56 protein-coding genes, 3 tRNA genes and 1 pseudogene (1 of these 60 cut by a window edge) are annotated in these 57,325 nt (G+C 45.1%); 46 read left to right on the top strand and 14 right to left on the bottom strand.

Annotation, left to right across the window (positions count from 1 at the left end; genetic code table 11):
* The 3 genes in view from ACTQ50_RS06335 to ACTQ50_RS06325 are tightly spaced (at most 1 nt apart) and all read left to right on the top strand, a layout consistent with a single transcriptional unit that may run on beyond the window.
* Window positions 1-144, top strand: the 3' end of a protein-coding gene (locus ACTQ50_RS06335; RefSeq protein ID WP_441483472.1) for an SAM-dependent methyltransferase. 783 nt of this gene lie to the left of the window's left edge; 144 of the gene's 927 nt are visible here — the last part of the coding sequence; its start codon lies beyond the left edge, outside the window; it ends in the stop codon at window positions 142-144.
* Window positions 144-1,379, top strand: a complete 1,236-nt coding sequence (locus ACTQ50_RS06330; protein WP_441483471.1) for a hypothetical protein — start codon at window positions 144-146, stop codon at window positions 1,377-1,379. Before ACTQ50_RS06335 ends, ACTQ50_RS06330 begins: the two co-directional genes overlap by 1 nt.
* Window position 1,380: 1 nt before the next feature.
* A complete protein-coding gene (locus tag ACTQ50_RS06325; protein WP_441483470.1) occupies window positions 1,381-3,855 on the top strand; it encodes a glycosyltransferase family 2 protein in 2,475 nt (824 codons plus the stop codon).
* 111 nt (window positions 3,856-3,966) lie between these two features.
* On the opposite strand, the gene ACTQ50_RS06320 is transcribed toward ACTQ50_RS06325, so the two are convergent.
* Entirely contained in the window at window positions 3,967-5,217 is a 1,251-nt protein-coding gene (locus ACTQ50_RS06320; RefSeq protein WP_441483469.1) for a D-alanyl-D-alanine carboxypeptidase family protein, read from the bottom strand.
* Window positions 5,218-5,485: 268 nt separating this feature from the next.
* On the opposite strand from ACTQ50_RS06320, the gene ACTQ50_RS06315 reads away from it, so the two are divergent.
* From ACTQ50_RS06315 to ACTQ50_RS06275, 9 genes are all read left to right on the top strand, one after another.
* Window positions 5,486-7,357, top strand: coding sequence for a glycosyltransferase family 2 protein (locus ACTQ50_RS06315; RefSeq protein ID WP_441483468.1), 1,872 nt, complete (start codon window positions 5,486-5,488; stop codon window positions 7,355-7,357).
* A 9-nt stretch (window positions 7,358-7,366) separates the two neighbouring features.
* Window positions 7,367-8,323: a glycosyltransferase family 2 protein gene (locus ACTQ50_RS06310; RefSeq protein WP_441483467.1), complete on the top strand. Its 957-nt coding sequence runs from the start codon at window positions 7,367-7,369 to the stop codon at window positions 8,321-8,323.
* A 177-nt stretch (window positions 8,324-8,500) separates the two neighbouring features.
* On the top strand, window positions 8,501-9,904 hold the full coding sequence (locus tag ACTQ50_RS06305; protein WP_441483466.1) for an undecaprenyl-phosphate glucose phosphotransferase: 1,404 nt from the start codon (window positions 8,501-8,503) through the stop codon (window positions 9,902-9,904).
* A 14-nt stretch (window positions 9,905-9,918) separates the two neighbouring features.
* Window positions 9,919-11,346 carry an LCP family glycopolymer transferase gene (locus ACTQ50_RS06300; RefSeq protein WP_441483465.1) on the top strand — a complete coding sequence of 476 codons (1,428 nt, stop codon included), beginning with the start codon at window positions 9,919-9,921 and terminating at the stop codon, window positions 11,344-11,346.
* 166 nt (window positions 11,347-11,512) lie between these two features.
* Entirely contained in the window at window positions 11,513-12,439 is a 927-nt protein-coding gene (locus ACTQ50_RS06295; RefSeq protein WP_441483464.1) for a glycosyltransferase family 2 protein, read from the top strand.
* Between the two features lie 188 nt (window positions 12,440-12,627).
* The gene (locus ACTQ50_RS06290) at window positions 12,628-14,334 is read left to right on the top strand and encodes a S1C family serine protease (RefSeq protein WP_441483463.1); all 1,707 of its coding nucleotides are present in this window, start codon (window positions 12,628-12,630) and stop codon (window positions 14,332-14,334) included.
* Window positions 14,335-14,535: 201 nt separating this feature from the next.
* Complete coding sequence (gene clpX / locus ACTQ50_RS06285) at window positions 14,536-15,972, top strand: ATP-dependent Clp protease ATP-binding subunit ClpX (protein ID WP_441483462.1); 1,437 nt, start codon at window positions 14,536-14,538, stop codon at window positions 15,970-15,972.
* A 140-nt stretch (window positions 15,973-16,112) separates the two neighbouring features.
* On the top strand, window positions 16,113-16,682 hold the full coding sequence (locus ACTQ50_RS06280) for a zinc ribbon domain-containing protein (RefSeq protein WP_441483461.1): 570 nt from the start codon (window positions 16,113-16,115) through the stop codon (window positions 16,680-16,682).
* A gap of 132 nt (window positions 16,683-16,814) precedes the next feature.
* Window positions 16,815-17,279, top strand: a complete 465-nt coding sequence (locus tag ACTQ50_RS06275; protein WP_441483460.1) for a signal peptidase II — start codon at window positions 16,815-16,817, stop codon at window positions 17,277-17,279.
* A gap of 86 nt (window positions 17,280-17,365) precedes the next feature.
* Here the strand turns inward: ACTQ50_RS06275 and ACTQ50_RS06270 are convergent, their stop codons facing one another.
* Complete coding sequence (locus tag ACTQ50_RS06270) at window positions 17,366-17,605, bottom strand: helix-turn-helix domain-containing protein (protein WP_441483459.1); 240 nt, start codon at window positions 17,603-17,605, stop codon at window positions 17,366-17,368.
* A 274-nt stretch (window positions 17,606-17,879) separates the two neighbouring features.
* Here ACTQ50_RS06270 and ACTQ50_RS06265 point away from each other — a divergent pair.
* From ACTQ50_RS06265 to ACTQ50_RS06225, 9 genes are all read left to right on the top strand, one after another.
* Window positions 17,880-17,963, top strand: a tRNA-Leu gene (locus ACTQ50_RS06265).
* Between the two features lie 238 nt (window positions 17,964-18,201).
* Window positions 18,202-19,278 (top strand): carbamoyl phosphate synthase small subunit, encoded by a 1,077-nt coding sequence (locus ACTQ50_RS06260; protein WP_441483458.1) that lies wholly within the window; start codon window positions 18,202-18,204, stop codon window positions 19,276-19,278.
* Window positions 19,278-22,493 carry a carbamoyl-phosphate synthase large subunit gene (gene carB / locus ACTQ50_RS06255; protein WP_441483457.1) on the top strand — a complete coding sequence of 1,072 codons (3,216 nt, stop codon included), beginning with the start codon at window positions 19,278-19,280 and terminating at the stop codon, window positions 22,491-22,493. Before ACTQ50_RS06260 ends, carB begins: the two co-directional genes overlap by 1 nt.
* A 232-nt stretch (window positions 22,494-22,725) precedes the next feature.
* Window positions 22,726-23,628, top strand: coding sequence for an undecaprenyl-diphosphate phosphatase (locus ACTQ50_RS06250; protein WP_441483456.1), 903 nt, complete (start codon window positions 22,726-22,728; stop codon window positions 23,626-23,628).
* A gap of 137 nt (window positions 23,629-23,765) precedes the next feature.
* Window positions 23,766-25,268, top strand: a complete 1,503-nt coding sequence (glpK, locus tag ACTQ50_RS06245; RefSeq protein WP_441483455.1) for a glycerol kinase GlpK — start codon at window positions 23,766-23,768, stop codon at window positions 25,266-25,268.
* A 79-nt stretch (window positions 25,269-25,347) separates the two neighbouring features.
* Window positions 25,348-26,940 carry an AAA family ATPase gene (locus ACTQ50_RS06240; protein ID WP_441483454.1) on the top strand — a complete coding sequence of 531 codons (1,593 nt, stop codon included), beginning with the start codon at window positions 25,348-25,350 and terminating at the stop codon, window positions 26,938-26,940.
* A gap of 179 nt (window positions 26,941-27,119) precedes the next feature.
* Window positions 27,120-28,235 carry an aldo/keto reductase gene (locus tag ACTQ50_RS06235; protein WP_441483453.1) on the top strand — a complete coding sequence of 372 codons (1,116 nt, stop codon included), beginning with the start codon at window positions 27,120-27,122 and terminating at the stop codon, window positions 28,233-28,235.
* Window positions 28,236-28,427: 192 nt separating this feature from the next.
* Window positions 28,428-28,637 (top strand): BrnT family toxin, encoded by a 210-nt coding sequence (locus ACTQ50_RS06230; protein WP_441483537.1) that lies wholly within the window; start codon window positions 28,428-28,430, stop codon window positions 28,635-28,637.
* Window positions 28,612-28,800, top strand: coding sequence for a hypothetical protein (locus ACTQ50_RS06225; RefSeq protein ID WP_441483452.1), 189 nt, complete (start codon window positions 28,612-28,614; stop codon window positions 28,798-28,800). The genes ACTQ50_RS06230 and ACTQ50_RS06225 overlap by 26 nt, the downstream gene beginning before the upstream one ends.
* A gap of 86 nt (window positions 28,801-28,886) precedes the next feature.
* Here ACTQ50_RS06225 and ACTQ50_RS06220 read toward each other — a convergent pair whose 3' ends face one another.
* The 3 genes from ACTQ50_RS06220 to ACTQ50_RS06210 all read right to left on the bottom strand — a co-directional run bounded on the left by ACTQ50_RS06220 (window position 28,887) and on the right by ACTQ50_RS06210 (window position 32,230).
* The gene (locus tag ACTQ50_RS06220) at window positions 28,887-29,969 is read right to left on the bottom strand and encodes a PucR family transcriptional regulator (protein ID WP_441483451.1); all 1,083 of its coding nucleotides are present in this window, start codon (window positions 29,967-29,969) and stop codon (window positions 28,887-28,889) included.
* Window positions 29,970-30,083: 114 nt separating this feature from the next.
* Complete coding sequence (locus ACTQ50_RS06215) at window positions 30,084-31,196, bottom strand: ABC transporter ATP-binding protein (protein ID WP_441483450.1); 1,113 nt, start codon at window positions 31,194-31,196, stop codon at window positions 30,084-30,086.
* Window positions 31,197-31,330: 134 nt separating this feature from the next.
* The gene (locus ACTQ50_RS06210; RefSeq protein WP_441483449.1) at window positions 31,331-32,230 is read right to left on the bottom strand and encodes a damage-control phosphatase ARMT1 family protein; all 900 of its coding nucleotides are present in this window, start codon (window positions 32,228-32,230) and stop codon (window positions 31,331-31,333) included.
* 396 nt (window positions 32,231-32,626) lie between these two features.
* Here ACTQ50_RS06210 and ACTQ50_RS06205 point away from each other — a divergent pair, with 396 nt between their 5' ends.
* From ACTQ50_RS06205 to ACTQ50_RS06185, 5 genes are all read left to right on the top strand, one after another.
* Entirely contained in the window at window positions 32,627-34,570 is a 1,944-nt protein-coding gene (locus ACTQ50_RS06205) for a glycoside hydrolase family 127 protein (RefSeq protein ID WP_441483448.1), read from the top strand.
* 114 nt (window positions 34,571-34,684) lie between these two features.
* Window positions 34,685-36,040 carry an ABC transporter substrate-binding protein gene (locus tag ACTQ50_RS06200; RefSeq protein ID WP_441483447.1) on the top strand — a complete coding sequence of 452 codons (1,356 nt, stop codon included), beginning with the start codon at window positions 34,685-34,687 and terminating at the stop codon, window positions 36,038-36,040.
* A 94-nt stretch (window positions 36,041-36,134) separates the two neighbouring features.
* On the top strand, window positions 36,135-37,052 hold the full coding sequence (locus ACTQ50_RS06195) for a carbohydrate ABC transporter permease (RefSeq protein WP_441483446.1): 918 nt from the start codon (window positions 36,135-36,137) through the stop codon (window positions 37,050-37,052).
* A 3-nt stretch (window positions 37,053-37,055) separates the two neighbouring features.
* A complete protein-coding gene (locus ACTQ50_RS06190) occupies window positions 37,056-37,913 on the top strand; it encodes a carbohydrate ABC transporter permease (protein ID WP_441483445.1) in 858 nt (285 codons plus the stop codon).
* A 214-nt stretch (window positions 37,914-38,127) separates the two neighbouring features.
* Window positions 38,128-38,829 carry a DUF624 domain-containing protein gene (locus ACTQ50_RS06185; protein ID WP_441483444.1) on the top strand — a complete coding sequence of 234 codons (702 nt, stop codon included), beginning with the start codon at window positions 38,128-38,130 and terminating at the stop codon, window positions 38,827-38,829.
* Here the strand turns inward: ACTQ50_RS06185 and ACTQ50_RS06180 are convergent.
* The gene (locus ACTQ50_RS06180) at window positions 38,740-39,009 is read right to left on the bottom strand and encodes a hypothetical protein (RefSeq protein WP_441483536.1); all 270 of its coding nucleotides are present in this window, start codon (window positions 39,007-39,009) and stop codon (window positions 38,740-38,742) included. The two genes, ACTQ50_RS06185 and ACTQ50_RS06180, sit on opposite strands and share 90 nt — an antisense overlap.
* Between ACTQ50_RS06180 and ACTQ50_RS06175 the strand changes: the two genes are divergently transcribed.
* Window positions 38,994-39,182 carry a DUF6783 domain-containing protein gene (locus tag ACTQ50_RS06175; RefSeq protein WP_441483535.1) on the top strand — a complete coding sequence of 63 codons (189 nt, stop codon included), beginning with the start codon at window positions 38,994-38,996 and terminating at the stop codon, window positions 39,180-39,182. The genes ACTQ50_RS06180 and ACTQ50_RS06175 overlap by 16 nt on opposite strands.
* A complete protein-coding gene (locus ACTQ50_RS06170; RefSeq protein WP_441483443.1) occupies window positions 39,109-40,146 on the top strand; it encodes a LacI family DNA-binding transcriptional regulator in 1,038 nt (345 codons plus the stop codon). Before ACTQ50_RS06175 ends, ACTQ50_RS06170 begins: the two co-directional genes overlap by 74 nt.
* A 322-nt stretch (window positions 40,147-40,468) precedes the next feature.
* Here ACTQ50_RS06170 and ACTQ50_RS06165 read toward each other — a convergent pair whose 3' ends face one another.
* Window positions 40,469-41,482, bottom strand: a complete 1,014-nt coding sequence (locus tag ACTQ50_RS06165) for an ABC transporter substrate-binding protein (protein ID WP_441483442.1) — start codon at window positions 41,480-41,482, stop codon at window positions 40,469-40,471.
* 246 nt (window positions 41,483-41,728) lie between these two features.
* On the opposite strand from ACTQ50_RS06165, the gene ACTQ50_RS06160 reads away from it, so the two are divergent.
* The 3 genes from ACTQ50_RS06160 to ACTQ50_RS06150 all read left to right on the top strand — a co-directional run bounded on the left by ACTQ50_RS06160 (window position 41,729) and on the right by ACTQ50_RS06150 (window position 43,093).
* Entirely contained in the window at window positions 41,729-41,968 is a 240-nt protein-coding gene (locus ACTQ50_RS06160) for a GNAT family N-acetyltransferase (protein ID WP_441483441.1), read from the top strand.
* A 114-nt stretch (window positions 41,969-42,082) separates the two neighbouring features.
* Window positions 42,083-42,571 (top strand): hypothetical protein, encoded by a 489-nt coding sequence (locus ACTQ50_RS06155; RefSeq protein ID WP_441483440.1) that lies wholly within the window; start codon window positions 42,083-42,085, stop codon window positions 42,569-42,571.
* 69 nt (window positions 42,572-42,640) lie between these two features.
* Window positions 42,641-43,093 carry a GNAT family N-acetyltransferase gene (locus ACTQ50_RS06150; RefSeq protein WP_441483439.1) on the top strand — a complete coding sequence of 151 codons (453 nt, stop codon included), beginning with the start codon at window positions 42,641-42,643 and terminating at the stop codon, window positions 43,091-43,093.
* Between the two features lie 181 nt (window positions 43,094-43,274).
* On the opposite strand, the pseudogene ACTQ50_RS06145 reads toward ACTQ50_RS06150, so the two are convergent.
* A pseudogene (locus tag ACTQ50_RS06145) lies at window positions 43,275-43,397 on the bottom strand (LysR family transcriptional regulator); the annotation flags it as partial.
* On the opposite strand from ACTQ50_RS06145, the gene ACTQ50_RS06140 reads away from it, so the two are divergent.
* The gene (locus ACTQ50_RS06140) at window positions 43,388-44,164 is read left to right on the top strand and encodes an MATE family efflux transporter (protein WP_441483438.1); all 777 of its coding nucleotides are present in this window, start codon (window positions 43,388-43,390) and stop codon (window positions 44,162-44,164) included. The pseudogene ACTQ50_RS06145 and the gene ACTQ50_RS06140 overlap by 10 nt on opposite strands.
* Window positions 44,165-44,346: 182 nt before the next feature.
* On the opposite strand, the gene ACTQ50_RS06135 is transcribed toward ACTQ50_RS06140, so the two are convergent.
* Complete coding sequence (locus ACTQ50_RS06135) at window positions 44,347-44,982, bottom strand: class I SAM-dependent methyltransferase (protein WP_441483437.1); 636 nt, start codon at window positions 44,980-44,982, stop codon at window positions 44,347-44,349.
* A 175-nt stretch (window positions 44,983-45,157) separates the two neighbouring features.
* On the opposite strand from ACTQ50_RS06135, the gene ACTQ50_RS06130 reads away from it, so the two are divergent.
* The 4 genes from ACTQ50_RS06130 (at window position 45,158) to ACTQ50_RS06115 (ending at window position 47,865) form a co-directional block, all read left to right on the top strand.
* On the top strand, window positions 45,158-46,039 hold the full coding sequence (locus ACTQ50_RS06130) for a 4Fe-4S dicluster domain-containing protein (protein WP_441483436.1): 882 nt from the start codon (window positions 45,158-45,160) through the stop codon (window positions 46,037-46,039).
* 158 nt (window positions 46,040-46,197) lie between these two features.
* Window positions 46,198-46,542, top strand: coding sequence for an alpha/beta fold hydrolase (locus ACTQ50_RS06125; protein ID WP_441483435.1), 345 nt, complete (start codon window positions 46,198-46,200; stop codon window positions 46,540-46,542).
* Window positions 46,543-46,582: 40 nt separating this feature from the next.
* Window positions 46,583-46,840, top strand: a complete 258-nt coding sequence (locus ACTQ50_RS06120) for a hypothetical protein (protein WP_441483434.1) — start codon at window positions 46,583-46,585, stop codon at window positions 46,838-46,840.
* Between the two features lie 92 nt (window positions 46,841-46,932).
* On the top strand, window positions 46,933-47,865 hold the full coding sequence (locus ACTQ50_RS06115; RefSeq protein ID WP_441483433.1) for an acyl-CoA thioester hydrolase/BAAT C-terminal domain-containing protein: 933 nt from the start codon (window positions 46,933-46,935) through the stop codon (window positions 47,863-47,865).
* 91 nt (window positions 47,866-47,956) lie between these two features.
* On the opposite strand, the gene ACTQ50_RS06110 is transcribed toward ACTQ50_RS06115, so the two are convergent.
* Window positions 47,957-48,679 (bottom strand): MATE family efflux transporter, encoded by a 723-nt coding sequence (locus ACTQ50_RS06110; RefSeq protein WP_441483432.1) that lies wholly within the window; start codon window positions 48,677-48,679, stop codon window positions 47,957-47,959.
* A complete protein-coding gene (locus tag ACTQ50_RS06105) occupies window positions 48,676-48,930 on the bottom strand; it encodes a hypothetical protein (RefSeq protein WP_441483431.1) in 255 nt (84 codons plus the stop codon). The genes ACTQ50_RS06110 and ACTQ50_RS06105 overlap by 4 nt, the downstream gene beginning before the upstream one ends.
* Before the next feature lie 325 nt (window positions 48,931-49,255).
* On the opposite strand from ACTQ50_RS06105, the gene ACTQ50_RS06100 reads away from it, so the two are divergent.
* The 4 genes from ACTQ50_RS06100 to ACTQ50_RS06085 are packed head-to-tail and all read left to right on the top strand — an operon-like array spanning window position 49,256 to window position 50,933.
* A complete protein-coding gene (locus ACTQ50_RS06100; protein ID WP_441483430.1) occupies window positions 49,256-50,131 on the top strand; it encodes an MBL fold metallo-hydrolase in 876 nt (291 codons plus the stop codon).
* 38 nt (window positions 50,132-50,169) lie between these two features.
* Window positions 50,170-50,478: a MarR family winged helix-turn-helix transcriptional regulator gene (locus ACTQ50_RS06095; protein ID WP_441483429.1), complete on the top strand. Its 309-nt coding sequence runs from the start codon at window positions 50,170-50,172 to the stop codon at window positions 50,476-50,478.
* A 3-nt stretch (window positions 50,479-50,481) separates the two neighbouring features.
* Window positions 50,482-50,742, top strand: a complete 261-nt coding sequence (locus ACTQ50_RS06090) for an MATE family efflux transporter (protein WP_441483534.1) — start codon at window positions 50,482-50,484, stop codon at window positions 50,740-50,742.
* A 5-nt stretch (window positions 50,743-50,747) separates the two neighbouring features.
* A complete protein-coding gene (locus tag ACTQ50_RS06085; RefSeq protein ID WP_441483428.1) occupies window positions 50,748-50,933 on the top strand; it encodes a hypothetical protein in 186 nt (61 codons plus the stop codon).
* A 73-nt stretch (window positions 50,934-51,006) separates the two neighbouring features.
* Here the strand turns inward: ACTQ50_RS06085 and ACTQ50_RS06080 are convergent, their stop codons facing one another.
* Complete coding sequence (locus ACTQ50_RS06080) at window positions 51,007-51,234, bottom strand: type II toxin-antitoxin system MqsA family antitoxin (RefSeq protein ID WP_441483427.1); 228 nt, start codon at window positions 51,232-51,234, stop codon at window positions 51,007-51,009.
* Between the two features lie 5 nt (window positions 51,235-51,239).
* On the bottom strand, window positions 51,240-51,551 hold the full coding sequence (locus ACTQ50_RS06075; RefSeq protein ID WP_441483426.1) for a DUF4258 domain-containing protein: 312 nt from the start codon (window positions 51,549-51,551) through the stop codon (window positions 51,240-51,242).
* Between the two features lie 279 nt (window positions 51,552-51,830).
* Here ACTQ50_RS06075 and ACTQ50_RS06070 point away from each other — a divergent pair, with 279 nt between their 5' ends.
* The 4 genes from ACTQ50_RS06070 (at window position 51,831) to ACTQ50_RS06055 (ending at window position 55,747) form a co-directional block, all read left to right on the top strand.
* Complete coding sequence (locus ACTQ50_RS06070) at window positions 51,831-53,189, top strand: M20 family metallopeptidase (protein ID WP_441483425.1); 1,359 nt, start codon at window positions 51,831-51,833, stop codon at window positions 53,187-53,189.
* A gap of 199 nt (window positions 53,190-53,388) precedes the next feature.
* On the top strand, window positions 53,389-55,434 hold the full coding sequence (locus ACTQ50_RS06065; RefSeq protein ID WP_441483424.1) for an ATP-binding protein: 2,046 nt from the start codon (window positions 53,389-53,391) through the stop codon (window positions 55,432-55,434).
* 150 nt (window positions 55,435-55,584) lie between these two features.
* A tRNA-Tyr gene (locus ACTQ50_RS06060) sits at window positions 55,585-55,669 on the top strand.
* A 4-nt stretch (window positions 55,670-55,673) separates the two neighbouring features.
* A tRNA-Arg gene (locus ACTQ50_RS06055) sits at window positions 55,674-55,747 on the top strand.
* A gap of 11 nt (window positions 55,748-55,758) precedes the next feature.
* Here the strand turns inward: ACTQ50_RS06055 and ACTQ50_RS06050 are convergent.
* Window positions 55,759-55,896, bottom strand: a complete 138-nt coding sequence (locus ACTQ50_RS06050) for a hypothetical protein (RefSeq protein ID WP_441483423.1) — start codon at window positions 55,894-55,896, stop codon at window positions 55,759-55,761.
* Window positions 55,897-56,001: 105 nt separating this feature from the next.
* Between ACTQ50_RS06050 and ACTQ50_RS06045 the strand changes: the two genes are divergently transcribed.
* A complete protein-coding gene (locus tag ACTQ50_RS06045; protein WP_441483422.1) occupies window positions 56,002-56,808 on the top strand; it encodes a Cof-type HAD-IIB family hydrolase in 807 nt (268 codons plus the stop codon).
* Window positions 56,809-56,810: 2 nt separating this feature from the next.
* On the top strand, window positions 56,811-57,218 hold the full coding sequence (locus ACTQ50_RS06040; RefSeq protein WP_441483421.1) for a hypothetical protein: 408 nt from the start codon (window positions 56,811-56,813) through the stop codon (window positions 57,216-57,218).
* Window positions 57,219-57,325: the final 107 nt, after the last annotated feature.

The following is a 57,325-nucleotide window of genomic DNA, read 5'->3' as shown; positions in this document are numbered from 1 at the left end:
CTGAAGGATGATTTCTGCAACTTTGACAGAGCCAGACTTCATCTGTTTGACGAGGGAAAGGTTTATGATTCCCTGACAGATGCGGATCTTTTCCAGGAATTTTCCAACTCATTTCTGGTGCTTGTGGAAAGGAAGGACAGCTGATGAGAGAGATTATTTTCAGCAAATACTCCAATGAAAGAGACCGCCGCTTCGCCATCCGCACCGATATTCTGGAGGAAGATGGAAGAAGATGGCTTGAGAAAACCCCTTTATATCCGGAAGGGAAAGGACATATAGAGAACATGCTCCAGTGGAATCAGAAACTGGATGCACTGTATCAGGCAGTTCCTTTTGTAAGCAACAAATGCGAAACTGGAGAGGGCTGTGTGAAGCTGGAATATCTGGAGGAAGAGAATCTGGCAGAGTATCTGGATGACCTTCTGGAGAAAGGCAGGGAGAAAGAGGCGGAGCAGAAGCTGACGGAATATCTGGAAAATGTTCAGAAAATCCACAGCCAGAAGCCTTTTTCCATGACCGAAGCCTTTGAGAGAGTATTTGGAAAAGTAACTCTGCCGGAGAATCTGACCTGTGCAGAGATAATGAATATTGACATGATCTGTGACAACGTGCTGCTGACCAGTCCCTATACTATTCTGGATTACGAGTGGACCTTTGATTTTCCAGTTCCCTGTGAGTTTGTTCTTTACAGGATCATCCATTATTACATCCAGACGCACAGCGTGAGAAGAGCCCTGGATGAGGAAGGATTGTATGGGAAATTTGGCATTACAGAGGAAGCAAGAGAGAGCTTTTTCCAGATGGAAAAGAGTTTCCAGGCATATATTACAGGCCGCCATGTGCCTATGAGAGAAATGTATGCAGATATGACGCCTGGAGTTCAGTACGTGTCCCAGACAAATGCCGGCGCCTTGCAGGTATTTTTCGGAGAAAAGAGAGGCTGCTATCAGGAGAAAAATTCCGTAAAGCGTTATATGATCGCAGGAAATGCCAGATGTACCCTGGAACTGCCAGAAAAATGCCGGTTTATCCGGTTGGATCCGGGAGATGTTCCCTGTTCGGTACGCCTTGATGAGATTTCTTTTGACGGGAAATCTGCTTCTTTAAAAGGTGTGGAGACACCAGATGGGGCAATTTTTGGATACTGGGCATTTCTGGCAAGACTGGATCCCTGCATTGCAGACATTCCAGTACCAGCTGGTGCGAAAACCCTCACGGTGAGACTGGAAATCTGCGAGGAGAACGTTGATATGCTGAATCACGTCCGCGTCCTTGAGCACAAGAACCACAGCTTACTGCAAAAAGTGGGAAATCGTGCAAAAAAAGCAGCACGCCGCATCAAAAAGTCTTCAGGCGGCGGGAAAAAGAAAGGAAATTAGAATGAGTCAGAAGGTAATGCTGGTAGAAAAAGAGCGGTTTCTTTTAAATGACAACAGCAAATACATGATTACCGGAAAGGTTCCAAAGGAAGCTGAAATAGAGTGCTATTTAGATGGCACCCGTCTGAATACGGAAATCAATACAGCCCCGGTGATGTCTGTGGTTATGCGGGCTGTGGAAGTGCAGAATCCAGGTGGAAAATGGGTGGAAGTGCTGGTTTCTCTTCCGGAAAATCTGGAAAGCTATAAGAAGCTGGAAGCATATGCCCTGTCTGGCGGTCAGAAAACTCTGTGGTATAAGATAGGGACAGCAGAGCTTCTGAAAAAAAGAGGAAAACCCCAGTATTTTGTAGACAGGGAAACCATTCTGGAGGATCAGAACATGATCGTCGTTACCGGATGGGCTGCTGGCAAAACACATCTGCAGTTGAAAATGTATGATGAGAATAAGGCTCCTCTGAAAACGACAGTGAAGTGGACCACAAGAATGGATGTGGCAGAAATGTTCCGCGAATGTGAGGTTGGAAAGGACTGTGGATTCCAACTTCGTGCCGAGAATATTTCCGGAAAGAAGCTGTATCTTGTGATACAGGATGAGGAAAAGAATAAAGCGGTCTATCCTATTGGATTATCGAAAGCGGAGCGTTTTAAGGCGAAAGCGAATATTTACAGCAAAAAAGCAGTATCTGTTTTCCGCGCCAACGGTATTTCCTCTGTACTGCAGAAATCCGTAAACAAGATCAAAAAAATGCGTCAGGGTGACGGGCTTTACCATACCTGGCTGAAGGAGAATCCCCTTACGAAGCAGGAACTGAAAAGGCAGAGAGAAACGGTTTTTAAAGAAAATATCAAGTTCAGCCTTGTAGTGCCTCTTTATAAAACGGAGAAGCATCTTCTGAAGGCCCTTATAGATTCTGTCCAGGCGCAGACCTACAGCAACTGGGAGCTTTGTCTTTCTGACGGAAGCGGAGCAGATTCCCCGATCCGGAAGACTCTGGAGGAGTACCAGAGAAAAGATCCCAGGATCAAAGTGGTTTTCAATGACAGACAGCTGCAGATTTCCGAGAATACCAATGCAGCCATTGGAATCGCTACCGGAAATTACATTGCCTTTGCAGATCATGATGATACCCTGTCGGAAGAGGCATTTTATCAGATGGCAATGGAGATTTCTTCTCATCCGGAAGCAGATCTTCTTTATTCTGATGAGGACATTATTGATATAAAGGGACGCCGTCTGTATCCCCATTTTAAGTCCGATTATAATCCGGACCTGCTTTGCTGCGTGAATTACATTTGTCATCTGGTTGTTGTAAAGAGGGAGCTTCTTGACCGGGCTGGACTTTTACGTCCTGAATACAATGGTTCCCAGGACTATGATTTCCTTCTTCGCTGCACAGAGCACACAGAGAGCGAAAATATCCGCCATATTCCGAAAATCCTCTATCACTGGAGAAGTCACGAGGGCTCCACAGCTGGAAATCCGGATGACAAGCCTTATGCAGTGATTGCAGGAGAGAAGGCACTGGCTGGACATTATGAACGTCTTGGAATCAAGGCTTCGGTAGAATATACTGGCTGCCCGGTTGTTTTCCGAACCCATTTTGAGATTCAAGGCAATCCGAAAGTCTCCATTCTGATCCCAAATAAAGATCATACAGAGGATCTGGACAAATGTATCACTTCCATTATGGATAAGAGTACCTGGAAAAACATCCAGATCGTTGTGATCGAAAATAACAGTGAGAAAGCAGAAACCTTCCAGTATTACGAAGACCTGGAAAAGCGTTACTCTCAGGTAAAAGTGGTAAAATGGGATGGCACGTTTAACTATTCCGCAATCAATAATTACGGTGCCAAGTATGCAGATGGAGATTATTTTCTTCTGCTAAACAATGACACAGAGGTGATCACCCCAGAGTGGCTTGAGAGCATGGTTGGTTATTGCCAGAGAGAAGATGTAGGTATCGTAGGTGCAAAGCTCCTTTACCCGGACAATACGGTTCAGCACGCTGGTGTGGTAGTTGGAATCGCCGGATTTGCAGGACACATCCTCACCGGTTATGACCGCAATGCAGTTGGCTATCTGTGGCGATTGATCACCACCCAGGACGAAAGCGCCGTTACCGGTGCCTGCCTGATGGTGAAGCGGAGCGTATTCGAAGCACTTCACGGCCTAGATGAAAGCTTCGCCGTAGCCTTAAACGACATTGACTTCTGTCTACGTGCCCGTGCCCTTGGAAAGAAGGTCATCTTCACCCCGGATGCCTGCCTCTACCACTACGAATCCAAGTCCCGCGGCTTCGAGAACACCCCGGAGAAAAAAGCCCGCTTCGACAAAGAAGTAGCCCATTTCCGCGCCCGTCACAAAGAATTCCTGAAAACAGGAGATCCTTATTATAATCCAAATTTAAGCATTGTAAGAGGAGATTGTGCATTCAGAATGGCTTCTGAGAAGAAAGATGAAGTGATATAATTGCTATTTTGTGTGCTGAAATACCAGTCAGTACACAGCATGGCAATACAAAACCCCAGCCTGGGTTCGTATAATGAAACGAACTCCCGGCTGGGGTTACTTTTATGCTTTTTATGCCTTAATCACTTTTACCATTCGCCAGATCAGAAGGATCAGCAGAAGCAGGAACACACCTGCGATAACAAAGTAAGGAACTTCCGTATGATTCTCGGAATAATCTTTCGCAGCCTGCATATTCTGCTCACCTGTCTGTACCGAAGCGGTATCTTCAGACTGCGCCACCTCAAGAACTGCGGAACCAACAGCCGTACCATTAAAGAGATAAGTGCGGTCGATCTCGTCCCCATTCTGGGTATCCTCAGTGGTAAGGCTGTCTGCGGTGGTGCCAGCTGGAACCACTACATCACCGCCCGAAATAATACTAAAATCGCTGTCTCCAAGGGAAAGTGTAGTAAACTGATCAAAACCATAATTTAAAATAGAAGCTGCATCAGGAGCAGTCTGTCCGGATGCTCCCTTCAGAACAACACTGATCAGCGTCATTCCGCCTCGCTGCGCCGCACACACCAAGGTGCTTCCGGAAGCCTCTGTATATCCTTCTTTACCACCGATACATCCCTCATAGAAACCAGTGCTTCCCGTATCTGTCATGGTAAACTTGCTGGTTAGGTTACGCGCCGCCGCCATATTGGTAGCCGGAATGGTATAGCTGGTAGCTGCAGCAATGGTCCGGAAGGATTCGTTCTGGATAGCCGCCTGCATGATCAGCGCCATGTCATGAGCCGTAGTATGCTGATTGTCATCCGGAAGACCGGTTGGATTTGTGAAAACCGTATTGGTACATCCAAGCTCCTGCGCCCGGGCATTCATCTGCTGGACAAATCCATCTACAGAACCGCCTACATGCTCTGCAATCTGCAAGGCAATGTCATTGGCCGAAGCAACCATGATGGCGTACAGACACTGCTCCACAGTGAAAACCTCGTCCACCTGGGAGGAAATGCTGGCACCGCCGTCTGTAACACCGGAAACTCCTGTGGCAGTCATGGTAACCTGGTCTGTAAGCTGTGTATTCTCAAGAGCCAGAAGACAGGTCATGATCTTAACGGTACTTCCGGGGAAAAGCACCTCGTCAGCATTCTTGGAATAAAGAATGGTGTTGGTGGAATTCTCCATGACTACGGCCGCTTCTGAAGAAATGTCGGAAGCCTGGGGCCATCCGGAAATGGAATTGGTAGATATGGTGCTAACCGTTCCGGCTGTTGCCTGGTCTGCTTCCTCCGCAGATACGGGAATCTGGAAAAGAAGGGAAGCAGAAAGCCCGAGCGCCAGAAACGCTGAAGTTATCTTTCGCTTTTTCATATTATAGTGAACTCCTGTATTAAAAATAAAGGTATCCGCAACAAATGGTTACAGGGATACAGATTTATTAAAATTATATCATATATTATATTTTTCCTGTAAAAACAAAAAATATGAGCTGCCACACATTTTATGCCGGCAACCAATATGATACAGCTATAATCATATCCTAAAAACACGCGCAATTCAACCTTTCTTTTACAGCTTCCTTGCAAAAATGTTTCTCCGATGTTAAAATAAGGTCACTATAAAAGCAAAGGATTTTAATATGAGCGATAAAAAAGGATCAGAAGGACGGATCCAGTGGTCCCGTTTCTTCAAAAAATTATCTCCTTACATGATCCAGAAGGGGCTTTTGTATATGAAACATTATGGTCCCAGGGAATTCTGGATCCGGCTTCATGAGCGCTTTGAGCCGGAGGAGATTCCTTATGGTCCCTGGTATGCGGCCTATGTGCCGGACCAGACGGTCCTTGACAAACAAAGAAAGAAAAGATTTGCCTATGCGCCTTTGATCAGCGTGGTAGTTCCGGCGTACCGTACCCCGGAGTTATTTTTGCGCCAGATGATCGATTCCCTGGAAGCACAGACCTATGAGAACTGGGAGCTTTGCATTGCCAACGGAAGTCCGGAAGATCAGTCTATGAAAAAGGTGCTGGAAGAGTACAGCCAGCGGGATAAGCGGGTGCGCTGGCAGGATCTTACAGAGAATAAAGGCATTGCAGAGAATACCAATGCTGCATTTGCCATGGCTGCAGGAGAATTTGTGGGACTTCTTGACCACGACGATCTTCTTGCCCCCAATGCCCTCTATGAGATCGTGAATGCATTGAATGCCCATGAGCATGCAGATGCGGTCTACACCGATGAGGATAAAGTGACGGCGGAACTGGACGAGCATTTTCAGCCTCACTTAAAGCCTGATTTTAACATTGATCTCCTTCGTTCCAACAATTATATCTGCCATTTTTTTGTTGTCAGACGGCAGCTGGTGGAGGAAGTGGGAGGATTCCGCAGGAAATTTGACGGCGCTCAGGATTATGACTTTATTTTCCGCTGCGTGGAGAAGGCCCAGGAGGTTGTGCATGTGCCGGAGATCCTTTATCACTGGCGTACCCACAAGGCGTCCACAGCAGATAACCCGGCAAGCAAGATGTATGCTTTTGAGGCAGGTAAGCGTGCTATTGAAGCCCATCTTGAGAGAACCGGGGTGAAGGGCACCGTAAGCCATACGCCGGATCTTGGATTTTACAGAGTGAAATATCCGGTGCAGGGCCATCCCCTTGTTTCCATTATCATACCGAATAAGGACGAGAAGGAGACTTTGGAGAAGTGTCTGGAATCCATTCAGAAGAATACGCTTTATGACAACTATGAGATCATCATTGTGGAGAACAACAGTACCACAGATGAGATCTTTGATTACTATAAGAAGATTTCCCAGGATCCCAGGATCCATCTGATCTGCTGGAAAAAGGAATTTAACTATTCTGCTATCAACAATTTCGGTGTAAAAAATGCCAGAGGCGAGTACCTCCTTTTCCTGAATAATGATGTGACCATCATTACAGAAGACTGGATGGGAGAGATGCTTGGCGTGTGCCAGAGAAAAGAAGTAGGCGCTGTTGGCGTCAAGCTGATCTATCCGGACAATACCATCCAGCATGCAGGGTGCGTGATCGGAATCGGCGGAATTGCAGGCCACATGTTTGTGGATATGCCGGCGGAACGTACCGGATATCTTCATAAGGCTTCCATCCTGCAGGATATGAGTGCTGTGACGGCTGCCTGCATGATGATGAAGCGAAGTGCATTTGATAAAGTGGGCGGCTTCACAGAAGAGCTGGCTGTGGCATTTAATGATGTGGATCTCTGCCTGAAGACCATTAAGGCAGGATATCTGGTGGTGTACGATCCCTATGCGAGATTGTACCACATGGAGTCCAAGACACGTGGGGCAGAGAATAATGATGCAAAGATAAGGCGTTTCCAGAGGGAAATCGAATATATGCGGAGCAACTGGATCGACATCCTGAAAAAAGGAGATCCCAATTACAATAAGAATCTTTCCCTGACAAAATGGAACTATTCTTTGAAACCACTTCCGGGCATGACCGGCAAAAATGACGAGAAAGACTAAGGAGACATTATGCAGGAAGTATCAGTCATTATTCCTAATTATAATGGGATGGCATACTTAGAAGGTGTGCTTTCCAGCCTGGAACAGCAGGATTTTCAGAATTTCGAGACAATTCTTGTGGATAATGGATCCGCAGACGGAAGTGCTGCCTTTGTAATGGGGAATTTTCCCTGGGTGCATATTGTGGAACTGTCGGATAATTTCGGCTTTTCCAGGGCTGTAAATGAAGGAATTTATGCGTCAAGAGCACCTTATGTGCTTCTTTTAAATAACGATACAGAGGTGGATAAAAGCTTTGTAAGGGAAATGCTTGCCGCCATAAAAAGGCACAAGAAAGCTTTTTCCTGCAGTGCCAGGATGATCCGGTACCACGAAAGGGACAAGCTGGATGATGCCGGAAATTATTACTGCGCCCTTGGCTGGGCTTTTGCCCGGGGAAAAGGCAAAGACATCCACACCTATGAGAAAGAAGACCGGATCTTTACCTCCTGTGCAGGAGCGGCCATTTACCGTAAAAAGATTTTCGAAAAGATCGGTTATTTTGATGAAGAGCATTTTGCATATCTGGAGGATATTGATGTGGGGTACCGGGCCAGAATTTTTGGCTATGAGAACTGGTATGCGCCGAAGGCCCTGGTGTATCATGTGGGAAGCGGCACAAGCGGCTCCAGATACAATCAGTTCAAGACAAGATATTCTTCCAGAAACAATATTTATCTGATCTACAAAAATATGCCTGTTCTGCAGATCCTTTTGAACCTGCCATTTCTCATTGTGGGATTCGGTATGAAGATCCTGTTTTTTGCCCAGAAGGGAATGGGAAGAGAGTATATCGCAGGCATCAAAAATGGTTTTCAGATCAGCAGAAAGAATAAAAAGGTGAAATTTCATCTGAAAAATCTGGGCAGATATGGGAAAATCCAGCTGGAGCTGTGGTGGAACCTGATATACAGATTTTTGGCCTGAGAAAATTTTTCACATTTGATGTTTGAAGAATTTGTTGCAATTCTGTTTCATCTATTATAAGATAGAGAAAGTCACAGAGTAAAATAATTTCTGCAGGGAAAGACAGAAGTAGAAATTGTGAGCTGGTGTTCTGCAAGAGAACAGAGGCATCTGTGAAGAAGGCAGAGGTGGCAGAGATTGATTAGAGACAATCAGAAGAATTTCAGTCGACTCCATGTTGTTGTAGATGCCTGTGTAATTACAATCTCTTATTTTATCGCCTGGGCACTGAGGTTTATCGGACCTTTTGCGGCAAGTGCGGTACGTGCCAGAAGTTTTGAGCAATATATGTCTGCACTTGTTTTTATTTTGCCGGCGTATATATTGCTGTATCATGCGTTTTCCTTGTACGAGCCTATGCGTATGCAGGGAAGACGCCTTGTATTGTCCAATATTATCAAGGCGAATTCCCTTGGTATTCTGATCACTACATTTATTTTGTATACCATTGAAGAGGGAGATATTTCCCGTTCGGTGTTATACATGTTTTACGGGATCTGCATTGTGGCAAGCTGGGGAGCGAGGATGCTCATTTTCTACAGCCTGCGCAAAATGCGAAAGAGAGGCCTGAATCAGAAACAGGTTGTGCTGGTTGGATACAGCCGGGCAGCGGAAGAATATATCGACCGCATTCAGGAGAACCCTCAGTGGGGATATGTAGTGAGGGGGATTTTGGATGACAACGTTGCTGCTGGTACCTTATACAAAGGGATCAAGGTAATTGGAAGGATCGCCAATCTGAATGTGATCCTGCCGGAGAGCAGACTGGATGAGATTGCGATTACACTGGGATTAAGTGAATATTATCGACTGGAAGAGATTGTAGCGCTTTGCGAGAAGTCGGGCGTGCATACAAAGTTTATTCCGGATTATAATAAAATTATTCCGACGAAACCATATACAGAAGACATTCTTGGACTTCCGGTGATCAACATCCGGTATGTTCCTTTGAGTAATACTTTTAACGCTATGATAAAAAGAGTGATGGATATTTTCGGCTCCATTATCGGCATCATAGTGGCATCCCCGGTTATGCTGGTGATGTGTATCCTGATCAAGCTGACCTCCCCGGGACCGCTGATCTATCGTCAGGAGCGGGTTGGCCTTCATAACCAGACGTTCTGGATGTATAAGTTCCGTTCCATGGAGATCCAGCCGGAAGCAGAAGAGAAGAAGGCATGGACAGTAAAAAATGATCCCAGGGTTACGGGAATCGGCAGATTTATGCGAAGAACCAGTATTGATGAGCTCCCTCAGCTTTTTAACATTTTGAAGGGAGACATGAGTCTGGTCGGGCCAAGACCGGAGCGTCCGTTCTTTGTAGAGAAGTTCCGCGAAGAAATCCCAAGATATATGGTGAAGCATCAGGTAAGACCTGGCTTGACCGGATGGGCACAGGTAAATGGATACAGAGGCGACACTTCCATCCGTAAAAGGATTGAATATGATCTCTATTATATAGAGAACTGGAGTGTTGGTCTGGATATTAAGATCATGTTTATGACGATCTTTAAGGGATTCGTCAACAAGAATGCGTATTGAGAAAGGAAAGAAAGATGGCAAGACCTGGTAGCAAAAAGAGGATTGCTTTGTTTGTTCTGGAAATTATATGTCTGCTGCTGTTTATCGGCGGCCTGTATGTATACGGACAGATTGATTCCAGACTGAACAAGATTGAAACACCACAGCTGGATGAGAGCAAGATCGTTACCAATGTAACAGCTCCGCAGATGACCGGTTACACCACATATGCACTGTTCGGAATCGACCAGCGTTCCAAGAACGCTGCACTTACTGCACAGAACAGTGATACCATTATTATTGCAAGTATTAATAATGATACCAAAGAGGTGAAGCTTGCATCTGTATACAGAGATACCCTTCTGGATATCGGAAATGATACCTATACCAAGGCAAATTCAGCTTATGCCTATGGCGGCCCGGAGCAGGCGATTTCCATGCTGAATACTATGCTGGATCTGAACATCACGGATTATGTGACTGTTAATTTTAATGCCATGGTGTCTGCAATCGATGCCCTTGGCGGTCTTGATATTCCTCTTTCCTATGCGGAAATGGTATTTATGAATGACTATTGCGTGGAGACTTCCGAGGAGACTGGTAAGAGCTATACACCTGTAGAGCTGCCAGATCCTAAGCCGGAGAACGAGGAGGAAATCCTTGGAACCTATCACCTGAATGGCGTACAGTCTGTTTCCTACTGCCGTATCCGTTACACCGCAAGTATGGATATGGGACGTACAGAGCGTCAGCGCCGCGTGATCGGTATGATGGTTGATAAGGCGAAGACTGCAGGAATCGCTACTATTTTCAACATTATGGATGAAGTATTCCCGATGATCTCCACATCTGTCAGCAAGACAGAGATCCTGAACATGATCCCCAGTCTGATGGGATATAACATTGCAGATACTACCGGATTCCCATCCAAGTATAAATTTGCAGATGTTAAGAAGGCAAGTATGGTTGTTGCAGATACTCTTGAGGAGAATGTAAAAGAGCTCCATAAGTTCCTCTATGGTGCGGATGAGAATTATGAACCGTCCCAGAATATTGTAGCTGCAAATGCCAAGATCATTGAACTGGTTGGTGGTGCAGACACACTGGTTGACCAGGCTCCGCTGGCAAGCAATGAGGCTGGAACTTCAGACGAGATCGTATGGCAGGGTGACGGAAGCGGTAATTACGATTACAATGATTACAGCAGCGACAGCAGCTACGATAACAGTTCTGATTATGACAGCAGCTACGATAACAGTTCTGATTACGACAGTGGAAGCGATTACAGCGGCGGAAACGATTACGACAGCGGAAACGATTACGACAGCGGAAACGATTACGACAGCGGAAACGATTACGACAGCGGAAGTGATTATGACAGCGGCGATTATGATAACGGAGGCTACAGCGACGGAGACGATGGATCCGGAGATGGCAGCTTCGATGATGGAAGCGGATATTGATCAAACGGGTATCCGGTTGAATTAAAGTTTTTTCAGGGGGCCATCCGAAAGGAAGTGGTCCCCTTTTTCAAACGGGAGCAGCCGCCCTTTTTGCAGCTGGGGCGGTTGGGGAAACGCAGTGATTTTCCGTGAAAACAGAAGTGTTCGTTTATTGAGGAGAAATAGAATGGAGAAAGTTGATGTAATAATTCCAGCATATCGTCCAGGGCAGGAATTTGAAAAATTGCTGGAAGTCCTTTGCCAGCAGAGCTATGAAGTGGATCATATTCTGGTAATGAATACAGAAAAAAAGTTCTGGAATCCGTCCTGGGAAACGAAATTTCCAAAAGTAAAGGTGAAACATCTCAGCAAAGTGGAATTTGACCATGGCGGCACAAGACGTCAGGCGGCTCAGATATCAGAGGCGGATATTATGGTATTTATGACCCAGGATGCAGTTCCGGCAGACCGAAATCTGATCCGAAATCTGATCCGTCCATTGCAGGAAAATTCTCAGATAGGAGCTGCCTATGCAAGACAGCTGGCAAGAGAGGACTGCGCTTACCTGGAAAAATATACCCGGTCCTTTAATTATCCGGCACAGTCATCTGTGAAGTGGGAGAAGGATACCGGGCGCTATGGAATAAAAACCTATTTTTGCTCCAATGTTTGTGCTGCTTACAGAAAGAGCATTTATGAACAGATTGGTGGATTTGTTCCGAAAGCCATCTTTAATGAGGATATGATCTATGCAGGAACCATGGCAAAGAGAGGCTATGGAATTGCTTATGCTGCAGAGGCCCGTGTCATTCACTCCCACAACTATTCCTGCCGGCAGCAGTTCCACAGAAATTTTGACCTGGGTGTTTCCCAGGCGGAGCATCCGGAGATTTTTGAGGGAGTCCCCTCGGAAGGAGAAGGCCTCCGCCTTGTGAAAAAGAGTCTTGCCTATCTTGTAAAAACAGGACATGTGTGGCTGATTCCCAAGCTGGTGGGACAGAGCGGCTTTAAATATATGGGATATTTTCTGGGAAAAAGATACAAGAAGCTTCCTGAAAAAGTGATCCTGTTTTGCACAATGAATCGGGAATACTGGAAGCAAACCAAGGAATGATCCTATTTAAATTCAGTTAAGGTGGCACGTTTTTTGCGTGTCACCTTTTCTTAAAGAATCTATCACATTTTCAACACAATTGCTTGCTAAACTTGTATCATAAAATAAAAGAAAATGTTACGGAGCATACCTGTTACGGAAAGCACGGAAAGAACAGGATTGTGGATGAACATAGAAGGGAGCAAAAAATGAGTGAGGAATGGAATTGGGGTCAGGATCCTAAGAACACGGATGGTGAGCCCCAGAAGCCAGAGAATCCGGACGTGTCCGGACAGACTGGATCTGATCAGACAGCTGCCCCCGAAGATGATCTGAATGAGAATGTAACCTATCATTACAAATATACAAGCAGCAGGACATCAGATGGAACAGGAAATACAGCCGGAGGTAATTATTATGCCTCAGACAATAGTTCCGGCAGCACCTATGGGAATAGTGGAAATGCTTCTGACAGTTCCCCGTCGCAGAATTCAGAACCGAAATACGCACACTATCAGGTGGATGACCAGGAGAAGTCACCAGAAGAGGATACAAAGAAACGTCATAAAAGACCGCATCCGAAGCATCATGGTGAACGAAGTACATCCACCAGCTTTGGCAAAAAAGCCGGCAATACCATTACACTGGCTGTGATCTTCGGCCTGGTGGCAGGAATCGTGTTCCAGGCAGTAAATGGAATATCAGACCGGTATTTTAATAAGGAGACACAGACATCTGTTGGAACAGCAGAAACCCTTAGCTCCTCTGCTGCATCGGGAGATACCGGCACAGATGCTTCCGGCAGTACAGACAGCAGTGCAAGTGCAGAAACGGTTGCCAATGAGAAAGGACCGGTAGCTGGAGTTGCCCAGGCTGCAATGCCTTCTGTAGTAGCGATCACTTCTGTCAGCATGCAGGAGATCCGCAGCTTCTTCGGCTATGGAATGGAGTATCCAAGCACAGGAAGCGGTTCCGGTATTATTGTTGGTGAGAATGATGATGAGCTTCTGATCGCTACCAATAATCATGTGGTAGAAGGTGCCACGACTTTAAGCGTCTGCTTTATCGGCAGTGATGTGGTAAATGCAGAACAGGAGACAGAGAATTATGTAAATGGAAATGGTGACCTGAATATTGATGGCGCTGTTTCTGCCAAGATAAAGGGAACCGATGAGGATACAGACCTTGCCGTGATCGCAGTTGAGAAAAGCGATATCCCGGAGGAGACCATGAACCAGATCAAGATCGCCCAGCTTGGCAATTCCGATGATCTGGCAGTTGGAGAGCAGGTAGTAGCCATTGGCAATGCACTTGGCTATGGACAGACGGTAACATCCGGCTGGGTAAGTGCGCTGGGCCGTACGGTACAGTCTGATTCCAACACTTACGAGGATCTGATCCAGACAGATGCAGCCATCAATCCTGGAAACAGCGGCGGTGCCCTTTTGAATATGCAGGGAGAACTGATCGGCATTAACTGTGCGAAGATCGCATCAAGCAGTGTGGAAGGTACCGGATATGCCATTCCCATTTCCAAAGCGCAGCCGATCCTGGAAGACCTTATGAACCGTAAGACCAGAGATAAGGTTTCTGATGAGTCACAGGTTGGATATCTGGGAATTAAATTTGCAGATCTTTCCAGAGAGGCCATTCAGATGTATAATATGCCATCCGGTGCCTTTGTTATGTACGTGGCTCCTGGAGAGGCAGCAGACAATGCAGGAATTCAGAAGAGTGATATTATAACCAAACTGGATGGACAGAAGGTTTCCAGCAAGGCAGATATTAATGATAAGCTTCAGTATTATTCAGCTGGGGAACAGATTGAAATCGAGGTGGCGCGGTTAAATAACGGAGAGTATGAAGAGTCTACTGTAACCGTCACGCTGAGTGCAAGACCAGATAGTAATCAGTAATGTGCGAGGGGAGCCAAAAGCTCCCCTTTATTCGTTGGAGTGGGTGGGCGGCGGCCCGGGACTTGGTTTTATGACATTTTATAAAAAGTTAATTTCTAAATTAGAGAAAAGTATGTTACAATAAGGCAACAAAACATTTGATGCAGAAGGAAAAGAAAGCTGGCGCTGATAAATGCCGGCAGCAGGAAAGGAATTATTGATATGACAGATCATTTTGACGATGAAAAAGAAGATATCATCGAGGGAGATATAACGGAGACAGGGAGCGACGATCACGAGGATGACAGCGATTATGAGAAATTCTGCTTCCTTTGCCACCGCCCGGAGAGCCAGGCTGGCAAGATGATCGAGCTGCCCAATAATATACATATCTGCAACGATTGTATGCAGAAGAGCTTTGATACCATGACACAGCAGATGAATAACGGACTGAATCTGAATGATCTTCTCAATATGCCAAATGTAAGCATGATCAATCTGGGAAGTCTTCAGGATGCCATTCCCCGTCCGAAGAAGGTAAAGAAGAAAAAAGAAAACGCCAAGCCGGAGATTGACCTTAAGAAAATCCCGGCACCACACAAGATCAAGGCAAGCCTTGATGAATATGTGATCGGTCAGGAGAGAGCCAAGAAGGTAATGTCTGTAGCTGTTTATAATCACTATAAGCGTGTGGCTACCGATACCATGGATGAGATCGAGATCGAGAAGTCCAATATGCTGATGATCGGACCTACCGGATGTGGTAAGACCTATCTTGTGAAGACCCTTGCCAGACTTCTGGATGTGCCGCTGGCCATTGCTGACGCTACCTCTCTGACAGAGGCCGGTTATATCGGTGATGATATTGAGAGTGTTGTTTCCAAGCTCCTTGCAGCTGCAGACAATGATGTGGAGAAGGCAGAGCATGGAATTATCTTTATCGATGAGATTGACAAGCTTGCAAAGAAGAAAAATACCAACCAGCGTGATGTAAGCGGTGAGGCAGTACAGCAGGGACTTCTGAAGCTTCTGGAGGGAAGCGAAGTGGAGGTGCCGGTAGGCGCTAACAGCAAGAATGCCATGGTTCCGATGGTGACGGTGAATACTAAGAATATTCTGTTTATCTGCGGCGGTGCGTTCCCGGATCTGGAGAACATTATCAAGGAGAGACTGAATAAGCAGGCTTCCATTGGCTTTTATGCAGACCTGAAGGACAAATATGACAACGATCCTCATATTCTGGAGAAGGTGACAGTGGACGATATCCGTACATTTGGCATGATCCCGGAATTTATTGGCCGTCTGCCGATCATATATACACTGGATGGCCTGAATGAAGACATGCTGGTACAGATCCTAAAGGAGCCGAAGAATGCCATTCTGAAGCAGTATCAGAAGCTTCTTGCCCTGGATGAGGTGAAGCTGGACTATGAGGAGGACGCGCTTCATGCCATTGCAGCCAAGGCACTGGAGAAGCATACTGGAGCCAGAGGACTTCGTGCGATTCTGGAGGAGTACATGCTGGATATTATGTATGAGATCCCAAAGGATGACAGCATTGGACAGGTGATCATCACCAGGGAATATATAGAGGGAACCGGTGGACCGAGAATTATGCTCAGAGGCCAGGAGGTTCCGCTGATCGGGGCGGCTGAGTAATTTGCCCGTTGCTGACAGGTTGTGAACAGCAGCATTTGATCTGTATGAATTACGTAAACAGATTTGTATGGCCCCCGCCCGGAATTTAGTAAAGGTAACATGTGTTTAAGCACTTTTTTATATGTAAAGGAGACGGTATTATGGCACGTGATTTTTTTGATGAGTTAAGCGACACAATTACAAGGACAACCAAAGATCTTGGCAAAAAAGCCGGCCAGCTGTATGAGACACAGAAGATCAGAAGCAAGATTTCCAGCGAAGAGCAGATGGTTCAGAAGCTGAAAGCGGACATTGGAAATGTGATCTTTGAGAAATACAAAGAAGGTGCAGAGGTGGATGAAGCCCTGAAGGGATTCTGTGAGGAAATCCAGCAGCATATGGACATTATTGCCGGATACAAAGATTCAGCAGCAGAATTGAAGGGACAGAAGATCTGTCCGGCATGTGGCAAGCATGTAGACAGAAGTGTATCCTTCTGTCCGTTCTGTGGATCTGTATGCCCCACTCCACAGCCAGAGACTGCTGAGGGAGATGTGGTCGACTCTGAGACAGAGGAGACTGTAGCAGAGGCAGGAAAGGCCGCTGAGGAAGCAGAAGAGACTGTAGAAGCGGAAAAGGCCGCTGAGGAAGCAGAAGAGACTGTAGAGGCAGAAAAGAGCGCGGAAGAAGCCGCAGCCCCGGCTGCTGAATCAGAAGAAACTGATGAGTGATAATTAAGTTTGTACAATAAGCATACTTTTGTGTATGCTATAAGGTACTTCTTTTTTAGAGGGCTCGTTTACTGGCTATAGGATGAACAGTAAGGTACAATCAAATTTAACAATATTAAGGAGGCAGCAGCTATGCTTTCTCTGACAATTGCCGGCGGAATTTTTCTGCTGGATTACAGAATTAAGGAATACATCGACAGCACCCGCCTTCAGGGAAGCCGGGAAGAGGTGCTGGGCGGCAGGCTGATCATTCGCAACTGTCATAACAAGGATATGGTTCTCGGCAAGGTGAAAATAGGCAGGGAGAACTGCCAGGAACTGTCCGCAGCCGGTCTTGGCTGTGCAGCAGAGGAATACTGGCATCTGCTTCTTCACGGAGGCAGTAAGCTGAGTAAGGCCGGACTTGCCATGATCGTAGGCGGTGGAATGTCCAATTATGTGGATCGCCGGAATAAAGGCTACGTCACAGACTATGTAAGCCTGAATGTGAAGAATAAAGAAATACGCAAGATCGCCTTTAATCTTTCGGATGTGTGCATTGCCACAGGCGCTGCTTTATGGGCAGTGGGTAATTTACTTCCTGATAAGAAGAAATAAGAGAATCAAACGCAAAAAGACACCCGGCATAAGTAGCCTGAGGTGTCTTTTGTCGTTTGTTTGAGTTGCTGCGGCTGCCGCAGTTCTCAGTTTTTCTGGGAGAGCCGTGAAGGGGGATAAGGGCGCTTTACATCTGTGCGTTCCAGCAGATAATCCACACTTACCTTATAGAAGTCTGCAATCTTGCACAAAATATCCAGGGGAATATGGCGTTCCCCGGTTTCATACCGCGAATAGGTACGCTGGCTCACATTGAGATAGTGTGCCAGATAGCCCTGCTTCAGATCGTGATCTTCCCGCAGCTCTCGGATTCTTTTGTACATCATATTTCATTTCTCTGGTGTAAAAGTATAAATAGTATTCGCCGTTACCTGTGAAAAGCCACAGTCTAACAACTTATTTCATTATAATTTGCGGCTTCCCGGGAACTGTTAAAAAGACCAAAATGGACTAATCATAAATCAAGGAAAGGATCCCATTTCTTCAAAAATAATATTTTTTAAATTTTTCAAATTTTTTTGAAAATTAGTGTTGACATTTGCTGGAATGTGTTGTATTATAATCAAGCAGTCGCGAGAGAGCGATTGAAACATAAGAAATGCAGGAGTGGCGGAATTGGCAGACGCGCAGGCTTCAGGTGCCTGTGGTCGCAAGATCGTGTGGGTTCAAGTCCCATCTCCTGCATTATTTTTTTCTTTTGTTACGAATACCAGAGCCGCTTATAATGTTGGCTGTGAGACACAGAAAGTCTCGTATGGAAGCAGGCTCTGATCCGGTAGCTTTTTTCTGTTGTGCAAATTTTTTTATGCACAACAGAATTTTTTTTTGCCCGTATATTGTTGAAAAAAGCACTTTGCTATGGTACAATCTTGAAGATTTAGGATAAAATAAGAAAGAAAATGACATAAGAAAGGGAGATTGTATGAAAGCATTTCTGATATTAGAAGATGGCCATGTATTTACAGGAACCAGCATTGGCTCTGCAAGGGAAGTCATCAGTGAGATCGTTTTTAATACTTCCATGACCGGTTATCTGGAAGTAATGACAGACCCGTCTTACGCAGGCCAGGCGGTATGCATGACCTATCCATTAATAGGAAACTACGGAATCTGTTATGATGACCAGGAATCCACCAGGCCGTGGATCGACGCATTTATCGTACGTGAATTATCCCGTGTTCCAAGCAATTTCAGAAGCGTTGACACCATTCAGCATTTCTTGACAAAACATGATATTCCTGGAATCGCAGGAATCGACACCAGAGCTCTTACCAAGATCCTCCGTGAGAAAGGTACCATGAACGGTATGATCACAACGGATGAAAATTATGACTTAAACGCAATTCTCCCCAAGTTAAAAGCATATACAACTGGTAAAGTAGTAGAAAAAGTAACCTGCCGTGAGAAAGAAATCCTTCCAGGAAATGGCCCGAAGGTTGCCCTTATGGACTTTGGTGCGAAACGCAATATTGCCCGTTCCCTGAACAAACGCGGCTGTCAGGTAACCATTTACCCGGCTCTTACACCGGCAGAAGAGATCCTTGGAGATCATCCAGACGGAATCATGCTCAGCAACGGCCCTGGAGATCCGAAGGAATGTACTTCTATTATTAAAGAAGTAAAGAAACTTTACGATTCCGATGTTCCGGTCTTTGCAATCTGTCTTGGACATCAGCTGATGGCACTCGCAACAGGCGGCGATACCTATAAGATGAAATACGGCCACCGCGGTGGAAACCATCCGGTAAAAGACCTTGCAACAGGCAGGGTTTACATCTCTTCCCAGAACCACGGCTACGTAGTAGATGCCAAGGATCTTGAGGAGAAAAATATTGCACACCCGGCATTTGTAAACGTCAATGACGGCACAAACGAAGGAATGGCATACGTTGGAAAGAACATTTTCACAGTGCAGTTCCATCCGGAGGCATGCCCGGGACCACAGGATTCCGGTTACCTGTTTGACAGATTTATGGATATGATGGGAGGAAATAAATAATGCCAAGAAATAAAGACATTAAAAAAGTACTTGTTATTGGTTCCGGTCCGATCATCATCGGCCAGGCAGCAGAGTTTGACTACGCAGGAACACAGGCTTGCCGTTCCCTGAAAGAAGAAGGCCTGGAGGTTGTTCTTCTGAACTCCAACCCGGCTACCATTATGACAGATAAAGATATTGCAGACCGCGTTTACATCGAGCCTCTTACTGTAGAAGTGGTAGAGCAGCTGATCCTGAAGGAGAAACCGGACAGCGTTCTTCCTACCCTGGGCGGTCAGGCAGGTCTGAACCTTGCCATGGAACTGGACGAGAAAGGCTTCCTGAAAGAGCATAATGTAAGACTGATCGGTACCACAGCCCAGACCATCAAGAAGGCTGAGGACCGTCAGGAATTTAAAGATACCATGGAGAAGATCGGTGAGCCGGTTGCAGCATCCAAGGTTGTTACCACAGTAGAGGATGGTCTTGCATTTACCAACACCATCGGCTACCCGGTTGTTCTTCGTCCTGCTTATACCCTTGGCGGAAGCGGCGGCGGAATTGCACACAATGAATATGAGCTTCGTGAGATCCTGGAGAACGGTCTCCGTCTTTCCCGTGTAGGAGAGGTTCTGGTAGAGCGCTGCATTGCAGGCTGGAAAGAGATCGAGTACGAGGTAATGCGTGATAGTGCAGGAAACTGTATCACCGTCTGCAACATGGAGAACATTGACCCGGTTGGTGTCCACACAGGAGACTCCATCGTAGTTGCTCCGTCCCAGACTCTTGGAGACAAAGAGTACCAGATGCTCCGTACCTCTGCCCTGAACATTATCACAGAGCTTGGAATCACAGGTGGATGTAACGTTCAGTATGCACTGAAGCCAGACAGCTTCGAATACTGTGTTATCGAGGTTAACCCTCGTGTAAGTCGTTCCTCTGCACTTGCAAGTAAGGCAACTGGTTACCCGATTGCCAAGGTTGCAGCGAAGATCGCACTTGGCTACACCCTGGATGAGATCCCTAACGCCATCACTGGAAAAACATACGCAAGTTTCGAGCCAATGCTTGACTACTGTGTAGTTAAGATCCCGAGACTTCCATTTGATAAATTTATTACAGCTAAGAGAACCCTTACCACACAGATGAAAGCTACTGGTGAGGTTATGAGTATCTGCCATAACTTTGAGGGCGCTCTTATGAAAGCAATCCGTTCTCTGGAGCAGCATGTAGACAGCCTGATGTCCTACGATTTTACACAGCTTACAGACGAGGAACTGCTGGATGAGCTGGCAATCGTAGATGACCGCAGAATCTGGAAGATCGCAGAAGCAATCCGCCGTGGTATGCCGCAGTCCATGCTTCATGACATTACCCAGATCGACATCTGGTTCATTGACAAACTGGCAATCCTTGTTGGAATGGAAAATGCCCTGAAGACCAGAAAGCTTACCAAAGAGCTTCTTCTGGAAGCAAAACGCATGGAGTTCCCGGACTACATCATTGCCCGCCTTACAGGAAGAACTGAGGAGGAGATCAAAGACCTCCGTGCAGAGTACGGTATCAAAGCCGCTTATAAGATGGTTGACACCTGTGCAGCTGAGTTTGCAGCTGCTACTCCATATTACTATTCCGTATATGGTGACGAAGGTACTGAAAATGAGGCAGTTGCCACACCGGATAAGAAAAAGATCCTGGTACTTGGTTCTGGCCCGATCCGTATTGGACAGGGTATCGAGTTCGACTTCTGCTCTGTACATTGTACCTGGGCTTTTGCAAAAGAAGGCTACGAGACCATTATCATCAACAACAACCCGGAGACTGTAAGTACAGACTTCGATATTGCAGACAAGCTGTATTTCGAGCCTCTTACACCGGAGGATGTTGAGAATGTTGTAAATATTGAGAAACCGGACGGAGCTGTTGTCCAGTTCGGTGGACAGACCGCCATCAAGCTGACCGAAGCCCTTACCAAGATGGGCGTGAAGATCCTTGGAACATCTGCTGAGAACGTAGATGCTGCAGAGGACCGCGAGCTGTTTGATGAGATCCTGGAGAAATGCCAGATCCCGAGACCGAAGGGACATACCGTATTTACCGCAGAAGAGGCGAAAAAGGCTGCCAACGAGCTGGGCTATCCGGTTCTGGTTCGTCCTTCCTACGTACTTGGCGGACAGGGTATGAGAATCGCTGTAAGCGATGAGGATGTGGAAGAGTACATCGGTGTGATCAACCAGATCGCACAGGAGCACCCGATCCTTGTAGATAAGTACCTGATGGGAAAAGAGATCGAGGTTGACGCAGTCTGCGACGGCGAAGACATTCTGATCCCTGGTATTATGGAGCATATTGAGCGTGCCGGAATCCACTCCGGTGACAGTATTTCCGTATATCCTGCAAGAACCATCAGCGCGAAGGCGAAAGAGACCATTGCAGAGTACACCAAACGTCTTGCAAGAGCACTGCATGTAATCGGTATGATCAACATCCAGTTCATCGTGCTTGGAGATGATGTATACGTAATCGAGGTAAACCCGCGTTCCAGCCGTACGGTACCTTATATCAGCAAGGTTACCGGAATCCCAATCGTACCGCTGGCAACCAAGGTAATCCTTGGATACAAGCTGAAAGATATGGGTTACGAGCCAGGTCTTCAGCCAGAGGCAAAACATATTGCCATCAAGATGCCGGTATTCTCCTTCGAGAAGATCCGCGGCGCTGATATCAGCCTTGGACCTGAGATGAAATCTACTGGTGAGTGCCTTGGTATTGCAGAGACCTTCAATGAGGCCCTGTATAAAGCATTCCTGGGAGCTGGAATCTGCCTTCCAAAGTACAAGAACATGATCATGACAGTCAGACCGGAAGAGCAGGAGGATGCTGTACCGATCGCTAAGAGATTTGAGGCACTTGGATACCGTATCTATGCCACAAGAGGAACTGCCAATACTCTGAAAGCGCATGGCGTTAAGGTAATCCGTACCAACAAGCTGGAGCAGCCTGCACCGAACCTTATGGACCTGATCCTTGGACATAAGATCGATGTGGTAATCGACATCCCGTCCCAGGGTGTTGAGCATCAGAAGGACGGTTTCGTGATCAGACGTAACGCGATTGAGACTGGTGTTAATGTTCTTACCAGCCTTGATACCGCAGAGGCTCTGGTAACCAGCCTTGAGAACACAGATGCGAATAAGCTGAGCCTGATTGATATTGCGACCATTGCAAGAAGATAAAAGAAAGTAATCTGTTAAACAAAAGCTAAATTTTGCGAAAAATGCAAAATACAAGTTTACGAAAGCAAAGTTGTGTAATATACTAAAGAGGACGGAGAAGTTCAGGTCTCCGTCCTCATTTTGTTAAAGTGAGTGCGTTGGAGATTACAGATCAGCCAGAATGGGTACTGGCACAGCTGATTAAAGAAGCTGGCAGAAGGATTTTCCATGCATTCATAAGAAAGGGGTAGAAATGGATATTATCGAACTTTTAAAGGTAATTCTCCTTGGTATCGTTGAGGGAATTACAGAGTGGCTCCCCATCAGCAGTACTGGCCACATGATCCTGGTAGATGAATTTATCCATCTGAATGTTTTACAGGATTTCATGGACGTATTCCTGGTTGTGATCCAGCTTGGAGCCATCCTTGCAGTTGTTGTTTTGTATTGGAATAAGCTGTGGCCTTTTTACATAAAGAAGCTTCCAAGAAGAACCCAGATGGCCATTGCCAAGAAACCGAAATGGGCACAGGTGATCCTGAATTTCGTTGAGCGCTTCTGCGACAAGGAAAAATGGGTGCTGTGGTTTAAGATCGTGGTAGCATGTCTGCCGACCATTATTATTGCATTTCCATTTAATGATTTCATTGAGGAACATTTTAACAACTATGTAGTGGTTGCCATTGCGCTGATCGTCTACGGTGTTCTGTTTATTATTGTGGAAAACTATAACAAAGGCAGAGAGCCGCAGTGCACAAGTCTGGAAGATTTATCTTTCAAGACTGCATTCCTTATCGGCTGCTTCCAGGTGCTTTCCGTTGTTCCGGGTACATCCAGATCTGGATCTACCATTATCGGAGGAATCCTGGTTGGTACTTCCCGTACAGTAGCTGCTGAGTTCACCTTCTTCCTCGGCATTCCGGTTATGTTCGGAGCCAGCCTTCTGAAGCTTGTGAAATTCGGTTTTGGCTTTACCGGTACAGAGGTATTGATCCTGGTGATCGGTATGGTAGTTGCATTTGTAGTTTCTATTCTTGCAATTAAGTTCCTGATGGGCTATATCAAGAAACATGATTTCAAGGCCTTTGGATGGTACAGAATCGTACTTGGTGCGCTGGTACTGGTTTACTTTATTGGAAAAACCTTACTGGCATAAATTACATATAAGAAATTTGGACGCCAGCCTGCATGGGAAACTTTGCGGGCTGGCGTTTTTTCTTATCATAGATGTTTCATTACTTGAAAGAATCGGGTATAATGTTAATTAAGAATTTGATAAAAATGAGGTGCACTATGGGAAAATATATAATGGCATTGGATCAGGGGACTACAAGCTCCAGATGTATTTTATTTGATAAGAAGGGAAATATGTGCAGCGTAGCACAAAAAGAGTACAAGCAGTATTACCCCAAGCCAGGCTGGGTAGAGCATGATCCCAAGGAAATCTGGTCCTCCCAGATTTCTGTGGCTACAGAGGCCATGAGCATGATCGGTGTGGACGCAGAGGATATCCACGCCATCGGAATTACCAATCAGCGTGAGACCACCATTGTATGGGACAAAAAGACAGGAGAGCCTGTTTATCCGGCAATCGTATGGCTGTGCCGCAGAACAGCTGATATGATCGAGAAGATGGAAAAAGACGGCATGTCAGAGCTGATCCGAAAGAAAACCGGCCTGATCCCGGACGCCTATTTTTCCGGAACGAAATTGAAATGGATCCTGGATCATGTAGAAGGTTCCAGAGAGCGGGCGAAGAATGGGGAACTTCTTTTTGGAACTGTAGATACCTGGCTGATCTGGAAATTGACAAAAGGAAAAGTTCATGTGACGGATTACACCAACGCCTCCAGAACCATGCTTTTTGACATCCATGAGAGAAAATGGGATAAAGAGATTCTGGAATACCTGGATATCCCAGAGTGTATGCTGCCGGAAGTGAAGCCAAGCAGCTGTATTTATGGCTATACCAATGAGAACCTGATCGGCGGCAGAATCCCCATTGCCGGTGCGGCAGGAGACCAGCAGGCGGCCCTTTTTGGACAGTGCTGCTTTGAGTCCGGGGATGTGAAGAATACATATGGTACCGGCTGTTTTATGCTCATGCATACAGGAGATAAGGCAGTAGAGTCAAAGAACGGACTTCTTACCACTATTGCGGTGAAAGCAGACGGAACCCCTGGATATGCCCTGGAGGGAAGCGTTTTCGTAGCAGGTGCTGCCATTCAGTGGCTGAGAGATGAAGTGGGAATTCTGGAGAGCTCTCCGGACTCAGAGAAATATTGTCTGTCTGTGCCGGACACAAACGGTGTTTACGTAGTACCGGCTTTCACAGGTCTTGGTGCACCATACTGGGATCAGTATGCAAGAGGTGCTATCCTTGGTCTTACCAGAGGCGCAGGAAAAGCTCATCTGGTGCGTGCAACCGTAGAGTCCCTGGCCTATCAGGTGCACGACGTTCTGGAAGCCATGGAGAAGGATTCCGGCCTTGATCTCAGCGCCCTCCGTGTAGACGGTGGCGCCAGCGCCAACAACTTCCTCATGCAGTTCCAGGCCGACCTCCTTGACACTCAGCTGGTCCGCCCAAGCTGCATTGAAACCACCGCCCTTGGTGCCTCCTACCTTGCAGGCCTTGCCACCAGCTTCTGGAAAGACGCTTCCGAGGTAAAAAGCAACTGGCAGATCGGCCAGCAGTTCGCACCTCAGATGACTGAAGAAGAGCGTAAGAAGAAGCTGAAAGGGTGGAAAAAGGCTGTGAAGTGTACGTTCGAGTGGGCGAAGGATGAGGAAGAATAAAAACTGAGTTGGAAATTATTTTTGGTTATAGTATGATAAAAAGAACAGATGTATTTTCTAAAAAGGAGGTGCGGTTATTATGGGAAGTTATTTGAATCCGGGAAGTATTGAATTTGAGGAATGTTTAAATTCAGAGATTTATGTGGATAAAACCGGCTTGCTTATTCAGACAAACCGTTTACTTCGGACAAAGCAGAAATTCGTATGTATCAGCCGCCCCAGGCGATTTGGAAAGTCCATGGCAGCAGATATGCTGGCAGCATATTACGGACAGGGAGAAAATACAGAAGAACTTTTTCGCGGACTAAAAATCAGTGAAGCCCCTACATTTCATCAGCATTTGAACCAATATGATGTAATAAAAATTAACATGCAGGAATTTCTTAGCACAACGAAAAGGGTGGAAGAAATGCTGAAAATGTTAAGTGACTATTTGGTTTGGGATCTAAAGGAGACATATGCGGCTGTAAGATTGCGCGATGAAAAGAATCTGATTCAGGTTATGAAGGATGTTTTTGCGTACACAGGTCATCCATTTGTAATTTTGATCGATGAATGGGATTGCCTGTTTCGTGAATACAAACAGAATGTAGATGCGCAGAAAGCGTATCTTGATTTTTTGAGGGCATGGCTGAAGGACAAAGCATATGTGGCACTTGCATATATGACAGGTATTCTGCCAGTGAAGAAGTATGGTTCCCATTCTGCACTTAATATGTTTACAGAGTATTCTATGACCAATCCGCGGGAAATGGCGGAATATTTTGGTTTTACAGAAGAGGAAGTGAAGGCACTTTGTGAGAAATATAAGCGCTGTTTTGAGGAAGCACAGGCATGGTACGATGGTTATGAACTGGTAGCAGTTGAAGAGGAAAAGAAGCGGATCTATTCTATGTACAGTCCGAAATCTGTTGTGGATGCTATGCTTTCTGGGATTTTTGATAATTACTGGAATCAGACAGAAACCTATGAGGCATTGAAAATCTATATCCAGATGAATTTTGATGGTCTGAAGGATTCTGTGATCCGTATGCTGGCAGGAGACCGAATACCAATTAATATTGGCACTTTTTCCAATGATATGACTACCTTTCAGAGTAAGGATGACGTTCTCACCCTGCTGGTACATCTGGGATATTTAAGCTATCGTTGGACAGATAAAACAGTGGCGATTCCAAATAAAGAGGTTGCACAGGAATATATCAATGCGATCAGCAGTATGGATTGGAATGAGGTTATTCACTCGGTAGAAGCTTCAAAGAAACTGCAGGAGGCGCTGTGGAATATGGATGGCGAAGCAGTCGCAAATGGGATTGATAAAGTTCATCAGGAAATTTCTATTCTCGAATATAATGACGAAAACTCTTTAAGCTGCACCATTCACCTGGCATTTTATTTTGCCCGGGAGTATTATACCATTATTCGGGAATTGCCTACAGGAAAAGGATTCGCTGACGTATGCTTTATTCCAAGAAAAAGCTATGCAGATAAACCTGCTGTGGTAATCGAACTTAAATGGGATAAAGAAGCAGAAGGCGCAATCAAACAGATTAATGATAAAAATTATGTAGCTGCATTGAAAGAGTATCATGGAAATCTGCTGCTTGTGGGGATAAACTATGATAAGAAGACGAAGAGACACAGCTGTAAGATTGAAAAATTAAAGATATAAAAACTTACAATCGGGAATTAAACTTTACATTTAATGAAAGAAGGAGAAAAATTCCTTGACTTAAAGTCCACTTTAACATGTATAATAAAAAAAATAGATCTGGCCATAGAGCAATTTCAGGTTTCCGCGAATCTCCTTTCTGCTCTATGGCCAGTCTTTCAAGAAAGGAGTATTTCATCATGGATAAAATCAAAAAGAATTTCGGTTTTGGCTGTATGCGTCTTCCTATGAAGGATGGCGAAGTTGACAAGGAACAGATGTGTAAAATGGTAGATACCTTCCTGGAGCAGGGCTTTAATTATTTTGATACTGCTCACGGATATCTGGATGGAAAAAGCGAGCTTGCCCTTCGCGACTGCCTGACCAGCTGTCATGACCGCAGCGAATATATCCTTACCAATAAGCTTACCAACTTCTATTTTAAATCAGAAGAAGAAATCAGACCATTTTTTGAGAGCCAGTTGAAAGCCTGCGGCGTAGATTATTTCGACTTTTACCTTATGCATGCACAGAGTGAAGAGATTTTTAAATACTTTAAAAAATGCCACGCTTATGAGACTGCTCTTCAGTTGAAAGAAGAGGGTAAGATCCGTCATTTTGGAATTTCCTTCCATGACAAGGCTGAAGCTCTGGATCAGATTCTTACCGAGTATCCTCAGATTGAGGTTGTTCAGATTCAGTTTAACTATCTGGATTATGAGGATCCAGCCGTACAGAGCCGTAAGTGTTACGAAGTCTGTCGTAAGCACAATAAACCTGTGCTGATCATGGAACCTGTTAAGGGCGGTAACCTTGTAAAACTTCCATCAGATGCCAAGAAGGTTCTGGATGATCTTCACGGCGGCAGCCCGGCAAGCTATGCACTTCGTTTTGCAGCTGGATTTGATGGTGTTCTCATGGTTCTTTCCGGTATGAGCAATATGGAACAGATGGAAGACAACATCAGCTTTATGAAAGACTTCCAGCCTCTGAATGAGAAAGAAATGGAAGCAGTCCACAAGGTAGCAGATATTTTCCACCAGAAGCACGCAATTCCGTGTACTGCCTGTCGCTACTGTACCGCTGGATGCCCGAAACAGATTTCCATCCCGGATCTTTTCGCCTGCATGAATGCCAAGAAGGTATTTAACGACTGGAATGCAAATTACTACTACAGCAACGTCCACACGGTACATAACGGCAAAGCCTCCGACTGTATCAAGTGCGGCAAATGCGAAAAAGCCTGCCCACAGCATCTCCCAATCAGAGATCTGCTGGAAGATGTGGCGAAGGAATTTGAAACTGAGCAGAAATAATATTTTGGCGGATCCAGTTGTGTGGATCCGCCATTTTTTATATAAATTTAATATCTATATTTCTCTATGTATGTTAAAATATTGTGTAACCTGTTTTTGTGTTCTAAATAGGAGGCGTTCTATTGACCTTTGAATGGGACGAAGAAAAACAAATTAAACCAAAGAAAACACGGGATTGATTTCGAGACCGCTATGCTTGTCTTTAATGACTTACAGCGAATAGAAATCTACGATATGGAACACAGCACTTCAGAAGACAGGTACAATACTATTGGTATGGTGCATGATGTACTATTTGTAGTCTACACGGAGCGCAAAGAGAACATTCGGTTAATTTCTGCAAGAATTGCCACAAAGACGGAAAGGAGTATTTATTTTGATCAAGACAGTTACCTTGAATAGGAATCAGCAGCCAACAGAAGAGCAGATTCGGCAAATTGAAGAAGCCGCTAAAAGAGAAATTGTCTTTGACGAAGACTCTCCTGCACTTACACCTGCAATGGAAAAGGCATTTCGTTTGGCTGTAAAGAATCGAAATACACAGAAGAAAACAAGTGTCTCATAATTGTAAATATTGGACACGATTCAAAACTTTTTTGGCGGATCTATTTAGTTAGATCCGCCAGATTTATCTTAATTTACGAAAGCATTTTATTCCGCCTTTTTATATTTAATATAATTCACCACCATCATAGCCAGCTTAAACGTCAGCGCATCCTCAAAAGTTCGGATATCCAGCCCGAATTTCTTCTGCAGCTTCTCGAAGCGGTACACCAGTGTGTTTCGGTGTACGTAAAGCTGTCTGGAGGTTTCGGAAAGATTCAGGTTATTTTCGAAGAAGGTGCGGATGGTAGTGAGTGTCTCGTCGTCAATAGAATCCAGAATCTCTTCTTTGAAAAATTCGTCAATAAACATTTCGCAGATCTCCACCGGAAGCTGGTAGATCAGACGTCCGATTCCAAGACGGTTATATCCAAACACATTCTTGCCAGTATAAAAAATCTTGCCTACTTCCAGGGCAGTACGGGCTTCCTTGTAAGCATCCGGAAGCTGCTTCAGATCATCCGCAATATTGCTGTAAGAAACCCAGGCGGAGGTCATGGCCTCGGTATTCAGCATGTCCACCAGCATATGGGCAATATCATCCAGATCGGAGTAATCCTCAGAAGGCTGCAGTTCACGGAGGACAATAATTCCAGAATCATCGATAGCAGTAATAAAGTCCCTGGTCTTAGCTGCGAAAATATTGCGGATGGTAGCTAGGGCATTTTCATCCTTGCTCTGCTTGGTCTCTACCAGGAAAACAGCACGCCGTACAGTGGTTGCAATATGAAGCTTCTTGGCGCGGTTAAAAGCGTCTACCTCAGAGTAGGAGCCAAGGAGAAGATTCTGCATAAATACGTTCTTGTCGCTTTTTTCCATGTAGGCAGTAAGCAGGCTTTCAATCTGGCAGACTGCCAGTTCCCCGATGGTGGAAGCGGCCTCTGCATTTCCCCATACGATCAGGATGTACTGAAGCTGGTGGCTTTCTGTCACTTTATACAGACGGCAGTTCATATTGGAAATACACAGCGTCTCATCTTCCTTAAATTCTTCTAGCTTCTCTTCAGAAGGAAGGGCTCTGTCGCAGGTGCTGATATAAATGGTGTTATCTAAATTTACAAGGCAGAAATCCAGATGACTGATGTTCTTCCAGTCTTCCAGACATTTCTGGAGAATCTGAAGTAATTTCATAGGTGTGCTCCTTTGTAATGCGGCAAATATGAAATTCCGCAAATCTTTTCCATTATTATAATATAAAAAGCCCCAGGGGAAAACCCCTGAGGCCTAAATTCATTCTTCTAAATATTAGTTGCAGATAACAAGCTCTGTCTCTTTATCGAAGAAGTGAGATTTCTCCATATCGAATGCGAATTTGATTGTATCGCCTGTCTTGGAGTTTGTACGAGGATCAACTCGTGCTGTAACCTGAGTTCCGTTTACATCGAAGTACAGGAATACTTCAGCACCAAGAAGCTCATAAACTTTAACGGTAGATGTCATTGGAGCGCTTGGAGAAGCCTCGATGAACATCTGGGAATCATGGATATCCTCTGGACGGATACCAAGAACAACTGTCTTGCCAACATAGCCATTGTCTTTGAGAACTTTAGCTTTTGCTGCTGGGATAACAACGTCATACTCACCGATCTTAGCAACAAGGTCGCCGCCTTTTTCTGCAATCTGAGCGTCAAGGAAGTTCATCTGCGGGGATCCCATGAATCCTGCAACGAACAGATTGCCTGGCTGCTCATAAAGGTGCTGTGGTGTATCAACCTGCTGAACAACACCATCTTTCATAACAACGATTCTGGTACCAAGGGTCATAGCCTCTGTCTGGTCATGTGTTACATAGATGATTGTTGCGCCCAGTCTCTGATGGATCTTGGAGATCTCGATACGCATCTGAACACGAAGTTTAGCATCCAGGTTGGAAAGAGGCTCATCCATAAGGAATACCTTAGGATTACGAACGATAGCACGTCCCATAGCAACACGCTGTCTCTGTCCACCGGAAAGAGCCTTCGGTTTACGATCAAGAAGTTTCTCAAGGTCAAGGATTCTGGCTGCCTCTCTAACAGCTTTATCGATCTGGTCCTTCGGAACTTTACGAAGCTTCAGACCAAATGCCATGTTATCATATACTGTCATATGAGGATACAGAGCGTAGTTCTGGAATACCATTGCGATATCACGGTCTTTCGGCTCTACATCGTTCATAACTTTGTCACCGATCTTTAATGTACCACCGCTAATCTCCTCAAGACCTGCGATCATACGAAGTGTTGTAGATTTTCCACATCCAGATGGTCCAACGAAGATGATGAACTCTTTATCTTCGATTTCAAGGTTGAAATCTTTAACTGCCTGGAAACCATTCGGGTAAGTTTTGTTAATGTGCTGTAATGATAAGCTTGCCATGATTTTTCCTCCAAAATTTTCAATTAATTAATATGCTTAAAAAAGTTCGATGCTTTTTTCATCTGTTGTTAGTATAGCGAAAACCACCCCAAAGGGCTAGGGCAGAATCGTACAAACTTTTAAACAGTTTCTTGTCAATCTGACGAAAAAGCAGTAGCTTTTGGTGCACGCTTCTCATTTATAAACATTCCCTGTAGTGATTTTGCATGAAAAAGCTGCTGAAACCAGTCACATTTGCACAAAAACAGGTAGTAGATGTTCAGCCCGCAGCCATGCATGGTCTCATAATTGCCCTGGCCTTTGGCTAAAATGACATCTGCACTCTGCAAAAGCTCCCGGGCGTGGGTGCTGATTCCGTGAAACCAGGTGCCCCCTACATCACTGCCATTTCCCAGTACAGGTACAATATCAGTAAGTCCGCAGAACTCCGCATCCTCCATGGTAGCGTCGTTTCCAGCAGGCAGACCGCGCACCAGGGCTGTGATCCTTATGTTGGGAAAAGTTTTTTTCAGCACCTGAATAGCAAGCTTGTCCAGGACGATCTCTCCGCAGTTGTCGGTAATATACACAACATTGGATGCCTTCTTCATGTCCTGACAGAAATTCCGGTACTCCTGTTCATCCAGCCCGTCCTTGTTTTCACTTTTAATAAGAGAAAGCGCAGTTTCCTTGCTGACTTCCGGAAGGGCTGCAAAGTCGATATAGTTGCCAGTGCGGGCGTAAATAAGCGCAGCCTTTAGTGGATCCTCAGAATAGCGGATGGTGGAACGAAGGTCGTCCTCCAGATCCAGCATAAGCTGGTCGTATTCCCGGTTGATCTGACGAAAATCTTCCATAGGAACACCCCAGAAGGAGCAGTAGAATTTCTTCAGCTCTGTGGAAATGCTGGGAACGCAGTCTTCTTCCTTTGGCTGGTCAAAACGACGGCGGATTTCTTCCATATATTGCTTCTTCCTGTCCTCATCGTCAAAATGACGGATCTTTGCCTCCTGTTTCCGGAGCTGACAGGCCATACATTTTGGATTTAATTTCATAGATGCCTCCTGAAAATGAAATATCGAATTAACAGAAACTATAATTATTTATATTATAGCAAAAATTGTCTGACAAAACTAGAGCATGTTTGAAAAAGAGAAAATAATTGGACAAATATGCGCGTACTATGATGAAATAAACATAGAAAAACGTTTAATTGAACTGGAAATATAGTAATAATACATAAAAACCAAGCATAAAATCTATAATAATAGCCGAAAAAAATAAATGGTATTTACAAATCCCGTTTAGCGTGCTACTATCTGTTTAAAGATAAATAAAACGATTAACAAGAAACCAGTAAAACAAAAGAAAAACAAGGTATCAATCCTGTTTTTTATTTTTTACAAAGGAAATTAAACGATTAATCAAAATCGACAAAGGCAGGTGCAAAAATGAAAAAACACTTGAAACAGTTGGATCTGAAGAGAATCCGGATCACAGACAGCCTGTTTGGGGAATATGTGAATAAAGTAAGCGAGAAGATCATTCCCCATCAGTGGAAGATTCTCAACGACCAGCTGGAAGACGCAGAGCCTACCTATTGTATCCGTAATTTCCGCATTGCCGCAGGAGAGGAAGAGGGAGAGCGAAAAGGAGTTGTTTTCCAGGACACAGACCTTTACAAATGGCTGGAATCCGTTGCCTACACCATAGCAGGCGGCAGGGGAGAGAACCTGGAGAAACTGGCAGATCAGGTAATCGACCTGATCGGGAAAGCCCAGGAGCCAGACGGTTACCTGAACACCTATTTTTCCATCAATGCTCCCACGAAGAAGTGGACCAACCTGGTGGAAGGCCATGAACTGTACACCGCAGGTCATATGATCGAAGCAGCAGTTGCCTATTATCAGGCAACCGGTAAGGAGAAATTCCTTAACATTGCGAAAAAGAATGCAGATCTTATATGCAGGGTGTTTGGTACAGGGGAAGGCCAGAAGCGAGGCTATCCGGGGCATCAGGAAATCGAACTTGCACTGGTGAAGCTTTACAAGGTAACTGGAGAGAGAGCATATCTGCACCAGGCTGAGTACTTCATCAGGGAGCGGGGCAGAAATCCTAATTACCTGCAGGCTGAGATCGCGGGAAGAGGACATCCGGAATTTTTCCCGGAGTTCGAGCGATACGATCTGGAATACTCACAAGCTCACAAGCCTCCTGTAGAACAGGATGAGGCAGTTGGACATGCAGTCCGGGAAATGTACATGTGTTCCGCAATGGCAGACCTTGCCGGGGAGTGCGACGATCCGCAGCTTATGGAAGCCTGCGAGAGGATCTGGAACAACATGACAGACCGTAGGATGTACATTACAGGTGGAATCGGAAGCAGCGGTTTCCGTGAACGCTTTACTACGGATTACGACCTTCCAAACAGCACTAATTATTCTGAGACTTGTGCTTCCATCGGCGTGATGATGTTTGGCCAGAGAATGGCAGCTATCACAGGGGATGCCTCCTATTATGATTATGTGGAGAAGGCACTTTATAACACCGTGATCGCAGGGATCAACATTGCAGGAGACCGGTACTTTTATGTAAACCCGCTTGAGGTGGTTCCGGAATTTTGTACAGAGCACACCTACATGGAACATGTGAAGCCGGTAAGACAGAAGTGGTTTGGCGTTGCCTGCTGTCCGCCAAATGTGGGAAGGACACTTGCTTCTCTGGGACAGTACATATACGCAGGAGATGATGAGGCGGTTTATATTAATCAGTTTATCTCATCTACGGCAGATACGGAACTTGGCGAAAGTCAGATAAAGATAAAAATGGATTCCACACTTTTACAGGATGGAAAGGTCCAGATCGAGGTACAGTCCTCAGGACCAGGAAACCTGAACATCCGCATTCCATGGTACAGTGAGAAATGCGAATGTATACAGAATGGAATTTCCATAGAGATACAGCCGGAAAAAGGTTATCAGAAGCTTAGTTTTTCACCGGGAGACACCCACATCAGTCTTGATTTCCATGTGATTCCAAGATGGATGGGAGCCAACGATTCGGTGAGAGCCGATGCAGGAAAAGCTGCTCTTATGAAAGGTCCTCTGGTATATTGCCTGGAGGAAAAAGAGAATGGCAGATATCTTTCCCAGATTTTTATAGAAGAGAATACTTCTATAGAAGAAACGGCTCCGGCAGAAGAACTGGTAGGAAATGTTCCAACTCTTTCCTATAAAGGAATCCGGGTAAGGAACAAAGGCGCAGCTGGCGCGGACCAGTTATACGGAAGCGTAGAACTGGAAAAAGAAGAAGTTTCCCTGAAAGCCGTTCCATATTGTATGTGGAATAACCGGGGCGAAGGGGAAATGATGGTATGGCAGAAGTTAAGAATATAAAAGTGCAGCAATGATTTATTACGCAGCACAAAAAATGGGGTAAGTTAGAAACAGTAAATGTTTACAGCGGCCAGGCAAAGCCGTTATAATAAGATTAAGAAAAGGAGAAGTAGTATGAAGAAAAAACAGTTATTGGGGATTTTACTTGCAGGAACAATGATGGTTGGAGCAGCAGTTCCGGTTTTTGCAGAAGACGGTGACAGAGTGAAGATCACATATGCCCAGTGGGGAAATGAGACTGAGACAGCTGCTACACAGGCAGTTGCAGACAAGTTTAACAGCGAGCAGGACAAGATCGAAGTAGAAGTTGTAAAGATCGACCATGACACCTACGTTACCAAGTTGAACGCTATGGCAACAGCTGGCGAGCTTCCGGATACCGGTATTATGAGTGAAGCCGGCGTTCTGAAATTTGCTGAGAACGGACTTCTTGCAGACATCAGCTCCATGTACGGCGAAGGCGATGCGAAACCGCTTGACTGCCTTACATTCCGCTATGACGGCACACCAGTTGCATACTCCGCAGCAAACGAGGTCCTGAACCTTTGGTACAACAACGACCTTCTGAAAGAGGTTTGCGAGAAACAGGGAATCGATCCATCAGAGGTGACTCCTCCTGCAGACGCTGAAGATGCATGGGATTGGGATACTTTTGTTCAGACAGCACAGAAGCTGACTCTGGATATCAATGGAAAGAACGCTCTGGATCCAGACTTTGATCCGGATAACGTAGATATTTACGGATGCACCATCAACACCCTGCCATGGCAGCTGGAAGTTTGGGCGAAGTCAAACGGCGGCGGATATTACAGTGAAGACGGTTCCGAGTGCACCATCGACTCTCCGGAGACTATCGAAGCACTCCAGAAGATCGCAGATCTGTCAGACGTTTACCACTGCGCACCTCCTGTAACAAGTGCAGCAAATGCTCTTGAGTCCTCCCTTGGAAGCAAAAAAGTGGTTATGGCAACAGATGGTGCCTGGAACGTCGGCACCTTCCTTGGACCAAGCGCTGATTTCGATTATGGCGTAGGTGTTCTTCCTTACATGAAAGAAAAAGTTACAATCTGTACTGGTGGACCAAACGTTGTATTCTCCACCACAGAGCATCCGGAAGAAGCTATGGAATGGCTGAAATGGTACTATCAGGAAGAGAATTCCTGGTCACTGATTGAAGCTGGAACATGGATGCCGATCCTGGATTCCTGGTATACAGATCCTGAGAAAACAGACAAATGGATCAGCAACCCGAACTATCCGGACAAAGACATGTACAAGAGCGCAGTTGTTGATTACGCTATGAACAATGCACAGTCCACATCCTGGTATTATGTAAACGGAACAGAAGAGTTCAACGCAACTCTGGATTCTGTATTCTCAAGCGTATGGGCTGGAGAAGAGACCATGGAAGAAGCAATCAACGAGAACCTGGAAGAGCTTCAGGACATCTTTGCTGAGAACAATGGCTGATAAAATTAGTCTTTGAAAATCTATTAGAAAAAGCAGCATAGCAACTGGGCTGACTGGTTACGGCCGGTCAGCCCGCTTTTAAAGAGGTGCGGGCATGAAATCAAATAAGACAAACAAAATGCAAGTGAAATCAAGAGCCGGTAGAAAAGAAGAAAGGACCGCTTATCTCTGTCTGATACCGGCATTTCTTGGAGTAAGTCTGATCAGTTACCTGCCGACTCTGGCAGTGTTTGTTTTAAGTGTTTTTAAGTGGAACGGTCTTTCCTCACCAGAGTTCGTGGGGATGGAAAACTTCCAGCGTATTTTTACAAAAGATATTTATTTTGCAGATTCTATAAAAGCGACAATTTTGTACGCTCTTCTGGCTGTGGTGGGAGCTATCATTTATTCCCTTCTGGTAGCCTTGCTCCTGAATATGAAAATATGGGGACGGACATTTTTCCGTTCTATCTTCTTCATTCCATACCTTTTGCCGGCAATCGGTGTTTACAAAGGATGGCAATGGTTATATGAAGGCAACTTCGGACTTTTCAACTTTGTTCTTCGAATGATGGGGCTGAAGCCCCAGAGATTCCTGGACAGCCCAAGTCAGGTAGTGCCTTCCCTGGTGGTGATCGCAATCTGGACAAGCGGCAACCTGATCGTGGTTTTCCTGGCGGGACTTCAGAATGTACCAAGGGTTTACATGGAGGCAGCGGAGATTGATGGTGCAAATGCATGGCAGCGTTTCTGGAACGTTACCATTCCAAGCATTTCCCCTATCATTTTCTACAACGTGCTGACTGCCCTGATCACACATCTTCAGGTTATCAACCCGGCACTGGCCCTCACAGACGGCGGCCCGGGCAAAAAGTCCATGTTTATGTCCTACGTCATTTATCTTTATGCATTTAAGAAAAACAAGCTGGGATATGCAGCCGCTTATTCGGTTATCTTCTTTATCCTGGTTGGTATTTTCACAGCAGTACTCTTTAAGACACAGAAAGAGCAGATTTTCGGAGAGGGGGAATGAGAAATGGCTGGAAAAATGGCAAGCAGAAAGCGAAAAGAAAAAGCCTTTAACATTCTGGCGTTTTTCATTGTACTGATCCTGGCCGCACTGGTGCTCCTTCCAATCTGGTGGATCTTTCGTTCCTCCCTGATGAGCACTGCAGCACTGAATGAGTATCCACCGTCTTTTATTCCACACGAGTGGCTTTGGTCAAACTATTCCAAGGCGCTGGAGACTTTTGAGTACTGGACTTATTTTAAGAACACCTTTACCATTATCATTCCGGCAGTTACCTTTGGTACCATCACAGCTATCTTCTGCGGATACGCTTTTGCAAGACTTCGTTTCCGCGGGAAAAAGCTGATCTTCAACATCTGTGTTGGAACCATTCTTCTTCCAGGTATGGTAACTCTGATTCCTCTGTATATTTTCTGGACAAAGGGAATGGGACTTGGTGATACATACTGGCCGCTGATCCTGCCATTCTTAACTGGCGGCGGCTTCTTCAATATTTTCCTGATCCGTCAGTTCCTGATGACAATTCCGAAGGAGCTTGACGAGGCAGCTTCCATTGATGGCGCTGGAAGAATGAGGATCCTGTGGACCATTCTTGTTCCATCTATCAAACCGGCGGTTGTGGTTGTTGGAATGATGCTGTTCATCCAGATCTGGAACGACCTGCTTCAGCAGATTATTTACATTAACAGTATGAGCAAGTTTACCTTTGCCATTGCGCTGACTAACTTTACAGGTTCCTTTGGAACCAACTGGCCGGTGGCGCTGGCGGCGACCTTTATGACAATTCTTCCAGGTATTGTGATCTACATCTTCGGACAGAAGAGCTTTGTGGAAGGTATTGTGCTGACTGGTATGAAGAACTAAATGCGCACGCTGCTTCCAAAATTTATGGTTGCTAATTATGCTTTGGATGACAAATTATAACAATATTAACATTTTCAGGCAGGGCGGCAGCCCTGCCTGTACGAAGTTTAGCAGAGGCTATTCAAAGACAATATTTCAAGAGAGTTCAGTGAGGCTGTGTGCCGCGAAGCATTTTGCGGCGAATAAAATGAACAGTAATGTTTAGGAGATGCATATGAGACTGACAAAGAGATTTATGGATTGGTACCAGGGAAATAACGATAAGGAGAAGGAAACCCCAAAAGGCGGCGCGAAGCGAGTGGGCTATGTACTCTGGAATTATGCCGGCAGACTGGTTGCAGCAAACCTGCTGTTTCTCATATGCTGTATTCCAGTGGTGACGATCCCGGCTGCGCTGTCCGCGCTGAACCGTTATCTTACTGCAATCTACAGAGTTGGCTACGGCTTTTCCCTGGAGGATTACTGGAAAGAATTTAAATCCGACATTGTAAAAAATCTTCCAGCCGGAGTGCTCACAGGTGTCCTTGGATTTTATTCCTATTATCTGCTCAGCCTTGCCGGAAATTTCGGTCAGGGAACTACTCATGACGTGCTGATTGGATGCGGAATTGGAGTCATGATTTTTGTCATTCTCATTGGAGCTTACTATTTTGTAATGTCTGCTATGCTGGAGCTGAGTGTGTGGGCATTGCTGAAAAATACGTTTCTCATAATGGTGCTGGAGTGGAAAATGAGCATCGTGATCGTGGTGACAGTGGTAATTGCTGGTGGAATTTTGCTGGCCCTGGCACCATATTCTCTGTTTCTTCTGCTTACCATTGGAATTTCATTTCCTCAGATGGTTGTGTATGCCTGCGTGGACCGAGCGGTGGAGAGAAGAGTGCTGCAGCCGTTTGAGAGGCAGAAGGCGGAGTAACCAAATCCCGTTACTGTTCACAGAGTGGACAGCAACCCAATCCCAACTCGGCGAGGTTAGATACCGAAGTAGTGATTGTAGCTGTGAATGAAGTATGATAAGATTATATATAGTAAATTTGTCCGATAATAGAATTTTGGATTTGGCGCGAGGCCATTTAGAGCCTGTTTGAAAAATCATTCCTGCAATCTGTACGCCCCACAAATTGTGACGCACATCTTACAGAAAGCCTTTTTCAAACATGCTCTAACACAATAAGAAAACCGGAAGGAGATTCCTATGCCGACCATAAAAGAAATTGCAAAAGCCTGCAACGTATCTGTTGCCACAGTTTCCAATATTATCAATCATAAAGGCAGTGTTGGTGATGCCACCAGGGAGCGTGTAGAGCAGGTAATCCGTGAAATGAACTACACCCCCAACTACGTGGCCAAGAATCTGAAAACCAAGAACACCAGAAGCATCGGTGTTATCGCAGAGGATATGACAGTCTTTGCCCTTCCAGACATTATTGACGGAATCACGGAATACTGCGAGGAAGCTGATTACCAGATTCTCCTTGTGAATCTCCGTCTCTACAAGAAATTCCAGGACAACTATTACCGTGACAACCGCCACAAGGACATTGTACGCCAGGAAATCCAGAAGCTTCTGGCAAAACAGGTAGAGGGAATTATCTACGTGGCAGCCCATGAGCGCCTGATCGACATCCTCCCGGAAGACCTGCCCATTCCAATGGTGGTTGCTTACAGTTTCACAGGCAGCGAGAAAATCCCTTCTGTAGTAGTGAAGGATATTAAAGGAGCCCACAATCTTGTCAGCTATATTGTCTCCCGTGGGCACAAGAAAATCGGTGTCATCGCAGGCAAGAAAGAGAGTATCCACACCCAGTCCCGTCTGGAAGGCTACCAGAAAGCCCTGTTCGAAGGTGGTATTCTTTACGATCCAGACATGATCACTTACGGAGACTGGGATCGCCAGAGTGGCTACGCCAACACGGACATCCTTCTGGAAAAAGGTGCCACCGCCATTTTCTGCATGAACGACTTCATGGCCGGCGGAACCTACGACCGCCTGGAAGAGCTTGGTCTTCACGCGGGCAAGGATGTAGCCGTAGCTGGCTACGACAACCGTGAAATGGCCTGCTACGAAAAACCTCCCCTCACCACCATGGCTCTCCCCCTTCACGACATCGGCTACAAAGCCTGCCAGATCATCATCGGCATCCTGACCAATGAAGAAGTAGAACTGGACAATGGAAACTGCTTCGTAGAGTGCATTCCCTGCATCCGGGAATCCGTGAACCAGGCAGAATGAAATTGTATAGCAAAAGAGATATGGCAGCATAAAATCTGAGTAAGATGCAGCCATATCTCTTTTTTGAAAGATTATAAAATGTTATGGAAATTTCTCGGACTTTCTTATTGTCAGTTGCCATCAACCAGCAATTTTACATGGTATATTCATGTAGCAGACCATTTCAGGAGCGGTCTTAGTGAAGACGAGATCCATGACTTACGTAGACTTATGCGAGAGGGCTCTCCCGAGCGCATTAGTCGAAGTTAGTCATTAACTTGTCGGAACGTTGCTCCGGTCTGCGGTGAATATACCATGTGAAATTGCGTACGGAAAATCAATATTATTTCACAGCAGCTTTAGCAAACTCTGTAGTAACGAGCTGCTCATAATCTACCCGCTCTGTAAGTTCCCCCGCACTTTCCAAAATATCCTGCAGTAGCTCAAAACTATCCTTCTCAAACACCAGATTCTCCTTCCATGTATCCTGCTCATAATAACGTGTCACAATAGTGGTAAGTGTCTCCAGATCCGTCTCAGGGAACTGCGGTGCGATCACCTGTGCAATCTCCTCCGGAGAATGACTCTGTACGTAATCCATACCCCTCTGAAGCGCGTTGGTAAAGCTCTGGATCACCTGTGGATTCTCATCCAGAAAACTGGTCTTCGCACTATATGAAGTATAAGGAACATACCCCGAATCCACACCAAGAGAAGCCACTACATATCCAGCCCCCTCTTTTTCCAGAGCTGTGGCCGAAGGCTCAAACTCAACTGTAAAAGCCGCCGACATATCCCCGGTAAAAGCCGCAGCCGTAGATCCAAAGTCAATACTCTGGTCAATCTCCAGATCCGTAGCAGGATCAATACCATGATTTTTCAGAATATACTCAAACACCATTTCCGGCATGCCGCCCTTACGTCCTCCAAGAACTCTGGTATCCCTCAGATCATCCCATGTAAAATCCGGCATTTCCTCCCTTGCAACCAGGAAATTTCCAGCCCGCTGTGTGAGCTGCGCGAAATTCACAACCGGATCAGTAGCACCTTCCTGGAAAGCATAAATAGAAGCCTCAGCCCCCATAAACCCAATATCAGCCTCCCCGGAAATAACCGCTGTCATCGTCTTATCCGCCCCGAACCCTGTAACCAGTGTCAGATCCAGACCTTCCTCCGCGAAATACCCTTCCTCAATGGCCACATACTGCGGCGCATAAAAAATCGAATGCGCCACCTCATTCAAAGTAACCCTGGTAAGCTCCTTCTCCTCTTTTTCCCCCGCAAAAACCGCAATCGGCAGCGCCGTCACCGCCAAAACCACAGCGGCAGCCAGTGAAATCCATCTTTTATTTTTCATGTGGAGACTCCTTTTTTGACTTCTGATTTTAGGATATGCAGAAAATTAGAGAAAAGTTCATAATGTATCTCTAACTTTATGGTTAGAGGCTGTGGTTTTCACCCCTTTGTGTAACTTTCTATATGTTTTTGGTGTAATTCCTGTTTTCTTCTTGAATACTTTTATAAAAAATGAAATCACAAAAACCTGTCAGTTGTGCAACTTCTGTTATGTTATACTCTGAGGACGATAATAGCTTCATAGAGCATGTTAAACGAATATATTGCGGGGATTTTTGTAGCGAAAGAATTACGTTCCCATGGAATTGGCAGGCAGCTTTTGAATTATGTAAAACAGAGATATGAAAAGCTCTCATTGGAGGTGTATCGGAAAAACATCCGGGCAATTGCATTTTATCAGAGGGAAGGCTTTTCGATTCTGTCAGAAGCGGTTGATGAAGACACAGATGAGAAAGAATATATAATGGTCTGGAAGAAAGAAAATTGAATTATTTTCTCATGACGAATATGTTTTGACTCGTTGTAAACCCAGTGGAATGATGCTATAATTCAGCCAGATAAATCGGCTCATACCGAAATGATTTTTATGGAGGGATTAGAGATGTTGATGTTGCTGCAAATGGCATTGTACTGTCTACTGTTTATTGGTCTGGTGAAATGTGCAGTGAAGGATAATGGACTTAATGTTCTCTATTTTTACCCGAAAGAATACATAGAGGAAGCTCATAAGCGGGGCATTGCGGATAAGGATGCCACGATGAAAAAGGGAAAACGCTTTATGACACCATTCCTCATTATTATCTTTGTTGCGCTGATTTTGATCATTGCCTTCTGGAACCATGTTACAGATTTTAAAACTGCCTATATCCAGGCGTATCTTTTCCTTGTGGTTATGAACTGGTTTGACGGTATCGTGCTTGACAGAGTGTGGGTAGTACATAGCAAGATCTGGCGTATCGAGGGAATGGAAGGTGTCCCTTACATAAAATCCTGGAAAACTGTACTGGTAAAACGTACTGCAGCCATGGTGCTGTATCTGGTTGTTGCACTGGTGATTGCTGGGATTGTGGTGTTGATTGGGAAAATTTGAATCAAGATGCTCATAGCCAGAGGGACTCATGCGTGGGTCCCCTTTTTATTAATATTAGGAGAAAAATCAATGAAGATATATGAAATACAAGAGCGTACCTTTTTACTGAATATCCTTCTGGAAATCTGGGAAGGTTCCGTCCGTGCGACGCATAATTTTCTTTCAGATGAAGAGGTGGATCAGATCAAAGAATATGTTCCAATGGCGTTGAAAAATGTAGAATATTTGCTCATTGCAGAAAATGAGTCTGGTGAACCTGTTGGATTTATGGGAATAGAAAATAATCGCCTGGAAATGCTTTTCCTGTCTTCTAAAGAGCGGGGAAAAGGACTTGGCAGAAAGTTGCTTCAATACGGAATTGAGAATTACGCAGTAGGAGAGCTCACCGTCAACGAACAGAATCCTCAGGCGGTAGGCTTCTATGAGCATTTAGGTTTTCAAACCTACAAAAGAACAGAATACGATGAAGAAGGAAATCCATATCCGCTATTATATATGAAACGTGGCAGTGGTGGAAACTGATCCGGATTTTCTGCGGCTCATTGGAAAGGCTGCGGAATACTTCGGGAAGGATATAGCTGCTCACACTGTTGATCGCAGATATCTTAAGCAGATCTGTATGTTCCTGTTCCCGGATATCCAGAGCCTCCTGCCAGAGATCCTCCAGACGGTGGGCAACAGAAATAAAAGATTTTCCCTTGTCTGTTAAAACAATTCTTTTTTGTCCTTTTTTCCGCTCAAATAAGGTGTAGCCTAGTTCGGCTTCCAAAGTCTGTATACGCCTGGTCAGCGCAGGCTGGGTGACAAAGAGATTATTTGAAAACACCAGCAGAGGTTTTGCCCTATGCAAGAAGTTATCTTCTGATCATTCTTCTGGGGCTTCCAGTTACTTTTTTATATAATTGGTGTGCCGCTGCGCTTCAGGCAGCAGGAGACACGAAAACTCCACTTTGTACCCTTCTGATCGCCATGAGCCTGAATACGGTTCTGGATCTGCTCTTTGTAGTGGGATTTCACAGAGGCACAGAAGGAACCGCAGCGGTCACAGTAATTGCCCAGGGAACCGCTTCGGTGATCTGCCTTTGTATTATGAGAAAAAAGCACAGGGAATTTTTCTTCGACCGTTCCGTCGTGGGATGGGACACCTGGCTGGTAAAAAGAACGGCAAAATTCGGTCTGGTATCAGCGCTGCATCAATCCAGCCTGTATAAGGGACTGACGGTAATGCTGGCGCTGGCTGTGTGCCTGTCCATATTGATGGCGGCAGTGACGAGGAACGCGGTTATTTTACTGATGGGAAATCCATCGGAAGAGGTACTTCAAAATGCGGATGCCTATATGATGGTCATTTCGCTGGTATATGTTTTCTGTTTCACGGGAAGCACGTTTGTAGGATATTTCCGGGGAATTGGAAGAGTGGAAGTGCCGGTGATCGGATCCATATTACAGATATCAATTCGTGTTATACTGTCCTATGCTTGGATCCAGACATTGGGTTTGAAAGCGGTTGCTCTGGCTACTGGAATTGGCTGGATGGCGATTGTGGCGTATCAGAGTGTGACATACTGGAGAACCGTAAAAAGTGGACGGTAATTATTTTGGTGATTACGCGGGCATAAAATGGTTTATGTTATAGGAAAAAGTGACTTGAAATTATGAGAAATACGAAAAAGAGCAGCGAGCCAAACTACGTGCTTACACGGAACCTTGGCTCGCTGCTGTTATAAGGTGCAAAACTCGCGGAGCGTGTTTTGTCTCATCAAACTAATTTGTGTTTATTTCCTTGCCACAAGATGCGCCCGGAAGCCTTTCTGCTTCTCCATAGTGAGCACCTTGAACCCTGCTTTCTCTGCCATAGCAACGAATTCTGCCTGTTTGCAGATTTTCACATCGCCATGTCCAACCAGTTTTGCCAGGGGCATTTCAAAATGGTTCATCAGCCAGACGACAAAGTTGGAAGCTGTATAATCGCGAAAGATCAGTCTGCCGCCTTTGCGGAGCACGCGGTAGGCGCTGTTGAAGAAATCCTGTGGATTGGGATAGTGGTGGAAGCTGTTGGCGCAGATGATGTCATCGAAAGAGCCTTCAGCAAAAGGCAGATTCTCACTGTCCCCAACAATAAATTCCGTGTTGGAAAGGTTCTTTGCCTGGGCTGCCTGGATCATTCCAGGAGTGAGATCCAGACCTACGTAGTGCTTATCCGGATACTTTTTATGAAGCAGCTCGATCATGGGACCGGTTCCGCAGCCGCAGTCCAGCACATCATGAAACTCTTCTTTTTCCAGTTCCGCCAGAATTGGCGGGTAATCGTCCTTGCACATTTCGTAAATGCCAGCATGCCCGCTGTCGTAGACTTTTGCGGCCTGGGTAAATTCCTTGATAGAAAGTTCTTTATATTCTTCCGGTGTCATAACGCCCCTCCCCCTTAATGTAAAAATAATGGTTAGAATATACTAACTAAAGTACCATATATTCTGGCAAAAGTCAAAGGGAATATTGCTTGCAAAAAGAATAGTATTGTTTTAATTCTATTTAGGTGCTATAATAAAAGCCATAGATAAAAATTCCACAGAGCGAGGTACAAAAATGTCAGCATTAACTGTGAGCCAGGAAGATGAAAAAAGAGTCAAAGGGATGGGATTTCTGAACAACAGAGGAACGGATCTTTTTTCCGCGAGAGTCCTTACCACAAATGGAAAAGTAACCGCAGCCCAGCACCGCTGCATGGCAGATGCCGCAGAGAAATTTGGAAACGGAACCCTTCTGTATACCACCAGACTTTCTGTGGAAATCCAGGGAATCCCTTATGAGAAAATTGAAGAATTCCAGAAATTTATTGCAAAGGAAGGCTTAGTGACCGGTGGAACAGGCGCTAAGGTGCGTCCTGTAGTATCCTGTAAGGGTACCACCTGCCAGTATGGACTTCTGGATTCCTACGCAATCTCAGAGGAAATCTACAAACGCTTTTATGAAGGCTACAGAGATGTGGCGCTGCCCCATAAATTTAAGATCGCAGTAGGCGGCTGCCCTAACAACTGTGTAAAGCCGAATCTGAATGATGTGGGCATTATCGGCCAGCGAATTCCGGAAGTGAACACGGATGTCTGTAAAGGCTGTAAAAAATGCGTCATCGAAGCCGCCTGTCCAAATAAAGTAGCCAAGGTGGTAGATGGAAAGATCCAGATCGACAAGGATACCTGCAAGCACTGCGGTCGCTGCGTTGGAAAATGTCCGTTCCATACCATCGAGGACGGAACTTACGGTTATAAGATCTACATAGGCGGCCGCTGGGGCAAGAATGTTTCAATGGGACGAGAACTTAGCAAGATTTTCACCTCCAAAGAAGAAGCCCTGGATGTGATTGAAAAAGCGATCCTTTTCTTCCGCGATAACGGGATCAAGGGAGAGCGTTTTGCAGAGACGATAGAGCGGATTGGATTTGAGAATGTTGAGAAAGAATTGATTTAAGAAGATAGGCAGGAGACCTTTAGCAAGGCTCCTGCCTTTTTAGAGAAAAAAGTAAATTTTCTTGACAAAAGTATTAGCCGCAACTAACATATAACTATATTAGTCCAAATAGTGTTGTGTTCACTATTTAATAGTCCTATGATATGGAGGTACGAACCATGAAGGTCCATGAATTCAGCGAAAAAACAAATCCGGTTATAATGCTTTTTTCAGGCACAATATGCTATTGGAAGGGAAATTTTCATAACGTTATTGATAAATTGTCCGAGAAGTTCCTGGTAGCGGCAGTGGCATATACCGGATTTGATGAAAGCGATTCAGAAAACTACACCTGTGTGGAAGACGAGCTGAACAAGATCGAGCAGTACATAAAAGAGCATTACAATGGCAAAATCTGTGCAGCCTACGGATGTTCCCTGGGCGGAACCTTTGTTTCCCACCTGGCAGCCAGACATAACATTCATATGCAGTACGGAATTATCGGCAGATCCCAATCCCTATAACCGCACATTTGTGGCAATGACAGGCCGGGATAAATATGACATGAGCTTTATCACCAAAGAAAGCATTAAGAATCAATTCAAGTCCGACCTGATTACGCCTCTTCCAGAGCAGATTGACAACGGGGAGACCGAAATTCATGTGTTCTATGCGAAAAAGATGGGCGAAAAATACTTAGACAGATACAAAAAATATTTTAAAAACCCCATCATCCACGAGCATGATATGCGGCATGAGGAATTCTTCGGTCTTCACCCGGATGAGTGGTGTGAACTGGTAGAGGAAATTTGCCTAAAATAACGAAACCATTTCGAAAATCTGTAACACCTGGAAGTTTTGTGTTAAAATACAGTAAGTAACAACTAACTTCCGTACAGAAAGCAGAGGCAGCAATGATGAAAAAGCAATTTTTTGAGAACGAAAAAGATGGTTTCTACGGTACTTATTACGAAAATCCAAAGGGCGCAAGCTGTGCTATGATCGGCTTGTTTGGTGATGATCCCAATGACTATATGGCGAAATGCGGAGCCAAGTGGCTTCACAGAAATGGGGTAAATGTTCTTTGCATGTCACCTGGGAAAAAGAATTACAGCCATGTGAACTTTCCACTGGAGCGGATTGGAAACGCCATTAAATGGCTGAAAAAGAATGGCAACCGAAAGGTGGGGATTATGGGGATGAGTACAGCTGGTATGGATTCCATTGCTGCAGCGTCCTATTTTCCAGATATTACACTGACTTTTGGACTTACTGCCAGCGATTTTGTATGGCAGGGTTTTGAACAGGGCAAAAAAGATGGCTGCAGAGAATGGCCGATCCCAAATGCCTCCACCCTTTCCTGGCAGGGCAAGCCCCTTCCCTATATGCCTTTTGTTTATGAACATCCGGTATACTGGCAGAAAATAGAAGAGGAAACAAAAGGTTCCGGAGACATTGAACGCAGCACCTGTCTGTTTATCGATTCGGAGAAGGCGAGAGAGCATACGGAAGAGGAAATGATAAAGGTGGAGAACATCAAGGGAAAGCTGTTCCTGATCGGTGCAGATGACGATTCCTTCTGGGAAGCAGGAAAATATGTCCGCCGCATGGACCAGCGCTTAAAAGAGCGTCCTCACACCTGTCAGTATGAGGCGCTTGCATATGCGCATGGAACCCACTTCGTTCTGCCGGAATCATTGCTTCGTATTGCTTTGCCTGTAGGTTTGAAATTCGTGATGAAGTTCATCTTCAAGGCAGCGAAAGATTACCCGGATGAATGTGAAGCCACAAGGAAAGATATTGACAGGAGACTGTCGGCGGCATTAAGAAAATGGATTACGGAATAAAAAGGGGTGAAATTCCCCATAAAAAGATATTATTTGGACCCAAAGGCAGACCTATATAGGATCTGCTTTTGGGTCCACGTTATATAGGAGTTTATTTCCCAAACCGACGAGATGGATGAAAAACCAGTAAAGCCCCCAGAATAAGAACCGCCGTAATAGACAAGCTTGCCGGATACGCCATCATCAGTGCTGAGAATGTCCGGTTCTTCGGGAAAACAGCATATACCCATGCAATCCTTGTTCCGCACACCCCAATGGTGGTAAGCACTGCCGGGACAAGGGAAATCCCGAATCTCCGGAGATATCCGGACATCACCTCATAGAGCATGCTGAAAATATAAGCAATAAAGATGATCACCAGACGCTGATAGCCAATCTCAATGACCTGTGGATTCCTGTTAAAAAGAGAAAGCAAAAACTTACCACTGGAAAGGATCAGTACGACCGTGGCAATGGCAATCCCGTTTACCGTCATTTTAAAACAGATCACAAAGAGCAGATTTAAAAGCACGTTTAACACGCCGGAAAAAGCCAGTGCCTGTAAAGGAACTTTGGTATCACCGGTGCTTCGGAAAATTGCGGCTTCAAAATTATATAAAAAGATTACTGGCAATCCGAGCAGATAAATCCGGATATACAATAGTGCATAAGGGAATACATCCGCGGGCACATTCAGCAGGCTGAGCAGGTTTTTAATAAAAAACTCTCCCAGAAGAGTGACAAGGATTCCACCAATAAAAGCTGCTAGAACAGATGTATGTACTATTTCTTCTACCGTCTTCTTATCCCTCCGTCCAATGGCATTGGCGATCACAACGTTGGTTCCCAGGAAATCCCGATAAATAAATTTAAGATAACCCCGATCACAGGGCTGTTGGCACCTACCGCAGCGATTGCAGCAGTCCGGTCTGTGCTGGCAAAATTGCCTACAATTGCCACATCCGAAGCATTAAACAACTGCTCCAGCATTCCAGTCGCCGCAACCGGAAGGGCATACAGGGGAATTTTATTCCATATAGGACCATTTAAAATGTCCATTTTCTGCGATTGTTTTGCGAAACTCATAAAGACACCTCTTAAAAATTTTTATAATTTCAGCGCTTATATTATATATTCAAAGAAAAATAATATCCAATACCTATTCACTATGATGAAATATAGAAAAAAGGAATAATAAGGTGTAAAAGCAGCTTGTTCCCATAGTTCTCGCTCAGACAAGTTTTGTACTCAATGTAAGGGACACCTGAAATTTGTAAGATATAACAAAAATCCCCTTAAAAAATGTGAAAATTGCATTCTGTTACGGGCACAAAAGTATGCTAAAATAGTAAATAAGTCAAAACTAACAACGGGAAGATGAATGAAATCTGACGAAAAGGGGGTACCAGTTATGAGCAGAATGGGAAACAAAATCCAGGAGAAATTTATGGCGATGAAGTTCCGGGGGAAGGAAATCTTCAAGCCTTTGAACACAGGAAGAATTGACGAACATGTAAGCTGCATCCGGGAATATGTAGCCAACATTTTCTTTTATACAAAGAACGGTAAAACCATCATGATCGATGCTGGCTATAACTATGAGCGCCTGGAAGAGAAAATGGGCTGGCTTCATATTGCTCCGAAAAGCATTGATACTATCCTGATCACGCACCAGGATACTGACCATATGGGCGCTCTGGAAAACGACACCGAGCTTTTATTTAAAGACGCTACGATCTACCTTAGCGAAATCGAGAACCGTTACCTGACCGCAGAAGTCCGGCGCAAGGTTTACGGAGGCTGGTACAAGCTCCCTCTTGTAAAAACAGACAACAAACGAGTTCTTCTTCAGGATGGTGATGTCTTTAACATTGGCGATATTAAAATTGAATGTTTCCTGGTACCTGGCCATACCTGGGGACATCTTTGCTATCTGCTGGACGACAAATACCTGTTCACAGGAGACACCATCTGGTTCGGTCCGGACGGCGGCTATTCTTTTCTGGATGCCCTGGCGGAAGACAATGAGCTTGCCAGGAAGTCCCTTGCCGAATTTGAACAGAAGCTGCGTGCAAGAAATCTTTCCCCAATGGTGATCACCGGTCATACTGGCTGGTACGACGATCTGGACTGGGTATTCCGCCACAAGGACCAGGTCTGCCACGCCTCAAAGAAACAGAAACCCCACGATCCAAATGCGCCATACGACGGTTATAATGAAAGCGATGATACAAGGGAAAATGCCCAGAGGGTACTGCTCACGAAAGTGGTTCCTGTGGTGAAATAGACTGCATCTACGAAGCTGTCCAGAAGATCAACCAGGTAATGACGCAGAAAAATTTGTGCCAGAAGCTGGATGCGCCCAAAACATCCATCAACAGCATTATCAAGAGACAGCTGCAGACTGGCTATATCGAATTACACATAAATCCCCAGAACAGGCGGGAAAAGGTTATTTCCCTGACAAAAGCGGGAAAGGATTTTGCTGAAAAGCTGGTCAATCCCCTTCTGGAATATGAGAACGAAGCCGCCGCCATGATGGATGATGAGGAACTGGAAATTGCAATTGCGGTGCAGAATAGGTTTGCTGATATTTTACTGGAAAAAGTAGAAAAGAAGCATGAAACAAATTGAAGCATTTTTTCCAGCTTATACACCACAGTAGATGGTATCTTTGTGGCACGCTGGGTAAACACGGACGCACTGTCCGCCATTAACATTACCATGCCGCTGATCTATCTTTCTTCTGCTCTTGGCATGATGTTTGGAAGTGGCGGAAATGCACTGGTTGCGAAAAAATTAGGAGAAGGAAAACACAGGGAAGCTTTTAACGCTACTTCCAGGAAATCTTTGGAATGGAAACTGACGGTAAGGCAGAGGAAGCCCTTGCCTCTTTGAAATAAATGTATCAGGAATTCGGCATCGCCTTCACCTTCACCTACGGCGAGCTTGCCCAGAACCCAGGCAATCACCAGCTGCTGGTAGAAATCATCTCCTCCTTCGGTCCAATGCCATGCCATATTATGGAGGTAAATACAGAAAAACTGGCAGGGATGATCGAGGATGCAATCGTGGGAAATTTGAATTGATAAAAAATGTGAAACAGGGACAGGCTTGTTATGGCCTGCCCCTCAGACTCCATTTTCAGAATATGAATGTCCGCTATGCAACTTGAGGATAATCGATAATCGCGATTTCTTGCATTAATTTTTTTGCCATATCAACAATTTCTTCAAGTCGTTCGGCAACTTCATCGGTATAATACTTTTCACCACATTGTTCGCATTCAAGGCATGGAACATTTTTTATAACAATAATACCATTTTTATAATTTACAACATGTGTTGTCGTACTTTCTATTGTTGTACTATTTTTACAATACATACACATATCCGTCACCTCTTTCTTCGAGTTTTCAAATCAAATTTAAATTTATTTGTATCTGGATAATATGCGGTAATTATATATACGTTTATATTATCACAACCTGCAACAATGTGTAAAATGCTTCCCATTATAGTATATCCAAATATCAAACAGCTAGGATTAGGAAAATCATCTGGATATGCTTCAATAATTTCACCTGTTTTAATGCCATTTTTTACATCTGCTCTTCTGATATTCCGCTCCTGCATTCTTTGAAGGCAATGCTGAGTCCATATTATTTTCGAGTCAGCACAAAGGTCTTGAAAAACTTTTATGTTCATTAACGGTCCTCCCACGTATAATTTTTCCCTATCACTTTTAGCTTTTTAGCCTCATGTGCTTTCTCTTATGTTAGTTTAGTTTATTATATCAATTGCTGCATATTCTGTATATAATAATGTTATTTTTCGTTCGATCTGATTCGACATAAATTATTTTTCTAAATTTATTGTGGATAGTACAAATAAGTAGGATTCCCCTTGTAATCATCAGACTGCATTGTTATAATCTACAGCAGAATACTTTACAAATTAAATAGAATTTGGAGGAATCATACCCTTATGAATACAAAAGAACAGATCCACGCATTATCTGAAGAAATGCTCGAAAATCTTGGCAAATTAGTTGCAATCGATTCCCAGCGCAGCACCCCGTCAGAGGGCAAGCCGTTTGGGGAAGGTCCGGCGAAGGCCCTGGAGGTTGGACTTCAGATTGCAGAAGAAATGGGATTCAAAACCGTAAATCTTGACAACTATTGCGGTTACGCAGAAATGGGAGAGGGCGAAGAAATCGTAGGAATCGCCGGACATCTGGATATCGTGCCGGTGGGCGGTGACTGGAGTTATGATCCATTTCAGCTCACAAGAAAAGGCGACTACGTATACGGCCGCGGAACCACAGATGACAAAGGCCCTGTAATCGAGGCTCTTTACGCTATGAAACTGCTGAAGGATTCCGGCGTGAAGCTGAACAAGAGAGTCCGTCTGATCATGGGCTGCAACGAAGAGACCGGATCCAAATGTATGGAACACTACAATGAAGTGGAAGAAGAGTTATCCTGCGGTTTCACTCCGGATGCTAATTTCCCATGCATTCACGGGGAAAAAGGCTACATGTCCATGATGGCCTATTCCAAGAATACCCGGATCATCTCCATGAACGGCGGCTTTGTTTCCAACGCCGTATGCGACACCTGCACCACCGTGATCCCGGCAGAAGCTGGCCTTAAGGAAAAATTAGAGGCAGCTTTTTCCAAGACAAAGCTCCAGGAGTATAAAGTAACAGAAGATGGCGACCAGATCACCATTTATGCAAAAGGTGTTCCCGCCCACGCAAGCATGCCAACCCTTGGAATCAACGCAGCAGGCGTCACCATGGAATGCCTTGCAGAAGCAGGCTTCGAAGACGATTTCGTAAAATTCTACAACCAGCATATCGGTACAGCCTGCGACGGCTCCGGCGTTGGTCTTAAGATTTCCGACGAGTTTGGCGAGCTCACCTTCTGCAACGGAATCGTAAAAACAGAAGGGGGCGTGATCTCCTGCACCATCGACATCCGCGTACCAGTTACCTTTACCAAAGATGATGTTCTGAAATTCTTAGAAGGCCACCTGGAAGACGAGAACGGACGCATTGAAGTTGGCGAGATCGGCAATCCTTTATTTTTCCCAAGAGAATCACCGTTGGTAAATGCTCTGTACAAGGCTTATGTGGACGTAACCGGCGACACTAAGAACCAGCCAATGGTAATCGGCGGCGGCACCTACGCAAAGTCCTTGAAGAACATTATCGCATTCGGCCCGGAGAAGCTGGACATGGACTACCACATCCACGGCGCAGACGAATTTATCCTGGTATCCGGAATGGAAGAAGCAGTTCTGGTATATATGGAAGCGATTAAGAACCTGCTGGCAATTTAATGAGTACAAAAGATTAGGGGACTGTGGAGAGAAAGTAAGATATGTGGGAGAAGGACGTTCATTTAGAACAAATTGAATTGGAAGATGGTGCTTTTAACGAGGAACTTTTTAAATCTGTATTCCGGGCACTGGGAAAAGATTATGTAAACATTTGTCTTTTGATACAAGAGACAAAACAGTCAGGACTTTAAAGGGAGGAATGAGCCGCCGGAACATTGCAAAACTGGAATTCTGCACCTATGAAGAAGCATGCCGAAAGGCGATTCTGAACCATATTGAGGAGAAGGCGCAGGAGAAAATACTCCAGAAATTAGATTATGACAAAATAATGGAGATCCTTTCTTATAAGCCAGAATACAGCTTTACCTACGAAGCCCTGGTAGAAGGAAAAAAGCATATCTGCCAGATGAAGTACATCCGTATGGATGATGAAAAGCATGTGCTTATGGGACTTCGTATCGTAGATGATATTGTTGCAAGTGAACGGGAACACAGAAAATCTCTTGCAAAAGCGGTTGCAGTTGCGGAGCAGGCTTACACGGCAGCGGAGAATGCCAACCGCGCCAAGACCACCTTCCTCAGCAACATGTCCCACGATATCCGGACTCCAATGAATGGGATCATTGGTATGACCACTATCGCTGAGGCGCACATGGATGATCCCCAGCGTGTGAAGGAATGCCTGGAGAAGATCATGGGAGCAAGCAATCATCTGCTTTCCCTACTCAATGATGTCCTGGATGTTTCCAGAATTGAATCTGGCCGTATTGTTCTGACAGAAGAGCCGTTTAGCCTTCCGGAGATTTTTGACAACATGATCAACATGATCTCCCCACAGATCACAACCAAAAACCAGGAGCTTTTTATTGACATCCAGAATGTGCTCCATGAGGATGTAGTGGGGGATTCTCTCCGTTTACAGCAGGTATTTATGAACGTGGTGGGAAATGCCATCAAATATACCCCGGATGGTGGAAAAATATCGGTAGGCCTTAAGGAAATCCCTTCTGACTCGGCGCTCTATTCCCAGTATGTTTTCAACTGTGAGGACAATGGATATGGAATGAGCCCTGAATTTGTGGAACGGCTTTTCGTTCCTTTTGAGAGAGCGGAGGATGAGCGCCTGAAGGGAATCCAGGGAACTGGTCTTGGAATGGTGATCACCCAGAATATCCTTCGGATGATGGATGGAGATATTGAGGTAAAAAGCGAGTATGGTAAGGGTTCCAGTTTTATCTGCCATTTCCGTATCCAGAACCAGGCGAAGCTGATTTCCAATGATAAGCTGCCGGAAGACATGTATGTTCTGGTCGCAGATGATGACGAGGCAACCTGTGAGAGTACGTCGCTCACACTTGACAGCCTGGGCATTCCAAATGAAAGCGTGACCACTGGAAGAGAAGCCATTGAAAGAGTGCAGAGTGCCAGAAAGCAGGGCAAACCATTTACTGTCTTCCTGATTGACTGGAAAATGCCGGATATGGAGTGTCTGGAGATCGTCCGCCAGGTAAAACGTTACGGAAGCGAGGATATGTCCATTGTGATCATTTCCGCTTACGACTGGTCTGAGATTGAGATGAATGCCAGGGCAGCAGGCGCAGATGGTTTTATGACGAAACCGCTGTTTCGTTCCAAACTGGTGGAGAAGCTGAAGACTGTCACAGATGAAATCCCGCCGGAACAGAAGAATAACATTTTAGAGAAATATACCCAGAAGAATTATGAGGATAAACGGATCCTTCTGGTTGATGATAACGACCTGAACCGTGAGATTGCCAGCGAAATCCTGGGAATGACCAGGGTACAGGTAGAAGAGGCGCAGAATGGAAAGCAGGCAGCACCGGCAAGATATTACGAAGAGCTTTATTTTGCGGATGGTTCGGTGAATATGTCTGAAGAGAATGAAAAGGTCTGCTTGAACGTTCTGGATAAGAATGGCGCAGTTGGTATTATGGGAATGCTGGAGCAGAAGGATTTTCCGATTTACTGTGTATCCGGTTTTGCCCTTACCGCCCTTGGGTATTCTTTTGACGAGCTGATGGAGGATACAGACGGATTTTTCATCGAGCTGATCCATGAGGATGACCGGAAACGCTTTGTGGAAGAATTTTATGAGAATGGCAAGAAGCGTATTTACCGCCTGAAAAAGAAAAATGGAGATATCGTAACCACCACCACCTATTCCGCAGACACAGAGCTGCCGGATGGAGCGAAGGCGAAGATGGTTTCACTGAGAGTTGGATAAAGAAATATTGACTGGATGAAAAGCCCTTGAACGTGCTTTTGGGGGCTTTTCCTATATAGGAAGTGCGCTGGTAATGGTACGTTTTAAACTACGAGTTTATTGAAAAATTTGTAGAAATTCTGGTATTATAAAGCATGTAAGAAATCACATCGGCCATTATCCCGTTAAGGAGACGGAGCGGACTGTAAATCCGCTGTTATCATAACACGAGTGGGTTCGATTCCCTCATGGCCGATCATACTCCTGTAGCTCAGCTGGATAGAGCACGCGTCTACGAAGCGCGGAGTCGAGAGTTCGAATCTCTCCAGGAGTGTTCCCGGGGGTCTATGCCCTTGGATAAAGTGAATCAGGTAAGGCGAATGGTGCGAAGGGAGAAAAGCTGTCTTTGAGTGGCAGCTTTTTTTTATGGGAATTTTTTGCAGTACTAGAGCCTGTTTGAAAAATCATTCCTGCAATCTGCACGCCCTACTTTGTGGAAAGCCTTTGAGGGCATGTTTTGGGGTATTGCAAAGTCAGCGGAAAACGTGTATTTTTATGTTATTGATCGCAGGTAAAGGATGGAACCATATGAATACAAAATTAATTGCCCTTGACATAGACGGAACCTTGACAAATGATGAGAAAAATATTACCCAAGCCACCCGGGATGCCCTTCTTGCAGTACAGGAGGATGGCGTGCGTCTGGTACTTGCTTCTGCCAGACCTACCCCTGGACTTTACGCGGCAGCAGAGCAGCTGCATATGAAAGAGCATGGCGGAATCCTGATGGCATATAACGGTGGTAAGATCGTAAAAGCAGACACTGGCGAAACGCTTTCCGAGATCCATATGGACATGGAGAAAACCAGGAATATCCTGCATTTTCTGGAAAAGCTGGATGTAACTGTGATTCTAGATGACGGACAGCAGTTCTATGTAACGGATGCTGGTGGATACAAAGTAGAATATGAGTGCAAAAATAACAATATGCAGTGTAAAGAGGTGGAAAACCTTGCCGATTTCCTTGACTTTTCCCCAATTAAGCTGCTTCTGGCAGTGGATCCTGAGAAGATCCTGGACATCCAGAAAGAAATCGCCCGGTATCTGGATGACGATCTTACAGTTGTAAGAACCGCTGCTTTCTATCTGGAAATCATCCCTTCCCGGATCAACAAAGGAAAAGGCTTGCGCGACGTCTGCGCCCACCTTGGTGTCAGCCTGTCCGATACCGCTGCTTTCGGCGATTCTGAAAACGACATCCCCATGCTCACCGCCGCCGGTCTTGGCGTAGCCATGGAAAATGCCGAAGAAGCAGTCAAAGCAAAAGCCGACCAAGTTACCCTGTCCAATAACCAGGACGGGATCGCGTATGCCATAAAGAACTGGCTGGGATAATTTTGGGAAGAAAGAACAATGTTGAAATGTGTCGAAGGTTTTGTGATGAATGGAAAAAGTTGAAAATACATAAAAAGTACGTAGGGAAATTTTATGTAATAGCTGAAACAGCAGAAAAAATATTCATATCAAGTGATTTCCCAGATGAGTATGCAAATTCACAGAATAGGATTAAGTTAAAAGGTGCAGGAGCTAAAGCAAAAGCGAATGCAGTGCAGGGAATTCCAGAGTTAATTCAAATAGCTACCGATGAAAAATATTTTCCCAATGTGAAAGAAAAGCATGATCAGGATGCAAAGTATGGGTGGTATCGTTATTCTGTAAAGTTTGCACTTACGATATATGACGATAAAAGCAATGAGATATGCAGATATAATATTTATAAAGCTCAAATGTTAGTTCGTCAGTAAGCGCCTAATAACAGGGTGGATTTAACTTCCACCGAAAATCTGCCATAATCATAGAGGATAGACGCCAGCATTTTACTACAGATCTGATGCTAGGATCTGTGAAATGC

Origin of the sequence: Blautia sp. Sow4_E7 (assembly GCF_052116245.1) — a bacterium.
GTDB lineage: Bacteria > Bacillota > Clostridia > Lachnospirales > Lachnospiraceae > Blautia_A.
The sequence above is the reverse complement of the archived record's forward strand: the minus strand, read 5'-3'. Positions and strand labels throughout refer to the sequence as shown.

Bases quoted from the DNA above. Each gene is read 5' to 3' on its own strand.
- ACTQ50_RS06330 (WP_441483471.1), top strand. From the start codon at position 144: ATGAGAGAGATTATTTTCAGCAAATACTCCAATGAAAGAGACCGCCGC.
- ACTQ50_RS06325 (WP_441483470.1), top strand. From the start codon at position 1,381: ATGAGTCAGAAGGTAATGCTGGTAGAAAAAGAGCGGTTTCTTTTAAAT.
- ACTQ50_RS06320 (WP_441483469.1), bottom strand. From the start codon at position 5,217: ATGAAAAAGCGAAAGATAACTTCAGCGTTTCTGGCGCTCGGGCTTTCT.
- ACTQ50_RS06315 (WP_441483468.1), top strand. From the start codon at position 5,486: ATGAGCGATAAAAAAGGATCAGAAGGACGGATCCAGTGGTCCCGTTTC.
- ACTQ50_RS06310 (WP_441483467.1), top strand. From the start codon at position 7,367: ATGCAGGAAGTATCAGTCATTATTCCTAATTATAATGGGATGGCATAC.
- ACTQ50_RS06300 (WP_441483465.1), top strand. From the start codon at position 9,919: ATGGCAAGACCTGGTAGCAAAAAGAGGATTGCTTTGTTTGTTCTGGAA.
- ACTQ50_RS06295 (WP_441483464.1), top strand. From the start codon at position 11,513: ATGGAGAAAGTTGATGTAATAATTCCAGCATATCGTCCAGGGCAGGAA.
- ACTQ50_RS06290 (WP_441483463.1), top strand. From the start codon at position 12,628: ATGAGTGAGGAATGGAATTGGGGTCAGGATCCTAAGAACACGGATGGT.
- clpX (WP_441483462.1), top strand. From the start codon at position 14,536: ATGACAGATCATTTTGACGATGAAAAAGAAGATATCATCGAGGGAGAT.
- ACTQ50_RS06280 (WP_441483461.1), top strand. From the start codon at position 16,113: ATGGCACGTGATTTTTTTGATGAGTTAAGCGACACAATTACAAGGACA.
- ACTQ50_RS06275 (WP_441483460.1), top strand. From the start codon at position 16,815: ATGCTTTCTCTGACAATTGCCGGCGGAATTTTTCTGCTGGATTACAGA.
- ACTQ50_RS06270 (WP_441483459.1), bottom strand. From the start codon at position 17,605: ATGATGTACAAAAGAATCCGAGAGCTGCGGGAAGATCACGATCTGAAG.
- ACTQ50_RS06260 (WP_441483458.1), top strand. From the start codon at position 18,202: ATGAAAGCATTTCTGATATTAGAAGATGGCCATGTATTTACAGGAACC.
- carB (WP_441483457.1), top strand. From the start codon at position 19,278: ATGCCAAGAAATAAAGACATTAAAAAAGTACTTGTTATTGGTTCCGGT.
- ACTQ50_RS06250 (WP_441483456.1), top strand. From the start codon at position 22,726: ATGGATATTATCGAACTTTTAAAGGTAATTCTCCTTGGTATCGTTGAG.
- glpK (WP_441483455.1), top strand. From the start codon at position 23,766: ATGGGAAAATATATAATGGCATTGGATCAGGGGACTACAAGCTCCAGA.
- ACTQ50_RS06240 (WP_441483454.1), top strand. From the start codon at position 25,348: ATGGGAAGTTATTTGAATCCGGGAAGTATTGAATTTGAGGAATGTTTA.
- ACTQ50_RS06235 (WP_441483453.1), top strand. From the start codon at position 27,120: ATGGATAAAATCAAAAAGAATTTCGGTTTTGGCTGTATGCGTCTTCCT.
- ACTQ50_RS06230 (WP_441483537.1), top strand. From the start codon at position 28,428: ATGCTTGTCTTTAATGACTTACAGCGAATAGAAATCTACGATATGGAA.
- ACTQ50_RS06220 (WP_441483451.1), bottom strand. From the start codon at position 29,969: ATGAAATTACTTCAGATTCTCCAGAAATGTCTGGAAGACTGGAAGAAC.
- ACTQ50_RS06215 (WP_441483450.1), bottom strand. From the start codon at position 31,196: ATGGCAAGCTTATCATTACAGCACATTAACAAAACTTACCCGAATGGT.
- ACTQ50_RS06210 (WP_441483449.1), bottom strand. From the start codon at position 32,230: ATGAAATTAAATCCAAAATGTATGGCCTGTCAGCTCCGGAAACAGGAG.
- ACTQ50_RS06205 (WP_441483448.1), top strand. From the start codon at position 32,627: ATGAAAAAACACTTGAAACAGTTGGATCTGAAGAGAATCCGGATCACA.
- ACTQ50_RS06200 (WP_441483447.1), top strand. From the start codon at position 34,685: ATGAAGAAAAAACAGTTATTGGGGATTTTACTTGCAGGAACAATGATG.
- ACTQ50_RS06195 (WP_441483446.1), top strand. From the start codon at position 36,135: ATGAAATCAAATAAGACAAACAAAATGCAAGTGAAATCAAGAGCCGGT.
- ACTQ50_RS06190 (WP_441483445.1), top strand. From the start codon at position 37,056: ATGGCTGGAAAAATGGCAAGCAGAAAGCGAAAAGAAAAAGCCTTTAAC.
- ACTQ50_RS06185 (WP_441483444.1), top strand. From the start codon at position 38,128: ATGAGACTGACAAAGAGATTTATGGATTGGTACCAGGGAAATAACGAT.
- ACTQ50_RS06180 (WP_441483536.1), bottom strand. From the start codon at position 39,009: ATGATTTTTCAAACAGGCTCTAAATGGCCTCGCGCCAAATCCAAAATT.
- ACTQ50_RS06170 (WP_441483443.1), top strand. From the start codon at position 39,109: ATGCCGACCATAAAAGAAATTGCAAAAGCCTGCAACGTATCTGTTGCC.
- ACTQ50_RS06165 (WP_441483442.1), bottom strand. From the start codon at position 41,482: ATGAAAAATAAAAGATGGATTTCACTGGCTGCCGCTGTGGTTTTGGCG.
- ACTQ50_RS06160 (WP_441483441.1), top strand. From the start codon at position 41,729: ATGTTAAACGAATATATTGCGGGGATTTTTGTAGCGAAAGAATTACGT.
- ACTQ50_RS06155 (WP_441483440.1), top strand. From the start codon at position 42,083: ATGTTGATGTTGCTGCAAATGGCATTGTACTGTCTACTGTTTATTGGT.
- ACTQ50_RS06150 (WP_441483439.1), top strand. From the start codon at position 42,641: ATGAAGATATATGAAATACAAGAGCGTACCTTTTTACTGAATATCCTT.
- ACTQ50_RS06135 (WP_441483437.1), bottom strand. From the start codon at position 44,982: ATGACACCGGAAGAATATAAAGAACTTTCTATCAAGGAATTTACCCAG.
- ACTQ50_RS06130 (WP_441483436.1), top strand. From the start codon at position 45,158: ATGTCAGCATTAACTGTGAGCCAGGAAGATGAAAAAAGAGTCAAAGGG.
- ACTQ50_RS06125 (WP_441483435.1), top strand. From the start codon at position 46,198: ATGAAGGTCCATGAATTCAGCGAAAAAACAAATCCGGTTATAATGCTT.
- ACTQ50_RS06120 (WP_441483434.1), top strand. From the start codon at position 46,583: ATGAGCTTTATCACCAAAGAAAGCATTAAGAATCAATTCAAGTCCGAC.
- ACTQ50_RS06115 (WP_441483433.1), top strand. From the start codon at position 46,933: ATGATGAAAAAGCAATTTTTTGAGAACGAAAAAGATGGTTTCTACGGT.
- ACTQ50_RS06105 (WP_441483431.1), bottom strand. From the start codon at position 48,930: ATGAGTTTCGCAAAACAATCGCAGAAAATGGACATTTTAAATGGTCCT.
- ACTQ50_RS06100 (WP_441483430.1), top strand. From the start codon at position 49,256: ATGAGCAGAATGGGAAACAAAATCCAGGAGAAATTTATGGCGATGAAG.
- ACTQ50_RS06095 (WP_441483429.1), top strand. From the start codon at position 50,170: ATGACGCAGAAAAATTTGTGCCAGAAGCTGGATGCGCCCAAAACATCC.
- ACTQ50_RS06085 (WP_441483428.1), top strand. From the start codon at position 50,748: ATGTATCAGGAATTCGGCATCGCCTTCACCTTCACCTACGGCGAGCTT.
- ACTQ50_RS06080 (WP_441483427.1), bottom strand. From the start codon at position 51,234: ATGTGTATGTATTGTAAAAATAGTACAACAATAGAAAGTACGACAACA.
- ACTQ50_RS06075 (WP_441483426.1), bottom strand. From the start codon at position 51,551: ATGAACATAAAAGTTTTTCAAGACCTTTGTGCTGACTCGAAAATAATA.
- ACTQ50_RS06070 (WP_441483425.1), top strand. From the start codon at position 51,831: ATGAATACAAAAGAACAGATCCACGCATTATCTGAAGAAATGCTCGAA.
- ACTQ50_RS06065 (WP_441483424.1), top strand. From the start codon at position 53,389: ATGAGCCGCCGGAACATTGCAAAACTGGAATTCTGCACCTATGAAGAA.
- ACTQ50_RS06045 (WP_441483422.1), top strand. From the start codon at position 56,002: ATGAATACAAAATTAATTGCCCTTGACATAGACGGAACCTTGACAAAT.